Origin of the sequence: Lysobacter sp. Root916 (assembly GCF_001429785.1) — a bacterium.
GTDB lineage: Bacteria > Pseudomonadota > Gammaproteobacteria > Xanthomonadales > Xanthomonadaceae > Lysobacter.
In genome coordinates this window covers 286,140-342,532 of the sequence record NZ_LMJF01000011.1, presented here as the reverse complement: position 1 = coordinate 342,532, position 56,393 = coordinate 286,140, and the positions used below count along the sequence as shown (strand labels likewise).

The window sequence follows — 56,393 nt, the reverse complement described above, 5'->3', positions numbered from 1 at the left end:
TGACGATGTGGAACAGGGCGTAGCTGGCGAGCGCGGCGAACGCGCCGACCACCACGTGCTGGCCCTTGGCGCTGAACAATTCGCGGATGGGGGTGGGCTCCAGTTCGAGCTCGCCCATCTTGTCCTGATATTCCTCGGCCACGACCAGGCGCAGGCGCGCGAACAGCGCCACCACGTTGATCGCGAACGCGACGAAGAACGGATAACGCCAGCCCCAGCTCAACAGATCCTGTTCGCCCAAACTCGCGTACAGGAAGGCGAACACGCCGGAGGCGACGATGAAGCCGACCGGCGCGCCCAGCTGCCCCAGCATCGCGTACCAGCCGCGACGTTCCTTGGGGGTATTGAGCGCCAGCAGCGACGGCAGCCCGTCCCAGGAACCGCCCAGGGCGATGCCCTGCAGCACGCGGAAGAACGCCAGCAGCGCGATCGAAACCCAGCCCAGCGTGGCGTAACCCGGCAGGAACGCGATGCCGGCGGTGGCGGTGCCGAGCAGGAACAGGGCCACGGTCAATTTGACGCCGCGGCTCCAGCGCGTCTGGATAGCCATGAACAGCATCGTGCCCAACGGGCGCGCCAGGAACGCGAGCGCGAAGATCGCGAAGGCGTACAGCGTGCCCTGCAAGCGATCCATGAACGGGAAGAACACCGACGGGAACACCAGCGCCGAAGCGATGCCGTAGACGAAAAAGTCGAAGTATTCCGAGGCGCGCCCCACCACGACGCCGACGGCGATTTCGCCCGGGGCGACGTCGGCATGCGCCTTGACGCCGTGGTCGTGCGTGGATGCGGTGGGGCCGTGAGCGGTAGCCATCTGGAGTGCGGGAGTCGACGTCGGGCAGGGAGTGTTCGAGCCTAGGCTGACAGAGCCGGGGGCCGGACGCGATAGGACAAAACGTCCAATACTCGGCGCGCGGCGTGGGGACTAAATTGTCGCCCATCATTTAGGACTCCGCCCTCCCCCATGTCCAACGTGCGCAGACTCCTGCGAACCGCCGCGCTGCTGGCCGCCCTCGGCCTGCTCTCCGGCTGCAACCTGGTGGTGCTAGACCCCGCCGGCGACATCGCCGCCCGCCAGGGCCAGCTGATCCTGGTGGCCACGGCGCTGATGCTGCTGGTGATCGTGCCGGTGATCGCGCTGACCTTCTGGTTCGCCTGGAAGTACCGCGCCTCCAACCGCAGCGCCAAGTACACCCCGGATTGGGATCACTCCACCCAGCTGGAGCTGGTGATCTGGGGCGTGCCGCTGCTGATCATCATCGCGCTGGGCGCGATCACCTGGATCAGCACCCATCTGCTCGATCCCTACCGCCCGCTGGACCGCATCGCGGCCGGTCGTCCGGTGCCGGCGCAGATGGAGCCGCTGGATATCCAGGTCGTCGCGCTGGATTGGAAGTGGCTGTTCCTGTATCCGAAGGAAGGCGTGGCCTCGGTCAACGAAGTCGCGGTGCCGGTGGATCGTCCGGTGCGCTTCCACATCACCGCCTCCTCGGTGATGAATACCTTCTATGTGCCCAATCTGGCCGGAATGATCTACGGCATGCCCGGCATGGAGACCAAGCTCAACGCCGTGATCAATGCGCCGGGCGAGTACGAGGGCTTCTCCGCCAACTACAGCGGCGCCGGCTTCTCGCACATGCGCTTCAAGTTCCACGGCATGTCCAACGCCGACTACGACCGCTGGATCGCGGGGCTGCGCGGCAGCAAGGACTCGCTCACGCGCGCGGCCTATCTGGAGCTGGAAAAGCCCAGCGAGCGCGAGCCGGTGCGCCACTACGCCAACGTCGACGCCACCCTGTACAACGCCATCCTCAACCGCTGCGTCGATTCCGAGCGCCTGTGCATGGATCAGATGATGGCGCTGGACGCCGCCGGCGGCCTCGGCCTGGAAGGCCTGAACTCGCTGGCGATGCCGCGCCGCGGCGATCCGCGCCTGGGCGCCTACGTGTCCGCGGACGTGTGCACCGTCGATCAACCGCCGCTGTCGCCGATGCTGGCCGGCATGAAGTCGCCCTGACGCGCGCAAGCGACGACCCGAATAGTTTCTGGAAGTTCTCCGATGTCTCTCGAAAGCGGCACCATCCCGACCTCCCCGATCTTCGGTCGCATGACCTGGGACGCCGTGCCCATGCTGCACGAGCCCATCGTCGCGGCCACCTTCATCGGCACGGTCGTCCTGGGTCTCGCCCTGGTCGCGGCGATCACCAAGTACCGGCTGTGGGGCTACCTGTGGAAGGAGTGGTTCACCAGCATCGACCACAAGAAGATCGGCATCATGTACATCGTGCTGGGCCTGGTGATGCTGCTGCGCGGCTTCGCCGATGCCCTGATGATGCGCTTGCAGCAGGCGATGGCCTTCGGCGACAACCTGGGCTATCTGCCGCCGCACCACTACGACCAGATCTTCACCGCCCACGGCGTGATCATGATCTTCTTCGTGGCCATGCCGCTGGTCACCGGCCTGATGAACTACCTGGTGCCGCTGCAGATCGGCGCGCGCGACGTCGCTTTCCCCTTCCTAAATAACTTCAGCTTCTGGATGACCGTCAGCGGCGCCGTGCTGGTGATGATGTCGCTGTTCTTCGGCGAGTTCGCCGCCACCGGCTGGCTGGCTTATCCGCCGCTGTCGGGGGTGGCCTTCAGCCCCGGGGTAGGCGTCGACTACTACATATGGGCGCTGCAGATAGCCGGCGTGGGCACCCTGCTGTCCGGCGTGAACCTGCTGGTGACCATCATCAAGATGCGCGCCCCGGGCATGAGCCTGATGAAGATGCCGGTGTTCACCTGGACCTCGCTGTGCACCAACGTGCTGATCGTGGTGTCGTTCCCGGTGCTGACCGCGGTGCTGGCGCTGCTGGGCCTGGACCGCTACGCGGGCACCAACTTCTTCACCAGCGACCTGGGCGGCAACGCCATGATGTTCGTGAACCTGATCTGGATCTGGGGCCATCCGGAGGTCTACATCCTGATCCTGCCGCTGTTCGGCGTGTTCTCGGAGATCGTGTCCACCTATTCGGGCAAGCGCCTGTTCGGCTACTCGTCGATGGTCTACGCGACCGTCTGCATCACCGTGCTCTCCTACCTGGTGTGGTTGCACCACTTCTTCACCATGGGCTCGGGCGCCAGCGTCAACTCGTTCTTCGGCATCACCACGATGATCATCTCGATCCCGACGGGCGCGAAGATCTTCAACTGGTTGTTCACCATGTATCGCGGCCGCATCCGCTTCGAGGTGCCGATGCTGTGGACCATGGGCTTCATGGTCACCTTCGTCGTCGGCGGCATGACCGGCGTGCTGCTGGCGGTGCCGCCGGCCGACTTCGTGCTGCACAACAGCCTGTTCCTGGTCGCGCACTTCCATAACGTGATCATCGGCGGCGTGGTGTTCGGCCTGTTCGCGGCGATGACGCATTGGTTCCCCAAGGCCTTCGGCTTCAAGCTCGACGACTTCTGGGGCAAGGTCTCGTTCTGGTTCTGGCTGGCCGGCTACTGGTTCGCGTTCACGCCGCTGTACGTGCTGGGCCTGATGGGCGTGACCCGCCGCATGAGCCACTTCGACGATCCCTCGCTGCAGATCTGGTTCCAGATCGCCGCGTTCGGCGCGGTCCTGGTCGCCATCGGCATCGCCGCCTTCCTGATCTGCATCTACGTCAGCTTCCGCAAGCGCGCGCAGTTGCGCGACCTCAGCGGCGATCCCTGGAACGGCCGCACCCTGGAGTGGTCGACCTCGTCGCCGCCGCCGGACTACAACTTCGCCTTCACCCCGGTGGTGCACGACAACGACGCCTGGTGGGACATGAAGCAGCGCGGCTTCCAGCGCCCGACCTCCGGTTTCCTGGCGGTGCACATGCCCAAGAACACCCCGGCCGGCCTGGTCCTGGCGGCGGTGAGCACGGCTTGCGGCTTCGCCCTGATCTGGCACGTGTGGTGGCTGGCGATCGCCTCGTTGCTGGGCATCGTCGCCTACGCGATCTACCACAGCTTCAACTACGACCGCGATTTCCACATCCCCGCCGCCACGGTCGCCGCGACCGAGCAGGCGCGCAGCGAACAGCTGAAGGCCGCCCATGTCTGAGCCCATCGCCATGACCCGCCAGGACGGCTCGCCCGTGTTCCTGGACACCGCCGGGCATCACCATCCGCAGAACGGCACGCTGTTCGGTTTCTGGCTGTACCTGCTCAGCGATCTGATGATCTTCGCCTGCCTGTTCGCCACCTACGGCGTGCTGGGCCGCAGCTACGCCGCCGGCCCGTCCGGCGCCGACCTGTTCGACCTGTGGCTGGTGGCGCTGAACACCGCGATCCTGCTGCTGTCGTCGATCACCTACGGCTTCGCGATGATCGCGATGCAGCGCCGCGACAAGCGCGCCATGCTGCGCTGGCTCGCCCTGACCGGCGTGCTCGGCCTGTCCTTCCTGGCGGTGGAAATCTACGAGTTCGCGCACTTGATCCATCTGGGCGCGGGCCCGCAGCGCAGCGCCTTCCTGTCCTCGTTCTTCGCCCTGGTCGGCACCCACGGCCTGCACGTGCTGTTCGGCGTGATCTGGCTGGTGGTGCTGTGCGTGCAGGTGCAGCGCCACGGCCTGACCCGCGCCAACACCCGCCGCGTGGCCTGCCTGTCGATGTTCTGGCACTTCCTCGACGTCGTCTGGATCGGCGTCTTCACCTTCGTTTACCTGATGGGAGTGCTGCCATGAGCCAGCACGACACGCACGAGCACGACGACCACCTCGAAGACGGCATCCCGCACGTCTCGGCGCGCGAGTACCTCACCGGCTTCATGCTGTCGGTGGTGCTGACCGCGATTCCGTTCGGCCTGGTGATGGGCAAGGTGATCCCGAGCTCGGGCCTGGTCGCGATCGTGCTGCTGGCCTTCGCCGCGGTGCAGGTGGTCGTGCACATGATCTACTTCCTGCACATGAACACCCGCTCGGAAGGCGGCTGGAACGTGCTGGCCCTGATCTTCACCGTGGTGCTGGTGGTGATCGTGCTGATCGGTTCGCTGTGGGTGATGCACCACATGAACGCGAACATGATGCCCGGCGCGCACGACATGCAGGAAATGCTCAAGAACGCGCCATGAGCGATGAGCGCCACACAGCGGCCGTAGCACCGGCGCACGGCCGCCGTCCGCTGTTGTTGGCCGTGTTCGCCGCGTCGTTGGCGGTGGCCTTGATCGGCTTCCTCGCGCTGGGCGTGTGGCAAGTGCAGCGCATGGGCTGGAAGCACGCGCTGATCGCGCGCGTCGAGGCCCGCCTCAAGGCCGCGCCGGTGGCGCCCCCCTCCCGCGCGCAGTGGGCGCAAGTCAGCGAAGCAAGCGACGGTTACCGGCGCGTGCGCCTGTCCGGGCAGTTCCTGCCCGACAAGCAAGCGCGCAGCCAGGCCGTGACGGCGCTGGGCGCGGGCGCCTGGGTGCTGGTGCCGCTGCGCACCGACGCGGGCGACTACGTGCTGGTCAATCGCGGCTTCGTGCCCGCGCAGGCGCAGGCCGCGCCCGTACCCGCGGGACGCGTCGAGGTCGAAGGACTGCTGCGCATCAGCGAGCCCAAGGGCGGCTTCCTGCGCAGCAACGATCCGGCCCACGGGCACTGGTACTCGCGCGACGTCGCCGCGATCCTGCGTGCGCAGGGCTTGCCCGCCGATGCCAGCGCGCCCTACTTCATCGATGCCGCCCGGGACCCGTCCAGCGACGCCTGGCCGCGCGGCGGCATGACCGTGGTGGCGTTCCGCGATCATCATCTGTCCTATGCCCTGACCTGGTTCGGCCTGGCCGCGCTGACCCTGGTCGCGGGCTACTACCTGTTCGCATCGGAGCGTCGTTTGCGGCAAGATCGTGCGCAGCGAGGAGGCCCCCCCGGTCATGCAAGCCCGATCCAGCGCTCCTGAGGCCGCCGCGGACGTCGTAACCCGCCAATTGGGCGTGAGCGGTTCGCAGGACCGCACCGGGCTGCGCAACATGCAGCAGCTGATCCAGTTGCGCTGGATCGCGGTGGTCGGGCAGATCGTCACCATCCTGGTCGTCCACTACGGCATCGGCATCGCCCTGCCGTTGGGACCGATGGGCGCCGTCCTGGCCGGACTGGTCGCGTTCAATCTCGGCAGCCAGCTGTGGTGGAAACGGCGCGCGCAGGTGTCCAACCGGGCCATGCTGATCGGGCTGCTGGTGGACGTGGTCTCGCTGAGCCTGCAGCTCTACTACAGCGGCGGCATCACCAACCCCTTCGTCTTCCTCTACCTGCTGCAGGTAGTGCTGGGCACCGTGCTGCTGCGCTCGCCCGCCAACTGGATCATCGCCGCCGCCGCGGGTTTGTGCTTCACCGCCCTGGCGGTGTCGCCGACGCCGCTGCGGATCGCGGTCGAACCCGGCAAGGGCCTGGCCGATCACTACGTGCAGGGCCTGCTGATCTGCTTCCTGCTGGTGGCGGCCTTGCTGGTGGTGTTCATCACCCGCATCGGGCGCATCCTGCGCGAACGCGATGTGCGCCTGGCCCAATTGCGCCAGCGCGCCGCCGAGGAGGAACACATCGTGCGCATGGGCCTGCTCGCCTCCGGCGCCGCGCACGAACTGGGCACGCCGCTGTCGACGCTGTCGGTGATCCTCGGCGACTGGCAGCACCTGCCCACGATCGCCTCGGAAACCGAGCTGCACCACGATGTCGCCGAGATGCTGGCGCAGGTCGCGCGCTGCAAGTCCATCGTCACCAATATCCTGCTGTCGGCCGGCGAAACCCGCGGCGAATCGCCGGTCGAAACCACCTTGCACGAGCTGCTCGACGATCTGGCCCAGGAGTGGCGCACCGCGCGCGCGCCGGAATCGTTCCGCTACCAGCGCCATTGCCAGGACGATCCCAGCATCGTTTCCGACGACGGCCTGCGGCAGATGGTGTTCAACGTGCTCGACAACGCCCTGGAGGCCTCGCCGGCCTGGGTAGCGCTGGACGCCGACTGCCGCGACGGCCAGCTCGTGATCGAGGTCAGCGACGTCGGCCCCGGTTTCGCCGCCGACGTCCTCGAGCGCCTGGGCACGCCCTACAACAGCAGCAAGGGCCGCCCCGGCGGCGGACTGGGCTTGTTCCTTTCGGTCAACGTCGCCCGTACGCTGGGCGGCAGGCTCACGGCACGCAACCGGCCGCAGGGCGGCGCGGTGGTCACCCTGACCCTGCCGCTGTCGGCCATTGCCATCGAGGAGCACGGCGATGACGAATGAACGCAGGTTGCTGATCGTCGAAGACGACACCACGTTCGCGCGCACTCTGGTGCGTTCGTTCGAACGCCGCGGTTACAGCGTGCGCCACCTGCCCGGCGAAGCCGGCTTGCCGGCGCTGCTGGAAGAATTCGCGCCCACGCACGCCGTGGTCGATCTCAAGCTCGCCGCCAACGCCTCCGGCCTGTCCTGCGTGAAGCACCTGCACGCCTTCGACCCGGACATGCTGATCGTGGTGCTGACCGGCTACGCCAGCATCGCCACCGCGGTGGAGGCGATCAAGCTGGGCGCGCGCCACTATCTGGCCAAACCCTCCAACACCGACGACATCGAAGCCGCGTTCCAGCGCGCCACCGGCGACGCCGAGGTCGAGCTCACCGGCCGCACCACTTCGATCAAGACGCTGGAGTGGGAACACATCCACGAAGTGCTGGCCGAGAGCGACTTCAACATCTCCGAGGCCGCGCGCCGGCTGGGTCTGCACCGGCGCACCCTGGCGCGCAAGCTGGAGAAGCGACGCATCAAGTAGGCGCGGCGCTTCGCCAGCCCGCTTGCCTCGTCCTGCGGTGTCCTCGACCGCCCTGGGCGGCGCAATGCCTTTGCCCTGCGCAGCGCCCGCTTGACGGCCATGGACCGTCCCCACAACGATGGCGGACCCAAGGAGACAGCGCCATGCCAGGTACGGCCCCGGACTCGCACACCCTGATCCAACGCTGGCGCGACGGCGACGCTGGCGCGCTGGAATCGCTGCTGCCGTTGATCTACGCCGACCTGCGCGCGATCGCGGCGCGCGAGCTGCGCGAGCACCGCGGGCACGACACGCTGCAACCGACCGCGCTGGTCAACGACGTGTTCGTACGCTTGCTGGGCCAGCAGAGCGTCGCGTTCGAGAACCCGGCGCATCTGTTCAATACGGCGGCGCGGATCATGCGCCAGATCCTCGTCGACCGAGCCCGCAAGGCGGCCAGCGAAAAGCACGGCGGCGCCTGGCGACGCGACGACTTCACCGAAGTCTTGCAACTGCCTATTCCGCAAGAGACCCATCTACCCGAGCTCGACGCCGCGCTGGCGGCCCTGGAACAGCTCGATGCGCGCATGGCCCAGGTCGTGGAACTGCGCTACTTCGTCGGTTTGAGCGTGCCGGAGGTGGCTCGCGTCCTCGAACTGGACGAGCGCACCGTGTATCGCGACTGGGCCGCGGCCCGAGCCTGGCTGCGCGATCGCCTGCAGGCCTAGTGTCAGGAAACGGGACCGGATCCCGTACTCCCGCTGTGTGTTCCGATTCTCTGATCGAACGATCCCCGCCATGAATACTCTCGACCGTGCGGCGCTGCCTTTGCTGCGCCAGCTGCTGGACGCCTCTCCCGAGCAACGCGACACCCTGTTGCGGGACGCCTGCGCGACGCAGCCCGAGCTCGCCCAGCGCGTGCGCGCCCTGCTGTCGCATCTGGACGAAGGCGACACCGGCGCGGAGCCCGCCGTCGAAGAAGCGAGCGGCGCCATGGTCGGCCCCTACCGCCTGTTGCGGCGCATCGGCCAGGGCGGCATGGGCGAGGTGTTCCTCGCCGAGCGCGCCGACGGCGCGTGGCAACGCCAGGTCGCGCTGAAGCGGATCTGGGGCGGGTTCTCGCCGCTGACCGAACGCTTCCTGCGCGAACGCAAAGTGCTGGCGCGCCTGCAGCATCCGCACATCGCCCAGCTCCTGGACGGCGGCCTGGCGACGGATGGCCAACCGTGGTTCGCGATGGAGCATGTCCCCGGCGAATCCATCACCCAGTGGTGCGACCGCCGCAAGGCCACGCTCGAACAGCGCATCGCTCTGTTCCGCCAGGTCTGCGAGGCCGTGCAGTTCGCCCACGGCAACTTGGTCGTGCATCGCGACATCAAACCCGCCAACGTCCTGGTCGACCCGGCCGGCCAGGTCAAACTGCTGGATTTCGGCATCGCCAAACTACTGGACGAAGCCGACCCGACCCAAACCCAGACCCGCTCGATGACGCCCGCCTGGGCCGCCCCGGAGCAACGCCGCGGCGAACCGGTCACCACCGCCACCGACGTCTATCAACTGGGTCTGCTGCTACAGGCCTTGCTGCTGGTTTCGCCCGCACAGAGCGGGGAGTCGCCGCCGCGGCTAAGCGCGCGCTGGACCGCCCTGCTGCGCGAGCATCCGGCGGCGGCCGCGGACATCGCCGCCACCCGCGCCATGAAGCCCTCGCGCCTGGCCGCGCGTTTGCGGGGCGACCTGGAGTGCATCGTCGCCCATGCCACCGCCACCGACCCGCGCGAACGCTACCCCAGCGCCGAGGCCCTGGCCGACGACCTGCTGCGCTGGTCGCAACACCTGCCGATCCGCGCGCGCCGCCACGAACGCGGTTACCGCCTGCGCCGCACGCTGCGCCGTCGCTGGCCCGTCTTCGCCACCGTCGCCGTCGGCGTCGCGTTCGCCGCGTTTCATATCTACAGCCTGGACCGCCAGCTCGAACGTACCGAACGCGAGCGCGAGAAGGCGCTCGCCGTGGCCGACTACTTCGTCAGCCTGTTCCGCGCCAGCACGCCGAAGGCGACCGCCAGCGGCGAAGTCACCGCCCGCGAGCTGCTGGAGCGCGGGATGAAGCAGCTGCAGGACCAGCAGGGCCGCAGCCACTCCCCGCAGGCCCTGGCCGCCTTGCTGCACGCCCTGGGCCAGGTCCACACCGACCTGGGCATGCCCACGCAGGCGCGCGACGCCTACGCGCGCGCGGTCGCGGCCTTGCGCGATCAGGACGACCCGCTCGCTCTAGCCGACGCGCTGCGCGGCTTGGCGACCGCGCATTACGGGCTGGGCCAGCCGCGGCAGTTTCTGCGCTACAGCTCGCAGGCCGCCGAGGTGCTGGAGCGCGCCGGCGCAACCCAGGACCCGCTGTACCCGCGTCTGCTCGGCAACGTCGGCCTCGGCCACTTCGCGCTAGGCGACCAGGCCAAGGGATGGACTTATTTGGATCGCAGCCTCGCGCTGCTCAAAGCCGGCGGCCCCGATACCCGCAAGGACTACGTCCGTGCGCTGGTGAACAGCGCAGGCATCGCGCTGACCGATGGCGACGCGGCCAAGGCCTATCCGCTGCTGCGCGAGGCGGACGCGCTGGTGCGCCAGCTGGTGCCGCGCAATCCGGACGAAGAGCTGCTGATCGGCCGCAACCTCGGCTTCGCCGCGCTGAAAACCCAACGCCTGGACGAGGCACTGCGGCAGTACGACCGCATGGTGGAGCGCTCACTGGAGTTCCACGGCGAAGAGCATCCGGCTGCGGTCTCGGCCTTGCTGGGGCGTGGCGAGACGCGGCTGGCGCGCGGCGAATGGGCCTTGGCCGAACGGGACCTGGAGCGGGCACGGCGCCTGTCGGCGCGGCGCAACGCGGAAGGCCATGGTCAACTGCTGGACATCGACGGCTTGCGCGCCGTGGCCGGGCTGCAACGTGGCCGGATGGCGGCCGCGGCCGCGATGCTGGAAGCCAATGCGGCCCGCCGTACCGGCGAAGTCGTCGTCGAATCGCAACCGCGCTTCGAACAGGTCGCGCTGGAGCGCGCGCGCTGCGAGGGCGCCGACCGTCGCCGCGAACTCGCCGCGGCGCTGCGGCAACTGGAGGCGATGCCCAACGCGTCCTCCTGGCAGCGCCAGCTCGGCCAGCGTTGGATGGCCGAATGCCAGCCCCGAGAAAAAATCCATAACTGAATGTCAGGGTTCCGCACCCTCTCTCGTACGGGAATAGGCACGGACGCTACAGGACGTGCGTGCGCCCCATACCACTAAGGAAGGATAGAGAACCCATGAATGCCACTCACACCGGCGCGGCGCTGGCCGTATCGCTGTGCGCGATGCTCGCACCCGCCATCGGCCACGCCGCCGAGCCGCAGACCAACCCGATACCGGCCGCCATGCGCCAGGCCTTGCAACGCGACCTCGGCCTGAAGCCCTCGCAACTTCAGGCCTATCTGGCCACCGAACATCGTGCGATGCGCTTGCAGGCCGAAGCACGGGCCGGGCTGGGCGCGCACTATGCCGGCAGCTGGCTGGAGCGCGACGCGGCCGGCGACTATCGATTGATCCTGGGCGTGACGGATCGCAAGGCCGTCAGCCGCATGCGCCAGAGCGGCGACGAAGTGCGCGTGTTCAAGCACAGCGCGGCCGAGCTGGACGCCGCCCAATCGCAGCTGGATCAGGCCCATCGCGGACTGACTGCCGGCCTCATGCGCAAGGACGGCCCCCGCGTGCAGGCCTGGAACGTCGATCTGCCCAACAACCGCATCATCCTGACCATCGACCCCGGCGCGCAGGAAGCGGCGATCGAGCTGATCGCGCGCAGCGGCATCGATGCCAGGATGGTGCAGATCGTGACCTCCGCGCAGCGCCCCAAACCCCAGCACGACCTGCGCGGCGGCGATCGCTACCTGACGCCCGATAGCTGGTGCTCGATGGGGTTCTCGGCTTTTCGCGGCAACACGCCCGGCTTCGTGACGGCGGGCCATTGCGGAACGGTCAACATGGCGGTGCGCGGCACTAACCAATCCCCTATCGGCCATTTCGCGTACTCCACCTTTCCCAACGCCGACCATGCCTGGGTGCAGAACACGCAACCGAACCTCTGGCACGTCCTGCCCTGGGTCTACAACTACGCCGGCGTCGACATAGACGTGCGCGGCGGCCTGGAGGCGCCGATCGGCGCGGCGGTGTGCCGGTCGGGGAACAAGACGGGTTACCACTGCGGCACCGTGCAGGCCAAGCAGGTGACGGTCGACTACGGCCCGCAGTACGGCGTCGTCAAAGGCCTGACCCAATCCAACGCCTGCGCCGGCTTCGGCGATTCGGGCGGTGCGGTGATCACCCCCGGCGCCGAGGCGCAGGGCGTGTACTCCGGCGGCCATTTCTCCGAAGGCCGGGACGACAACTGCGGCGATCCGGCGCCGCAGGGCTATTTCCAGCCGTTGCAACCCATCCTCAACGCCTACGACCTGGTGCTGCGCACGGTACCGACCTGCGGCCGCCTGAATCCGCGCGATTGGCGCGAGACCAACGGCACCCTGACCTCCTGCGACCAGCGATTCACGCTGGCGATCCAGGGCGACGGCAACCTGGTGCTGTACAAACAGAACGTAGGCGCGATCTGGGCCAACCACGTCTACGGCAGCGGCCACACCCTGCACATGCAGACCGACGGCAACCTGACCGTGCGCGACGGCGCGGGACAGACCCGATGGGCGAGCAACACCGGCGGCAAGCGCGGCGCGGTGCTGTTCGTGCAGAACGACGGCAACGTGGTGGTGTACGACCACGAACGCAAGCCGCTTTGGCAAACCAATACCGCCGGCCGCTGACGGCGGCGCGGGCGGCGCTGGAAGGCGCCGCCCGTATTGAGCGGTGATCTATGTCGAAGCTCGGCAGGTCCAGAGGCGGGTATGTCGCGACACAGCGCCGATCAAGCGGGCTTTCCCGCCAGATAGACAACGCTGCGCTCGTATGCGGCATCGGCGTCGATGCGAGTGATCTCGGCGAGGCTGAGCCACAGCCTGCTCCGATCCCGACTGGAATAGGTTCCGAAGGTTTCCAGAAGCAAGGATTCCGCATCCAGCTCCGCGATTTCGCCGATGAACGTGACCGAATCGTCCATGCGCTCCGTGAGCACATTGACGTAGCCGAAGGTCGCCGATACCGAATCCAGCACCGACTGCAGGGAGTCGAGGGACAGCGCAGGCGCGGTCGGCTTGGCTCCCGTGGCCTCAATCATCTGCGACAAGGCTTGACGCTCGTTGCCTTCCCAACGGATCCGGGTGATGTCGCTGCGGAAGCAGACCGCGATGCCGTTGGCCTGGCCTGCTTCGGTGAAGAGGCTGAGGTATACGAAGTCCTCGGAGTAGTCGGTGACTACACCGGACAGCGACTCGCTGGAAAGATGGTCCCGATACAGGTCTACCAGCGCCTGACGTTGCTTCAGTATTTGTAGCGTCTTCTGCATGACTCTCATGGGCATCTCGATCGGTATCGGCTCACCTATCTTGCACCGATAGCCAAGCCTTGCGGATAGCCCCGATCCCTGATGCCGATCCTCCCGGCCTGGGCACTGAATCGGATTGATCAGCGAGGCATCATTCGGCCACTGGGACGGTCCGTGCGACCGCCCCGGCTGGTGCCAGTGCCGGCGCGGGCTTAAGGTCTGCCTCGGCGGCATCAATGCCGCAAGCCTTCAGGAACGCCATGACCGTCGCGACCGTCCGCGCCAGCACCCAGCCCACGCCCTACGTGGTGACCTTCATCGACGACGTCGGCCATACCTGGCAGGCCGACGAACCGGCCGACCTGGGCGGCGGTGACACCGGCCCCACGCCCGAGCACCTGCTGCTGTCCAGCCTGGGCGCCTGCACCGCGATCACCGTGCGCATGTACGCCGCGCGCAAGCAATGGCCGCTGGCCGGCGTCGAAGTCGCGCTGCGCTTCAACCCGGACGGCAAGCCGGCGGCGGGCACCGACATCGAGCGCAAGATCGCGCTGCAAGGCGAGCTGAGCGACGAACAGCGCGAGCGCCTGCTGCAGATCGCGAACGCCTGCCCGATCCACAAGGTACTAACGGGCGAAGTACGGATCGCGACGACGTTGCAGGCCTAAGCCGCGCGACGCCCGTGCACGCAACGCCAGCGGTTGCGCCGCATCAGCCCCAGCACGGTGCGCCCCATGTCGAGAGCGTGTTTCGCAAGCTGGAGGCTGGCACGCGGGCGGCAGCTACGTTGAACGCGACTCAACTGGGGCTTATCTAGCTGGAGTCGCGCAAGCGACCGAGACGAGGACCGTCATCGGCCGCATCTCGCCTAGATGCTGTTACCGGCTCGAATCACAGGCGTCTCCGCTGTCGTGAGCCGCTCCGCGCGCATGCGACGCAAACGACGCGCGGTAAGCGTCAAGCCATCCACCGCGCCCGACGCCGAGCGCGTGAAGGTCACCGTCCATGCGCCGCTGACGAAGCGATCGCCGCCGACGGCTTCAAGCACGAGATCGGTCTGGCGAGGCCATCGCATGGTCAGCTTTCCGTCCGCCATGAGCACCGTATAAGTCATATCGACCTCGTCGATGCGGTACCGCCCCGCGAACGATGCCAGCGCCGAGGCCGAGGGCACCGATGCGTTGACGCGGGTAAAAATTCTTGGCGTAGGCCAGGCATCCCAGATCCGCAGCTCGGGCGCTTTCAGCGCATTGCCTGCGGAGCCGTCGAATTGCCATCTCGTCGTCTCGCCCAAGCGGAATAGCCCGTTCCCGAGCGGTTCTAGCGGCGTCGATGCGCCAGTGGGGCGCAATGCACCGTCCTTCACCTCCACTCGTACCACTTCATCCGTCAGCGAACTCCAATAGACGCCGGCCAGCGCCGACAACGCCGGTTCCGGCACTTTCACCGCGGGCGCCACGGGCGTCATGCGATCACCCAGATACACGGCCGCGATTTTCTGCGTGAGCTCCGGCGGAGCAATCGTGGCGCCGTTGCACAAGGTCACGATCGCCAGCCGCTGATCGGGGAAGCTAACCGCGTCCGCACGATACCCGGCATGCACGCCGTCGTGCCCTACCGTGCGCAGGCCCCGGTAATTGCGGACGAATACACCGCCACCGTAGCCGCTCGCCACGCCGGTGTCCGATAGGGCCGATGTCTGCATGGACGCCACCAGCGCTTGTCCACCGACACGCGCGTGGATGAAGTTGTCCTGCCACTTCAGCAGGTCGCCCACCGTGGTGAACAGGCCGGTCGGTCCGTAGTAGTCGGACGCGGGGATGCTGATGCGCCATCCGCCGTCCCGGTGCGCCTGATATCCCGCGGTTCGGCGCCGCACGATCTCGGTGTGGTCGTCCTGGAAATGCGTGTCGGTCATGCCCAGCGGCTGGAATATCCTTTCCTGGGCGAAGACCGTCAGAGGCTTGCCGGATACGCGCTTCACGATGACCGCCAGCATGGTATAGCCGAGGTTGTTGTAGAGCGTCTCGGTCCCTGGCGCGAAATTCAGCCCTCGCTGCTTCGCAGCGACCGCCAGCATATCGGCCTCGGTCATCATGTCGTCGCCGCGCCATCCGGCCAGATACAGCAGCTGCCCCTGCTCGCGCAGGCCACTGCTGTGATGGATCAGGTGCGCGATGGTGATCGTCTTACCGAAGTCCGGCATCTCCGGCAGGTACTTGCGGATGTCGTCGTCCAGCGACAATTTTCCGTCCTGCGCCAGCAGTGCGATCGAGAAGGCGGTGAACTGCTTGGAGACGGAACCGACCTGGAAGATCGATTCCGGGGTGATGGCGATGTCGTACTCGAGATTCGACATCCCGTAGCCGCGCGTGTAATCCAGCACGCCGTCGCGGGAAATTCCCACCGCGCAGCCTGGCGTATTGGTGCCGCTCCACGGCGCGAAGATCGCGTCCACTTGCTTGTGGCGTTCGGCGGCCGACGCACTCGCCGACTGCGCTCGCACGACGAAGGGCTGCGTGGCCCAGGCGGCGGCGATGATCGTTATCAAGAAAACGGATCGATTGACACTCACAAGGGCCTCTGGTTTTTTTGCACACGGCAGCGTGGGCCCGCGCAAGCTAACACCGTCCCCTTACGAACGGATATAGGCCAGAAGTGCTCTCCGGGGACGGCGACTCATCCGCCCATCGAAGGAGCATTTCCAGCACCCACCAGCCCACTGGCGCCAACCCTCCCATTTTTTTTGCGCTAAGTTTGCCTCGCAGGCCGCGGCCCTCTCCGCTGACAGGCTGCGTTGAAGACCACGCAGTGGGACTGACCCACAAGCGCATCGCGCAAACCTGTCGAAAAAATGGCTTGTGCGCATACGGTGGATCGCGGAAATGCGCGCCCGCGCTCAGGCATTGCATCAGCGAAACAAGGATCAGAATGGGTTCTCTAGAATGTCGACTCTGACCCCTGTTTCCGTTCGCGTAGCCGGGGCCGCCCTTCGCGAATCGCTGCGACACATGACGGAAGGCCGTCGGCGGCTTCGGGAATACGGCCAGGACTTACGCGAAGCCGGCGCCGGCCTTCGCGAATCACTGCGGCGCCTTCCGCAAGGCCGCCGGCGGGTTCGGTCACGCCGCAACGCCTTACGCGAAGCCGGCGACGCCCTTCGCGAAGGGGCGCGCACCCTTCCGATCAGGCCGCCGATGATTAGCGTCAGATCAACGCGCCTTCCGTACCCCGCCCCGCTTACTTCCGCCGCCCTCGTCGTCCGGGCCGTAGCCCAACTTGGCCTTCATGTCGCGCAGGGCCTGTCGCCGCTCCGGCTCGCTCAGCAGACCGAAGGCCAGGATCGCCTCGGCCAGCAGGTCGTTGTCGGCGTAGAAGTAGGCGACGGAGACGCGGAGATCGTGGGAGCAGGTGCGCGCGAAGGCCAAACCGGCATCGTCCAGGTACGGTCCGTAACGATGAAGCGGGATGGAGAAGGACGTGTCTTGTGTGGCGTTGGGCATACCCGGTTCCCTCTGAGTTCAAGGATCTGGCGCCGCAACTTGCAGGCGCTGTTGCCGACCGTGCCGTCGCCGCCCAAAGCCGGAGCAACTGGGAAAGCGAAGGCTTCCATGCGATTGCTCAGCTGGCCAACCGCACAACATCCTTATAGCCCATTTTGGGATAATTTCAACCCATTTTGGGGTAAGCCAATCGGCACCTGATTGGCCCCTCAAGTTAGGGCAGTCAGCTCAATGGAGGAGGACGGAGCTAGGAGACTACTTACGGGACTTAGCGATCTGCCGCAGCAGATCGGCCGGGTCGACACCCAGGCTCGCGCAGACGTGCATGAAGTCGATCACGTCCAGGCGTCGCTCGCCCAGTTCGTACTTCGAGACGAACGACTGGGCCTTTTGCAGCTTCTGCGCCACCTGCACCTGAGTTAGGCCGGCCCGCTCACGCGCTTCGACCAGCAATTGGCGCAAACGTACGTACTCGGGCTTGTGCAAGGCAGCAGGCATATACAAAGCCTAATGCCCAACTCGAAATAACCCATTTTGGGGTTAGGCATGGCTTTCGCAGTACTCCATAACTGCTCGCCTCAACCATATGATCATTTAGTTCGTCAGACTGGTGGTGAGGTGCGCAGGCAGACTGCCCACCACGACGAACTCATTCTCTTCATCCCAGAAAAAATAGATCCGGTACGTTCGTTTCGGATCATAACTGCCCCGCTCCGAAGTGCCGGGCGCAGGGGACAAATGCAGATCAATTTCTGAATAGCCAGACTTATAAGGCGTTCGAAACTGATCTCTATATTTTCTATTATCCAGCGCAGCTCCAACGGGTGTAACTTCTACTCGAAGATGGGAACAGGCATCCTGATACTTCATCTGAGCGCCAGGCTCGCCACGCCTATAGTCGACGTACTCGTCGGCCAGCAGCATCAAACACTGGTAGATGTGAGCAACATCGTCATAAACCGATTTCTTTGCAGCACGAGCTGCTTTGGGCAAAACCACCAAGCGGTCTGGGTAGTAGGTTTCCGCCCAACCTGCGAGCTCGTTGAAAGAGCTGGGGATGGGAACCGCTTGAACAGTGGCGTCGCCTCGCTCCAATAGCTTGCCTTCCAGAGCTCGCACTTTCGCGCCTAGCCCATAGAGCTGTCCTTGCAAGCGCTCAATTTCAGCGGTGTACTCCTCATTGGCGTCATAAGCCATGTCACGATCTTGAACAACCTCCCTAGAGCGTTCTTTTACAGCCTGCAACTCCCCCTTAAGGCTGGAAACTTCCACGTGCAGAGTATCTAGTTGCTCCTGCTGAGCCGCCCACTTCTCCTGCATCGTGCTCGCAGCCTCCGCTTTCGCTTGGGCCTCCTCGGAAGCGCGAGCTGCGGCCAGCAATTGCGCTTCGCGGAGCATCGCATCAACTGCGCCGAAGCTAGGAGCGAGATCATCGATATCTGTACGATTTACCGACATCGCCAGAAGCCGGTAAATTAGTCGCTGCTCGAATCTTCGTATATCCGAGGACTCGCGCGGCATTGACGCCAATGACCAGAACGGGTGCGCACGAAATTGAGACTCGGAGAAATCAACACCCGGATAATAAATTCGAATTCCACCAGGAAACACAGCCCACCTTCCCCCAACCTCTCGGATAAAGGCTCGCGCTGTCACTGATGGAACTCTCACAACATGCGCAAACCCAATCGCTCCGTTCTTCAGCCGATCTACATTCACAGTGACGCGACCAGCATCGTCTTCTGCCACAAGAATGACTGGCCGCCGCTCGGGTTGCTCGAGAAGCTGAACCAACAATTCCAAGTCGGCACCGTAATTTTCTAGATCGGTAACACCATCAAAAACCAAACCCTGCTCACTAGCCAATGTGCGCAGCAATTTGGGCGCGGTCCTACCAAATGGGACGCCTGGAGTGGTTGTAACAACAGACAGACGCAGGGACAAATGAGCCATTGGCTCTCTAGCGATTCGAGCTAAAACGACTTCAGTCCGCCACCTACGCTCAATGCCGTCTTCTTTCAGTTTTTCATCGGCGGTATCAAACCGCAACGCCCAGATGCCCTGCCCGGACACCGCTGCTCCATTACCCAGAGCGAGGGAAAAAGATCGACCGTCGTAGGCGACGGAGGGCAATATCTCGCTGGTCCTTTCTGCAACCCACGCCAGTATTCGTTGACGTGCAGCCGAAACAGACGAAGTGGCATCGCCGGCCAACTGCGCCCAAGTCACACTTACAAGTCGACTTTCGGCTTCGGAACTATTTCGCCTTTGGACCATATAATTCCCGTTCTCCATTGTAATGGCGCCACTTCAAACGATTAGCACAGATGCGCAGGAAAAGAACAGAAGACATTTGCCCGCAAAGCTTAGCGAATCTGTTTCCCACACCCACCTTAGATATCGCTCGAACAGTAACACTTCCGGCTAATCGCAGCCGCCATTGGATCATCGCTTGCACGCCTCCCGCCCCACATAATCCGCCACCGACTGCGGAGCCACCGGTACCATGTCCGCCTCGGGCTTCGACAAGGCCATTTTGGACAGCGTTCCGCCGGTGCCGAGGAACTTCACGGTGTGGTTGAGGCAGTCGTAGAAGCGCTTGGAGTAGTTCGTGCTGCCGGCCGCCGTGCGGCGGGTGATGAGGGTGCGGCCGGGCCACTTGCCACCGATTTCCAGGATGTAGTTCTGGGCCTTGGCGTCAGTGGGGATGCCTAGCGGCCACTCGTACGCGTACGTTGCGGCCGAGCACATCAGCAGTGCAGCACCGAGGGTAAGACATCGCATCGATCGCTCCTTTGGCGCTAAGGCCACAAATCCGGAACATCCACCATTTTCCAAAACAGGCTCCGCTCCTTTCCGCAAAGCGCTGCTCTGTCTTCCACCCTTCGCCTACTGGTGCCCCTTCCTGGTGGGCGTCAGTAACGACGGCGTCGTCTGCGTCCCCATCGGATTAAGCCCGGCCTGTTCCTGCTGAGTGACCATCATCGATCCCGGGTCACGACCGGCTTGCGCGCCTTCCTCGCCCAGGGTGATGGGGTACAGCATGGCCGTGTTGACGAAGGCGCCCAAGGCACTGGTCCGCAGGGCAATGCGGTCGGCGTCCACAGGCTTGCCCGGGTGAGGCAGGACAGGCAGGTCGAGGCCCAGCATGAGCGCGTTCTCGAAACCGCGCCGGTAGCGCAGGGTTTCGGCTAGAGGACCGTGGCTGGTGCGCCGGGGGCCGCCGCACGCGGGCAGCCTCTCCCGGCTGTAATCGTTGTCGGCCAAGGCGCTGGCTTGCCGCGGCTGCGGTGCGCCGGGCGCGGGCGCTTGCGCCGGCGGCGGATCGCGAAAGAAGTCCACGAATCGCTTGAGCATTCCACTTCCTCCCTGAAGGGGGTGGATCGGCGTTTCATGCGTACTGCGCCTGCCGGCGGACTCCGCTTGCCCCCGGGTCCGTTCGCAGTGGGCCAGGCCATCATACGCCCGGTTTCGGGGCCGGGTCAGGCGGTGGGCGGGGATGCGATTTCAGCGGGGATTTCGGTCGCCCCGGTGCCCCAGCGCCTGCTTCGCCGCGCAGCGACTTCGGCTTGAACGGCCGGTCAGGCGCGAAGGCTCGCCAGCGCGAACGCGAATGCCACGACACCCCCGCCCAGCACGCTGTACGTCAGCCATAGCGGAGTGTCCTGAGCCCAGGCGAATGCGACGTAGGCTTCCTTGACATTGCGGCCGGTGACGAGGGGGATCAGACCCAAGGCCAACAACGGCAGCACGCTCGCCAAGCCGAATCCCCACAGCACCGGGACGGGATCGGAATCTTCATAGCCGCCGAGCGGGTACAGCGCCACGCCAAAAAAGATCCCTGCGATGAACAGCGCATTGGCCACCCAGGTCGACAGGCGATGCTGCCTGAGCAGGGCATCCCGGGATTTGGCGTTGTAGGTTCTTGGCAGCGTGCGCGCCCAGCGCGAGGTCAGCCAGACGGCAATCGCGCCGCCGATGAGGCCGCTTGAAACGGGGCCTAAAGAGTCGAACTCCATTGGGTACCTGACTCTGCCCCACGTGGGGAGTCGCGCGAATTCTGGGTTTGGCCCAGGATGCCGTCAATCGGGTCTTCCGACATAGGGCCTGCAGCCGCCCCTTCAGCGCAAACGCCCGGACACCACCGACCTGTCGGCGATGCCCGGGCGCGTCCGCGTTCGCGGCGCTGTTTCATCCGGCGCCCCATGGCGACCGGCTGGTTTCATCCCTGCTTACTTGGACAGACGCAGATAGATCGGGTCGGCCAGCGGGTTGCTGACACGCTTGGCTTCGCGACCGTAGTCCAGCGCGCCGCTGGTGCTGGGCAGGAACTCGCTGTCCTTGGCCGGCACGTACTCGGCGATCACGCTTAGGCCCTTGATGGCGCTTTCCGACACGGTCCAGTTGGCGCGGCCGGTCTTGTCCAGCCCGGCGGGCTCGGCGATGTCCTTGCCGTCGACCAGCAGGCGGGCGGCGCCGGTGGGCACTTCCTGGCCGCGCGCGAAACGCGCGACGGTGGCGGTCAGGATCAGGCTGTCGCCCTTGGCGTTGGCGCCCAGCGAGGTCTTGGTGCCGCCGCGCTGCACGTCCTGGCTGACCTTCGCGCTTTCGGCGAAGATCTCGTCGCCGGTGGTGCCGACGTCGAACTCGCAGTCGCCGCGGATCTTGCGGTCCTTCAGCGGTTCGCAGACGCGGCGCGCCAGCTCGACGTTCTCGGGCTTCATCGGCGGGATCTTGTCCTCCGGGAAGGGATCCTTGCGGTAGTTGCCGGTCGAGTCTTCCTTGGCGTAATCGAACAGCGAGGTCTTGTCGGTCACGCGCCAGGAGTCGACGAAGCCCGGACGGGTCCATTCGTTGGCCGTCAGCACGCCCATGATGCCCTCGGTGGCGGGCGTGTGGTACGCGCGCACGTTGATGTACCACTGGCTCTGGTTCGACCACCAGTTCGAGGTCGCGATCAGCGTGGTGCCGTCGGGGAAGTCGATCTGGATGCCGTTGCTGCCGTACTTGCTGACGCGGCCGCCGACACCGAGGGCGATGCCGCCCGGACCGGGGCTGACGAGCGTACCGTTCACGCGCAACTGCAGCCCGCTGGGATCCGGCACGCCGCTCAGGTTGGGCACCCAGGTGACGCGATAGCTGCCCACGCGCGCGGCGATGGCGGTGTTGACGCTGACCCACGGTGCGCTGGGAACGACCGTCTGGCGGGTCTGGATCTCCATGCCCATACCGCCGAGCAGGGCCACGAACTCACCGCCCGGCTGGAAGTCGTAGTACAGACCATTGACGGTGGTGATATGTGGGTCGCCGTCGTTGAAGCCGTCGTTGAGCGAGCCGTAGTGCAGTTGCTCGTTCGGCGAACCCACACCGCGATTGATGACGCCGGGCCAGCCCGGAGTCGCCGCGGTGTTGTCGGCGTTGTGGATCGCCGCCCAGACCGCCGCCGGCGTCGATGCCGGGTGGATCTGCAGATAGCGCGCGGCCACGCCGGCCACGTGCGGGGCCGCCATCGAGGTGCCCGACATCACCGCCGTCGAGGCATCGTTGGCGATACCGGCCGACAGGGTGCTCACGCCAGGTGCGAACAGATCGACGCAGGTGCCCCAGTTGGAGAAGCTGGCACGGGTGTCATTGTTCGGATTGATCGCGCCCACCGTGATCGCCGTCGGCGCACGCGCCGGCGAGATGTTGCAGGCGTCGCCGTTGTTGTTGCCCGCGGCGACCGAGTAGGTGACGCCGGACGCCACCGAGTTCGCGATCGCCGTGTCCAGGGTAGGACTGGGCGAGAAGCCGGAACTGAGGTTGGCGACCGCGGGCAGCACGCGGTTGGCCGTGACCCAATCCACTGCCGCGATCACCGGCGCCAGGTAGGTGTTGGCGCAATCACCCGCACGCACCGGATGCAGCAGCGCCTGTTTGGCGATGCCAAAGGTGGTGCCGCCGATCGTACCCGCGACATGAGTACCGTGACCGTGGCAATCGCCGGTGCCGGCGGCCAGGTTCATGGTGTTGGTGCCGCCCGACACGCGCCCGACCATTTCGTTATGGGTGGCGCGGATGCCGGTGTCGATCACGTACACATGCACGTTGTTGCCGGTTTCGCTGTAGGTGTAGCGCAGATCCAACGGCAGCAGGCGCTCGCTGGTGCGGTCCAGGCCCGCGGGCGGGTTGTTCTGGACGACGTTGAGATCGCCGACCTGGTCGACCTCGATGTAGGCGACGTCCGGGTTCTGGCGCAGGCTGCGCACGGCGTTGTCCGGCAAGGTCGCGCTGAAACCGCGCAGCGCGCTGGTGTAGACGTAACCGATCTTGCCGCCTAGCGCGCGCACGCGCTCCTGCGAGGTCTGCAGCGACTTGCTGGCCACGCCCTGCTTGTAGACCACGATGTACTGGCCCGGGATACGCTTGGGCGCGTTCTCGTTGATCAGCGGCGCCATCGGCGTCTGGGCCATGCTCGTGCCCAGCGGCAGCATCGCGGCGATCAAGCCGGAGGCCACCCATACCGCGGCCCGCACGCCGCGTCGCTGCGGCGGCGTTCCTATCCGCCCTAGATTGTCGTTCGTCCTTTCCATGATCTCGTACTCTCCATGATGGTTCGGGTTTGCCTGGTGACAGGCGTCCATCGTCGGTACACGACGATTCGGCAGCGGGACGGCATGGCTTCGCCCATCCGGGCTTGAAGCCGGTCTCGGATGCATAGCGGGGGTTCGGTCTGACGACCCGATGCGTACTGCGGACGACACCGTCGGCGAACGACGATGGCACTACGATAGGCGCGGTTACGTTGCGCTAGCCTCCATGGCTGATGCACGGTCCCTGTGTAACGTATTCAACGCGTAAGCCCGCAGCGACAGGTCATCGCGGCGTTACGCGTGCGTGGAGCGCACGGAAAACGGTTGCCACATGAATTCGTTCGGCTTTGCGCGACTAGGACATTCTTGTCTCACCGTCGCCGGCCATGCGGCACAGCGTAGGCTGCGCGCCGGAATAGCCGAGACGGTGCCCGAGTTCGCGTCGAACGAACGCGAACACGGCGGGCCCGTCATCGCCCTATCCCTCATCCTGCGACTTTTCTACCAGATCCCGAACATAGGTCTTGAGCGTGGTCTTGCCTCGCAGTGGGTCGTCCGACACATCGAAGCCGCTATCGACGGCGGCCGCGGTCATCCGCGCGTAGGAGTCGGCCGCGGCATCGGAGAATCCCAGCCCGAGGAAGGCCTGCTTCCATGCTTCGCGCGGTGTGACCACCACCTCCACCGGTCGCCCCAGGGCTTGCGAGAACGCGTGCGCGACGTCGTTGGACGAGTACAGACGCGGACCCTCTACATAGCGCACGCCCGTGTCGTCCAGCGACGACAACAGCCTGGTAGCGGCCGCCCAACCCAGATCGCGCGGCGCGACCATGGGAAGCGCCAGATCGGCGGGAAACAAGGTTTGCAGCTTGCCCGTGGCGCGGACGGCATCGAGTTGCCCGTCCCAGTTGCTCATGTAGTAGGCCGCCCGGTTTATGGCCGCCGGGATGGTTTGTCCGCGCAGGCCTTCCTCCAGCTCCCACAACACGTTGAGATCGCCGATGCGATCGCCTGGCTGCGCGCCCCCGGTCGATTCCGCGACCACCTTCTCCAGACCCGAGCCTTCGAGCGCGGCCAGAATCTTGGCGACGGTGCGCCTTTCGACCGCGTCGGTATCCGTGCTGGTATCGGCGGGCGGATTGAGCAGGAGAGCACGGTGTCCGCGCCGCAAGGCCGCATGCAGCGACGCCGCGTCCTCCACATCCGCCTCGACGATATCCGCGCCCTTCGCACGCCACTCGCTGGCGCGCTCGGCGGAGCGGGTAACGATAGCGACCGCCTCTGCGCGCGCGAGCAGCGCCTCAGCGGTGGCCGACCCCACATGCCCCGTACCGCCCATGATCACGTACATGCGCCGTCCTCTCCTTTGCCGCGTTGGCCTTGGTTCGACAACTAGGGGCAGATTAGTTCTCTGCGGGAAATCTCCGGTGAAAGGCAGGTTTTCATGAGTTAACGTTTTGCGGTAGCCACGCCTTCACCCGGCGAATACGAAGTCACATCGACTTCATGGCGCGCAGCGGACACTGAAGCGCGTAGGCAGATTGCGTTTCGGCTGCGCTGCCCCATCAGGAGGCCGCCATGCTCCGCATCACCCCGCTCGCACGCGCGACCGCGTATGCGCTGACGCTGTCGGTCGTCGTCGGTTGCGGCGGCTCCGCCCGCCTTGCCGCCAAGGCCGATACCGGGCCGAATCCGACGCTGCCTGAGCCCGCCTCTACGCTGATCCCCACCGTTAAAGTGGCCAAGGCCGTCGGCTGGCCGACGGGCGCGAAGCCGACGCCGGCGGCGGGACTGGCGGTGAACGCGTTCGCGGCCGGATTGGAGCATCCACGTTGGCTGTATGTGCTGCCCAACGGCGACGTGCTGGTCGCGGAGAGCAATCGTCCGCCGACGCCGGACCCCGCGTCGAATCCGATCCGCGGCATGTTCATGAAATCGGCTTTCGCAAAGGCCGGCGCCGCGGCGCCCAGCGCCAACCGCATCACCCTGCTGCGCGATGCCGACGGCGATGGCGTGGCGGAAGTCCGCACGGTCTTTCTGCAGAACCTGATGTCGCCGTTCGGCATGGCGCTGATCGGCGACGAGTTCTACGTCGCCAACGCCGACGCGATCGTGCACGTGCCGTACCGTCTTGGCGATCTGCGCATCGACGCCGTGCCGACGAAGTTGGCGGACCTCCCCGGCGCGCCGCGCAATCATCATTGGACCAAGAGCCTGCTGGCCAGTCGCGACGGCGGCCAGCTGTACGTGGGCGTCGGTTCGAACAGCAATATCGGCGAGAACGGCATGGACATCGAAGCCGGCCGCGCCGCGATCCATGAGATCGACGTCAAGACCGGCCAGGGCCGCGTTTATGCCAGCGGCCTGCGTAACCCGGTGGGTCTGGCCTGGCAACCGCAAAGCGGCGCCCTGTGGACGGTGGCGAACGAGCGCGACGAGCTTGGCAGCGACCTGGTGCCCGACTACCTCACCTCGGTGCGCGACGGCGCGTTCTACGGATGGCCGTACAGCTACTACGGCGCGCATGTCGATACGCGCGTGCAACCGCAGGACCCCGCGATGGTGGCCAAGGCGATCGCACCCGACTACGCGCTGGGCGCTCACGTCGCCGCCCTGGGGCTGGCGTTCTATGAGGGCAAGCTGCTTCCTGCGCGCTACGCCAACGGCGCCTTCATCGGCCTGCACGGTTCGTGGAACCGCAAGCCGCCTAGCGGCTACAAGCTCGTTTTCGTGCCGTTCGCGAACGGACGGCCCACCGGCCCGATCGAAGACGTGCTCACCGGCTTCCTGGACGAGCGTGGGCAGGCGCGCGGGCGGCCGGTGGGCGTGGCGATCGACGGCCGCGGCGCGGTGCTGGTAGCCGACGATGTCGGCAATGTCGTCTGGCGCGTGACGCCGGCGCGCTAGCGCCTGATCTCAGTACCGCCCAGCCGAGCGCGGCTGGTCTGCCCATCGAACCGAGGATTACGACCATGCTGCAGACCGCGACCATCCTGTTGGCGATCACCGCGTTGGGCGGTCTGCTCATGGCGATCATCCGCTTCTCGCGCAAGCGCAATCCACCCGCCTGGCTGGCCATGCTGCACGGCTTGCTGGCCGCGTCGGGTTTGACGCTGCTGGCTTATGCCGTTTGCACGCTGACTGTGCCGTCCTCGGCGGTGTTGGCGCTGGCGCTGTTCCTGCTGGCCGCCGCCGGCGGTGCGGTCATGAGCCTGGCCTACAAATGGCGCCAGCGCCTGCTTCCGGCGTGGCTGGTCGTCGGCCATGCGACCGCCGCCGTTACCGCACTCGCCCTGCTGTTCCTGGCGGCGTTCGGCCCGGCCTGAGCGCGGCGCATACGCTCAGGCACCTCGCCTGGACGGCTCGCTTTGGTGTAGGAACTTGGTGTACAGATCGCGCGGCGCATCGATCGAGATGGACTTGAGCATCTCGCCGACATTGCCGCGGTGATAGCCGCCATGCGTGACGATGTGCAGCAGCATCTCCTCGCGGGACATGCGGCCGCGGTCGCCGTCGGTGAACCGGAAATCCAGGACTTCGGCCAGGACCGGTTCGGCGAGCGTGGAGACGTAGTCCAGATACCAGGCATCCGTGGCCCTCACGTCGGCCCGCAGCTGCTGCAGGCCAGGCGTGTCCTGCGTATTCGTCGCATCGAACGGCCGCGGCTCGCCGCTCAGGTGCGCGCGGAAGATGCGGTCGGCGACGTAGACGTGGTTGAGCATGCGGATGCAGGAGTGCAGCGGACCGGCGTGCTCGGCGGGCACGGACTCCAGCAGCGCGAACAGCTCGGCGTTGGCCCAGGCCTTGTAGCCGAACAGCGATTGGATGGTGGCGACGGTCATGGCCTGCCTCCCGTAGGTTGGTCGCATGAATCGTCAGAAGCCGCGCATACAGTGACCGGCGCTCCGAAGACTCCCGTGCTCGATACCGGCACCACCTCGAACTTCCAGCGCACATGGCCGTCTGAGTCCGGCGTGATTCCGGTCCATGCCCAACTGATGACGGGAGCTTTGCTGAGAATCCTGGGCGCCAATGCTAACGGGTAGTCGGGGAAGAGGTTCTTGCCGTTCACGCCGGAGATGGGCCGCACCAAGAATCCATAGTGCTTGAGCTTGCGAGCCGACCCGCCAGCGAGCGCCACCTCAACCGAAATGAAGCCAACGCCATTACAGCTGTCGCCGACGTCGCCCACCGATGGAACGAGGTTGACTTTGCGGACCTCCAGCGTCGGCGGCGCAGCGGTCACCCGCCCCGCGCTTTCGATCTTAAAGGGTGGCGACGTGACCAAACTGCAGGCGACACCGGTTCCTGGCAGGAATGCCGCCAGCGCGAAGGCTACGGTGAACTTTGTCATGGGGCGAAGCTCGATTGAGCCGAATCGCGACCTGCGTTCGACTCGGCTGGGGATTGGGTTGGGTACTCGCTTTATCTTCGTGCTCGATTTTTGAAGCTAGCGCTTGCACGCCTCCCGCCCCACATAGTCCGCCACCGATCGCGGCGCCACCGGCGCCATGTCCTGGTCCGGTTTCGAGCGCGCCATGTCGTCCAGCGTAGCGCCGTTGCCGAGGTACTTCACCGAGCCGTTGAGGCAGTCGTAGAAGCGCTTCGAATAGTTCGTGCCATCGGCGCCCGTACGCTTGGTGATGACGGTGCGTCCGGGCCACTTGCCGCCGATTTCAAGGATGAAGTACTGGGACTTGGCGTCGCTGGGGATGCCCAAGGGCCATTCGTAGGCATAGGTCGCGGCCGAGAACATGAGCAGTACCGCGGCAAGAGCGAGAAGTCGCATTGCAGCCTCCGGTGAACGCTGACGCGTGAGGGACCATGGCTAAGCGGACAGCCGTTGCTCGCACGATTGTAGGCCCGGCGGCGCCTGGCTGCTGATGCGCCGCAGCAAGGCGCCGCGACTATCGGGCGAGCAAGTCGCGGCTGAGGCGAAGGCGCCCCCTGCGTCGGGGGACTCGCGACCGGTACCCGCCCGAAATAGCCTCTGGGCCGATGGCAAGCGCCCGCCGGCGCGCTGCGCTCGGGCCGCGTGGCGCGAACGCAAGATGGCCCGCCTGGCCGGGCGTCGGGAGAGGCGCTGGCCCAGGCGAACGCGCCGGCCGGTCGGACCGTACAGAAGGAGACGGTCGAAGCCGGGCGCTGCGCATAGGCGCAAGAGCCGCCGGTTCGCCTGGACCAGCGCCGATTGAGCCGGCCCGCCTCCAGCGCGCCGCGCGGAACTGTATAGTTTCGGCGTGCAAGGCGGGCACGGTGCCCGGCCAAGAAACGTGGGGAAGGTCATGGGTCTGGTGCAGGCGGTGGCGGGTGCGGTCGGTGGCGTGCTCGCCGACCAGTGGAAGGACTTCTATACGGTTCCCGATGGCCTGCCGCCGACCGCGGCGCTGTTCGCCGCGGTGCCGCGCGGTACCAATGCCGGTCGCGGTTCGAATACCAGCGGTTCCTCGAACATCATCAGCAACGGTTCGAAGATCGTGGTTCCCGAGGGCTACGGGCTGCTGCTGTTCCAGGACGGCGCGATCACCGGATTCGTCGCCGAGCCCGGCGGCTACGAATGGCGGTCGGACGACCTCAACTCCCAATCCATTTTCGCCGGCGACGGCCTGGTCAGCTCGCTGATCAAGCAAAGCTGGGAGCGTTTCAAGTTCGGCGGCCAGCCGGGCGCGCAGCAGGCCGCGTTCTTCGTCTCCCTGAAGGAACTGCCGGACAATCGCTTCGGCACGCAGTCCGAGATCTACTGGAACGATGGCTTCCTCAACACGCAGGTCGGCGCGCTGACGCGCGGCTCCTACACGCTGAAGATCGTCGATCCGATCCTGTTCGTGAAGAACTTCGTGCCGGCCACCTACCTGCGGCCCGGCCAGGTCTTCGATTTCACCGACGTCGACAACGCCGCCGCCAGCCAGCTCTTCAACGAAGTCGTCGGCTCGCTCGCGCCGGCCTTCAGTCTGTATACGAACGACGCGGACAAGGGCAACCGCATCACCAAGATCCAGCAGGACTCCCTCGGTTTCGCCAAGAGCCTGTCCGACGCGGTGGAAGCGGCCTATCAGTGGAAGTCCGACCGCGGCCTGGCCATCGTCAAGACCGCCATCGTCTCCATCGAGTACGACGCGACCACCCGGGAACTGCTCAAGACCGTGCAGCGCGCCGACGCGCTGTCGGGTGCGCGCGGCAATTCCAACCTGCAAGCCAGCGTCGCGGCGGGCATCCAGTCGGCCGGCGAGAACGGCGGCGCGGCGGGCCTGATGGGCGTCGGCATGGCCACGGGCATGGTCGGCGCGGGCATCGGCGGCCTGCAGCAGCCGGTGGCGCCGGCCGCGGCCGCCGCCGACGATCCGATCGCCAAGTTGAAGAAGGCCAAGGAGATGCTGGACCTGGGCCTGATCACGCAGGCCGACTACGACGCGCTCAAGACCAAGACGCTGGGTCTGTAAACCGGAGCCGCATAGCCGCCATGTCGAACCCCACCCGTTCGTCGCCACCGCCGCTGCCGCCGTATACCGGCCCGGGGTCGCCGCAGGACGTACCGCCTTTGCCCGGCAGCTCGCCGCTGGATCCGGCCACCTTGCCCGAACCGATCCGCGACGAGTTGCTGGCGCCCGATCCGGTCGCCATCGACACGTCCTCGGACGAGCTTAAGGACGGCCTCAACCGCTGCCCGAAATGCGGTGCGTCCGACATTCGCCACAAGCCGGGCAGCGACTTGCTGATCTGTCTGTATTGCCGCAACGAGTGGCAAGGCGCGCGGGTGGAGGAGGAGTTCGGACTCGGCGAGGGCCTCGACCAGCTCAAAGGCACCATCATCGCCTCGGGGGCGCGCGACATCGCGGCCGACGCCGCCAGCCTGATGACCTTCAAGTGCACCGGTTGCGGCGCCGAGGTGACGGTCAACACCGACGCCGGGATGACCGCGCGTTGTCACTGGTGCCGGCACGTCTTCGGCGTCAACGAGCAGGTGGCCAACGGCGCGGTGCCCGACGCGGTGCTGCCGTTTCACATCCGCAAGGACGATGCCGTCGCCCGTATCCGTCAGTTCGTGGACAAGCGCCGCTTTTTCGCGTTGAAGGCCTTCAAGGAACAGTTCACCCCGGAGAACGTCGTCGGCGTCTATTTGCCGTACATGATCGTCGACGGCAAAGCCAGCGCCGACATCGCCGGCCAGGGCGAAATCCAGACGCGCCGCTACACCAGGGGCAGCGGCGACGACAAGAAGACTTACTACGACGCGGACGTCTATCGGGTGGAGCGGCACGTCGACTTCACCGTCGACGACCTGCCGCTGGAATCGTCCACCGAACGCGGCAATCTGGATATCCGGGTCAACACCAACAACATCATCAATACCATCCTGCCGTTCGACACCAAGAACGCGGTGAAGTGGAACGCGTCCTATCTGTCGGGCTTCAGTTCGGAGAAGCGCAACACCGACGTGCAGCACCTGCGCCCGCGCCTGGAAGACCAACTTCTGTCGATCGCCCGCGCGCAGGTCGAGGAGTCGGTCGAGCGCTACGGTCGCGGCGTGCGCTGGGAGCAGGAACGGCTCGACGTCCACGGCACTCGCTGGGTGTCGATGTACCTGCCGGTGTGGCTGTATTCCTATCATCAGCCGGGCAGCAACGGCGGCATGCTGCATTACATCGCCGTGAACGGCCGCACCGGCGAGACGATGGGCAGCGTGCCTGTGCAGCAGTGGAAGCTGCTCTTGACCGCCATCACCGTCGGCACCTTCCTCGAAGGCATCGCACTCTGGATCGTGGGGAACTCTTAATGAGCGACGACAGCGGACTATGGCTGCTCCTGCTCGGCCCGGCCGGCGCCACCGGCCTGTATTGGGGCCTGTATCGGTACTACCGCAACACCGACAAGTCGCACGCGTTCGAGCGCGAAACGACCGTCGAGGCGCAGCCGGTGACCGGCTCGGACCAGAAGATCGGCGAGGTAACGGGAACGCGGGAGACGGAGATCGACGGCAACAACGTGCAGGCCTACCGCAAGCGCGTGAAACGCATCGAGGGCGACACGGGCTGAGTTCGGCCACGCGCTGTCGGCGGTCCCGAGGAAGGCCACTCGGGGCCTTCCTATCCAAGCCGGCGCGTCACGGCGTTTTTTGGATTTCGGTGTTTCGGCCCGACAGCTTCGCGGGCGCCGCGATCGTGTTCTCGATCCAGCCGCGGTAGTGCTCCACCCGCACGCCGTAATTCATCTGTCCGTACTTGCCCGGCCAGGTTTCCATCGGATTGCCCTGTACGCGCTTCCATGCGGTGATTCCGGCCACCTGCCATTCGTCGCCCACTGCGACGAGCATGGGGCTGCCGCTATCCCCGTTGCCCAACGACGCCTCCAGCGGTAGTGCCGCCGGCGGCGGATCGAAGGTGTATCCGATCCATCGGCCCTCCGAGAGGCTGATCTCGTTGTAGCCCTGGCGCAGATCGGTCCGGTTCGGGCCGTGCGGATGGTGCCCCCGCGTACCCGTCCCGGTGGCGCCCCGCCCCATGATCCGCACCACCTTCCCCAGCGCCGATTCGCTGTAGATGCGCACGGGAGCCACGTCGCGCACCGGCTCGACCAACTCGATCAGGGCGATGTCGTCGGAAGCGGCCATGAACGCCAGGAAGGCGGCCCAATCGCCCGACTTGATCGCCGCGTCGACCATGTCCTGAGGCGGCTTCTTGTAATCCGGGTGAACTACGACACGGCTTACGGCGTAGGGAGTGCCGCCGACGACGACCACCTCCACCCCTTGCTGCCAGCTGACCACGTGGGCGGCGGTCAGCACCCACCGCGGTGCGATCAGGACGCCATGGCCCTCGCCCGACACGTCGGCCAATGCCGGGAATTCGGATATGGCCATCCGATAGCGCATGTCGGGGACGTCGTCCCGAATGACGACCGCGCCGGCGCCGAACGATGCCAGCAGAAAAAACGAAAGGACCGCACGACGCATCGGGCACCTGGAAAGCGATGTTTCGGGAAAGGAAGGGACTCGCAAGAGCCCCATTCGAGTATCGGCAATTCGTCGGCGCCGAGCCAGCGGCTCTGAGCCGATGCGCCCCCCTCGCCCATCCGTCGCATGCGCCGGCGGTCACGCCCCTCTTGCGAGCAACGCGTCCAACTGCGCGAACTGCTCCGGCAGACCCTCCGCCGAACCGGCAAGGGCTTCGTCGAGGGCCGCTTGCGTGGGGTAGAGTTCGTGCAAGGTGACCAGCGTGCTGCCGGCGTTTTCTTCGAACGTCACTGTGGTCACGGCGCCCTGATCGCTTTCTTCGTTCGTCCACACGATGCGCTGGTTCGGCGTCACCTCCGTGTAGGTGCCGAAGAATGCTATCGGTTGATCGGTGGCGGGGTGGCGGAACACGAGGCGATACCTACCGCCGGTGCGAACCTCCATCTCGCACGAGAGCAGCGACAGGCCGGCCGACTCCGGAACCCACCACTGCTTGAACAAATCGGGCCTGCTCCACGCTTCGAAGACGATATGCGCGGGCGCGTTGAACCGTCGCGTCGCGACGAATTCGCGGTCGGACTTGCGCTCCACGACGGTGCGATTGATGGCGTCGGGGCTAGCTTCGTTTCCTTTTGGCATCTGCCTTCTCCTCGCGTTTCAATTGTTCGACCAGCTGGTCGAGCGCGTCGAAGCGCGCACTCCAGAGTTGGCGGTGTCGTTCGATCCAGGCGGCCTCTTCCTCCAGCCGGCGCTGTCCGAGCTTGCAGGTGCGTACGCGCCCCACCTTCTGCGTGGTCACCAGCCCCGCCTGCTCCAATACGCTGACGTGCTTCTTCATGCCCGTGAGGGTCATGTCGAACTTTTGGGCAAGGTCGGTGATGGAAGCCTCCGAACCGCCCAGGTGTTCGAGCACGCCGCGCCGGGTGACGTCGGAGAGCGCGGCGAAGGTTGCGTCGAGGCGGGCTTGATACTGAACCATATGGTTCACTGTAAAGCGCGCACGGGCGATTTGCAAGCGGATGGCCGCAGGCGCGCGAATCGGGGCCGGCTCCCGTCTCGCGTTATGTGGCCCTGCTGCTTGAGGGCCGCCGCTCATTGCGCGCTTACTTCGCCTTCGGGCTGTCCTTCCGGGCACGGACTCGGTAAAAGAACCGGCACCCGCAGACGAAGCCGAGAACCCATGATCGACCGCGAACAACTTCATCGGGACGGCTATGCCCTGCTCCGCGGCGAAATTCCGGCGGAGTGGCTGGACGATCTGCGCCGCGCCTTCGATACGGGCGTGCAGCCGTCGGAGCGCTGGCCCGTGCCGCGCGGCGCGGACTGGCGCCATTCGCAGCTGGACCTCGACCCGACCGTGCAGGCCGTCTGTCGGCTGCCACGCGTCCTGGCCGCGGCTGGCGCGCTGATCGGCGAGCGGTTCTTCCTGTCGCAGGTGGAGGGGCGCGAACCCTTGCCCGGGCAAGGCCATCAGGGGCTGCACCGCGACCTGTCGGCGCAGCGGCCCGGCGATACCGTGAACGCGCTGGCGTTCCTGGACGACTATGGCCCGCACAACGGCGCGACCCGCCTGGTGCCCGGCAGCCATCGCCCTAGGCCGGACGCAGCGCCCCCCGGAGAGGACGACGAGTCCCGCAGCACGCAACTAACAGGCGCCGCGGGCGACATCCTGGTATTCGACGCCGACCTCGTCCACGCGGGCAGCCTGAATCCGGGCAACCTGCGCCGCCGCTCTCTGCTGATGGGCTACTTCGCCGAATCCAACTACGCACAGCACCTGAAAACGATGCGACTGCGCGGCGTCCGAATGGACACCAGCGGGCGGTTCGAACCGTAGGGTAAGTTGCGGGCGCCACGCTTCTTTCCCGATCGCGGCGGTGTCGGCGCGGAAGCGCACATGGCGCCTTCGGCCGAGAACGGTCGCCGGGCGCCGGAGCTGTGCCGAACCGAAGCACTAAACCGCGCCGCTCCGCTCGGCGGCCCGCTGGGCGAGAGCTCGAGTCGTTAGCCTGCATGGGCGCAAGTGGCCAGCGCACCCGCCACTCGTCGGCCCCCAAACTTTCAATCTGCCCCTACGGCGGAACCGCCTCCTGAAAACTGCAACCGCTGTGATAAATCAGGCACTCCACGCCGGATGCCTCGTCGCACAGTTTCGTCGCCTCGCGAATCGCGGCCTTCTCGTTGACCGCGGACGCCGCCACGCCGTGCCCTCCGCCCCAGGCGTATGCGGCGCATTGGTTGTAGAACGACAGTTGCACCGAGCATTTACTCGGCTCTTTCGCCACCTGCCTGCAGTCGAGTACCGCATCTTTCTCGGCGGCCGCTTTCGACGCTCGACCGTTCGCCACGCCCAGTCCGCTGGCCCCTTTTTCCGTGGCATACGCGCCCCATCGGTCGGCCCAGACCATCTGGATGGTCTCTTGCTGTTCTTCCTCGCCTCCCTCGCCATAGCCCGGAATCGGCGCGCAGGCGATGAAGTCCCGGGATCCGGTTTCGAACATGCCGGCAGGACACCGGCCTTCCGCGAAGCCGCTCAGCGGGAGCCCTAGCAAGACGAGCCCCGCCAGACCAACGATCGCGGCTGGGCGGGCGTTACCCATTGCCGGCTTTCTCATTTCGCTTCCTTTTCGGGTCCGGCGGTGCAGGTGCGGGGCACCGCAGTGTCGGCCAGGTGGCTCATGGGCTCAAGGACCAGTTTACGGCGACAGTCCTCGGGCTTATGACTCCAGAAAATCCCGCCTCGCGCCCCAGCGTGGGACGAACGACCCTGTGGCGTATGTCAACGGCACCGACCGCAGCAGGGCCCGCCCTCATCCCGGCAGCAAGCCCTGCCCTCAGGCCGGCGATTCGAACCGCAGCTTATTGATACCGGGCAACCACGAAGGTCACTGGCGAGTTGCCATAGCCCGCCACGACGATTTTGCCGTCGCTCTGTATGGCGAGCCCTTGAACAGCGGCATTCGCGCTGCCGACGGCGGTGGCGACAGGCCCGAAGCTGTAGTCCTGGTTGCCGTACGGGTCGTAGCGGTTCAAGGTCAACTGGCGGTAGCTGCCCGCACTGGAGTAGCCGCCGACAATGATGCCGCCGGTGGCATCGATGGCGACATCGCTGCCGATCGCATTGCCGCTACCGATGGCGGTAAGGACCTTGCCGGTGCCGGATCCGAAATAGCTGTCCAGCGCGCCGGCGCTGGTGTAACGAACGGCAGCCATTCGATAGTAGCCGCCACTCGCGCTGTTTGCGTAGCCAGCGGCGACGATGTTGCCATCGCTTTGAATCGCCAGCGAAGTGGCGACGGCGGAGTTGCCGGTGAAAGTGCCACCCACATTGGTCAGAACCTTACCGCCGGTACCGAACGTGGTGTCCAGCGCGCCTGTCGTGGTGTAGCGCGTCAACGCGAATACGGTGCCGCCGCTCGATGCGTAGCCGGCCAGCACGGGCTTGCCATCCGCCTGGATGGCCAGGCTGTTGGCGAGGGCCGAGCTGGTGCCGACCGTCGAAGTGACGGTGCCGGTACCGCTGCCGAAGCTGTAATCCAAGGTACCGCTGCCGGTAAGGCGCGCCAGCGCAAAGCCGGAGCCGGCATAGCCCGCAACCCAGATCGAGCCGCCCTGGATCGCAACGGCGTAGGCTTCCGACGCCCCCGCGTAGAAATTGACGGTCGCCTTGCCCGAGCTGCCGAAGCTGGTGTCCAGCGAACCGTCCGCGTTGTAGCGAACAATGGTGAAGTTGCGGGTCGCGGTGAAGTTCGGGCACGAGGTGCCTGCAACGACGATCTTGCCATCCGCTTGCAAGGCGAGTGCGCGCGCTTGTCCCGAGCAACTGCCGGACAGCGTGGTGGTGACCATGCCGGTGCCATTGAAGCTCGTGTCCAGCGCACCGCTGGTCGTATAACGGGCCAGTGCGAAGTCGCCGAGTGCGTTCTGGCCGGCGCTGACAATCCGTCCGTCCGGCTGGATAACCACCCGGGCGGCGGCACCGTAGCCGCCGAATGCGGTGGAGGTGGTGCCCGCCGAACCAAATGTGGGGTCCAGCGCCGCGGCTCCTGCCGGCGTTGCCACTACGCCGATGGCACCGATGGCCATGCCCAACGAAACCTTCATCGTATTGCTGATCATTGCTTGCTCTCCTTGAGCGTGGTTGAGTCCATTTGGCTTTCCATTCAACTCACCGTCGCTGCGCAGCGACGGTGTTCTGAATACGCAAGGCTTGAAGGCAGCTGTGAGGTGCGTCGCTTGCCCAAGGTATCCGTGCTTGATTACAGGTATCACGCAAGTAACGTGCAGCATGGCTTGAGTCGCAATGACGGTCCGCTCGCGGCGATACGCCTGCCGACCTCTTCGAGTACCTGCTTGAGGCCATGCGACGCTGCGGGCGAAGCCGGCGACATCGCGAGATGCTCTTCAGGCATTTCTGGTTCCTCAAGCTTACGAGTGCGGTCTGTCAGCGAGTCGGCAGTAACCTGTCGTTCCGAATAAGATTTGATGCTCGAAAGGCAACGCCGCAATTCCATCTGCGACACAGATCCAATCGATGGCCCGCGACAGGCCATCCACGTCAGCCGAGCGCTGTCTTGTTCGATGCCCTGCTCGCCAGATGAAGAAGCGAAGCTCCAGGAACTATGTATTCCAGTCGAATACGTCCTCGATGTCCGTCCCGTAGTTGCCCCCTGCCCTAGACCAGGGCCACCCACGGCCCTGCTTCTCGGCCCAGAACATGCCTATGTGTGCAATGGCGAGCAGCCCCCCGGTTCTGCGCCGACATTCAGCCCCTCTTTTGCTAAGTGTGCACTAGGCGAATCTCCGTCGTTGAGACGCTCCGGAGACAGAGGCTACGCAGCGCTCGAGAGCACCGAACCCAACCATTCCTAGCCAGCGCGGCAGGCTTGGGGCGGTAGTAGTTCGTCAAAACAAAATGGGGCTCCGGAGAGCCCCATTTGGGTAGCAGCAGCGTCCAGATGCCCGTACTGGCAACCCGGGCGCCCAACTAGCGGCTTCAAGGTGCGCGCGCACCTTTCGTCATTCAACGTTGGCGCGTACCGGCGCTCAACCGCACTTGCTGTAACCGCAGTTCAAGCAGGTGGCGCAGCCGTCCATGATGACCAAGGCCTTGGTGCTGCACTTGTGGCACAGGGTGGCCGAGGGCGGGAAGGACACGCCTTCGCCGGTGACTTCGATGTCTTCGGCGTGGCCGCTGCCTTCGGTCTGGACGGGCGCGGAGATGGCTACGTCAGAGTTTTTTTTTGAGCGCTGCTCGTAAGCGGAGCGCTTCTCGGCGATCAGGGCGCGCTGGGCGTCGCTCATGTCGGGGTCGTGCATCATGCCGATCGACTTGAGGTGGTCCTCGACGATGGCGCCCATCTCGGCGACCAGCGAGGGCATGTAGACGCCGCCGGGTTTGAAGTAGCCGCCGCGCGGGTCGAACACGGCCTTCATTTCGTCGACCAGGAAGGTGACGTCGCCGCCTTTGCGGAACACGGCGGACATGATGCGGGTCAGGGCCACGATCCACTGGAAGTGGTCCATGTTCTTCGAGTTGATGAAGATCTCGAAGGGACGGCGCAGTTCGTGCTCGGTGCCGGCGTTGAGGACGATGTCGTTGATCGTCACGTACAGCGCGTGCTCGAACAGCGGCGACTTGATCTTGTAGGTGGAGCCGATCAGGATCTCGGGGCGCTCGATGCGTTCGTGCATCTGGATGACGTCGGCGGTCGGCAACTCGTCGACGGCCTTGCGCGCGGCGGCCTCGGACCTGGCGCTTTCTTTGGCCTTGTCTTCCGGGGTGACGACGCTGTAACCCTTGATTTTCTTTTCGATCTTGACGGCCATGGGCCAGGCTCCTGTTGCGGTGGCGCTTTTCTAGTTTTGGTCTGGATGCGCGGGTAAGGCGCGGCCCTCACCCCAGCCCTCTCCCGCACGCGGGAGAGGGAGGGCTTGAAGGCTTACTTCTTCTTCGCGGCCTTCTTGGCGGCCTTCTTGGCCGGCTGGCGCGGAACCTTCTTGGCGGCCTTGGCGGCCTTCTTCTTGGCCGGCTGCTTGACGACCTTCTTGGCCGCCTTCTTCACGGCTTTCTTGACGGCCTTCTTGGCTGCCGGCTTCTTGGCCACCTTCTTCGCGGCCTTCTTGGCGGCCGGCTTCTTGGCGACCTTCTTCGCCGCCTTCTTGGCGGCGGGCTTCTTGGCGACCTTCTTCGCGGCCTTCTTGGCCGGCTTCTTGCCGGTGGCCTTGGCCTTCAGCGCGGACGCTTCCTTCTTGGCCTTGGCGCTGGCCGAAGCGAGCTTCTTCTTGGCGGTGCCGACGGCCTTCTTGGCGGCCTTGCGCGCCTTGGTGGCGGTCTTCTTGACCGACTTCACCGCGTCTTCGGCGCGGGTGGCGATGGCGCTACCGATGTTGGACGCGGTTTCTTTCACGTTCTCGGCGGCCTGGGTCAGGGTCGCCGTCACTCCATTTCCGTTGCTCATATGCCCTCCTCGTGGGCGCTTTCGTCGGCGTTACGTATTGGCTATGTGTAATCGGGGTGTTACCGGAGCGATCCTATACCCGGTGTGCGCGCAACACACTGAACCGCGTCGCGCGCGTCGGCCTGGCTGTGGTGCGCGGTGCCCGGCCGGGGCGCCGCGTGAGGCGTTTGAACGGTCGCCTCCGCCGGGAATTGGGGTTCTAGCGGCTCGGGTTTCGGCGTAAGCGAGTTCCGCGCAAATCCCACCCTAGCCCCCCTCTGCAAAGGGGGGAAGGAGCAAAGGCCGGCTTAGAACTTGCCGTAGTAGCCTTCCTTGAGCGCGTCGAACAGGTTGGCGGCGGTGTGCATCTCGCCGTCGTACTCGATCTGCTCGTTGCCCTTGACCTCCAGCACGCTGCCGTCTTCGAGCTCGAAGCGGTAGGTGGTGTTCTCCAGGTCGGCTTCCTTGACCAGCACGCCCTGGAAGGCGGCCGGGTTGAAGCGGAAGGTGGTGCAGCCCTTCAGACCCTGCTCGTGGGCGTAGCGGTAGATGTCCTTGAAGTCCTCGTACGGGTAATCCGTGGGGACGTTGGCGGTCTTGGAGATCGAGCTGTCGACCCACTTCTGGGCGGCGGCCTGGACGTCGACGTGCTCCTTGGGGGTGATGTCGTCGGCGGAGATGAAGTAGTCGGGCAGCTGGGTGCCTACCTCGTCGCTGAACGGCATGGCCTTGGCGTTGATGAGTTCGCGGTAGGCCAGCAGCTCGAACGAGTAGACGTCGACCTTTTCCTTGGACTTCTTGCCTTCGCGGATCACGTTGCGGCTGTAGTGATGGGCGAAGGAGGGCTCGATGCCGTTGGAGGCGTTGTTGGCCAGCGACAGCGAGATGGTGCCGGTGGGCGCGATCGAGCTGTGGTGGGTGAAGCGGGCGCCGGTTTCGGCCAGCTCGTCGACCAGCTCGGGCGCCACTTCGGCCACGCGCTGCATGTAGCGCGAGTAGCGCGCGTGCAGGAGCTTGCCGGGGATCTCCTGGCCGACCTTCCAGCCGTCCTTCTTCATCTCCGGGCGCTTGCGCAGCATCTCGGCGGTGACGGCGAAGCGCTCTTCCATGATCGGAGCGGCGCCCTTTTCCTTGGACAGCGACAGGCCCATTTCCCAGCCGGCCACGGCCATCTCGCGCGCGATGCGCTCGGTGAACTCGCAGGACTCGGCCGAGCCGTACTTCATCTTCAGCATGGTCACGGTGCTGCCCAGGCCGAGGAAGCCCATGCCGTGACGGCGCTTGCGCATGATCTCGGCGCGCTGCTGTTCCAGCGGCAGGCCGTTGACCTCGACCACGTTGTCGAGCATGCGGGTGAACACGCGCACGACTTCCTTGTATTCCTCCCAGTCGAATTCGGCCTGGTCGGTAAAGGCGTTGCGCACGAACTTGGTCAGGTTGACCGAACCCAGCAGGCAGGCGCCGTAGGGCGGCAGCGGCTGTTCGCCGCAGGGGTTGGTCGCGCGGATGGTCTCGCACCACCAGTTGTTGTTCATCTCGTTGACGCGGTCGATCAGGATGAAGCCCGGCTCGGCGTAGTCGTACGTCGAGACCATGATCATGTCCCACAAGTGCCGCGCGCGGATGTGGCCGTAGATCTTGCAGGCGACCAGGCCGTCTTCGCGGGAGATGTAGTTCTTGTGGGTCGGCCACTCGCGCCAGACGACCTTGTCGGCGTCGTTGAGGTCGAGGTCGCCGCGCTCCTTGATGTTGACCGGGAACACCAGCGGCCAGTCGGCGTCGGTCTTGACCGCGTCCATGAAGCCGTCGGTGATCAGCAGCGACAGGTTGAACTGGCGCAGGCGGCCGTCTTCGCGCTTGGCGCGGATGAAGTCCTTCACGTCCGGGTGGCTGACGTCGAAGGTGCCCATCTGGGCGCCGCGGCGGCCGCCGGCCGAGGACACGGTGAAACACATCTTGTCGTAGATATCCATGAAGGACATCGGACCGGAGGTGTAGGCGCCGGCGCCGGCGACGAAGGCGCCGCGCGGACGCAGGGTGCTGAATTCGTAGCCGATGCCGCAGCCCGCCTTGAGGGTCAGGCCGGCTTCGTGAACCTTCTCGAGGATGCCGTCCATCGAGTCTTCGATGGTGCCCGAGACGGTGCAGTTGATCGTGGACGTGGCGGGCTTGTGCTCCAGCGCGCCGGCGTTGGAGGTGATGCGGCCAGCCGGGATCGCGCCGCGGCGCAGGGCCCAGACGAAACGCTCGTACCAGTACTGCTGCTTCTCGGACGTGGGCTCGGCGTCGGCCAGGGCCTTGGCGACGCGCTGGTAGGTGGAGTCGATGTCGGCGTCCACCGCCTCTCCGGTCTTGGTCTTCAGCCGGTACTTCTTGTCCCAGATGTCCTGGGATGCGGGCTGCAGCGGGATGTCCTTGTCAACCGCTTCCGTCTTGACCGCCTCGAGGCGAACCGTACTCATGCCTGTCCTGTCTCCTTAACTGGGGCGGGCCGTTCGGTTGCGCCCGCCGCCGGGTGAGTCTTGTTGTGATTGCTGGTAACCGGGGTGTTGTCTGGATGTGTTGCCTGGATCGGGGTCTTGCTTACCGCACCTCTACCGCACTTGCTGCCGCGAACCGCGGTGGTGGCTGGCCACCGACGGCGACGCGCGCGATCGCGCTGTTACGCGCCGCGTGCGAGATTGTGTTGGTGGCATCGGGCCGAGCCTGCTCCTGTCATGCGCCGCCCCCCGTTGGCGCCTAACCGACCCAAGCCGAACCCCTAAGCTTGGGCTCCCGTCGCAAAGACAACCACTACATGTAGTGTCGAAGCGAGGACTCAAGCTACGCCCGGCCCTGGGCGGTGTCAACGGTTTTTTTGATGGCAGTCACGTGTCGGGATGGGGTCAAACGTCACACGCGCGCCTTACGTAAACGCTTTGGGAATGCGGCCACAATTTGTGTGTACGCCGTGCATGCAAACCCTCAGGCGGGACACTTCATCGCATATTTAGCGCGGTTGACCGACACTTCGTTCAGCTGCGCGCCCGTCGCCGGCGCCGGGCCCCTGGCCGGGCCGCCGCGACGTCCGCCCTCCCCCCACACGACTCTTATCGGAACGGTTCCACGATGCGTCCTCGTCCCCTGCCGACCCTGTTCGCCCTGACCCTGGCCGCCGCCTTCGGCGGTTTCGCTGCCACCGCGATCCGCGACGGCCTGGAAGCGCCGGCCCAGGCCTCGCCGGCCGCGGCCGCGCTGCCGGCGGTGTCGGCGCTGCCGACCGCGGTGGGCGGCCAGCCGGTGCCCTCGCTGGCGCCGATGCTGGCGCGGGTGACGCCGGCGGTGGTCAGCGTGCACACCAAGCAGACCATCCGCATCCGCAACCCCTTCGCCAACGATCCGATGTTCCGGCGCATGTTCCCGAACATCCCACAGGAGCGCATCAACGAGTCGCTGGGCTCGGGCGTGATCATCGACGCCAAGAACGGCTACGTGCTGACCAACCACCACGTGATCGAGGGCGCCGACGAAGTCTCGGTGACGCTCAGCGACGGGCGCACGCTCAAGGCCGAGTTCACCGGCTCCGATCCGGACACCGACATCGCGGTGATGAAGATCCCGGCCGAGAACCTGAGCTCGCTGACCCTGGCCGACTCCGACGCGCTCAAGGTCGGCGACTTCGTGGTCGCGGTGGGCAACCCGTTCGGCATCGGCCAGACCGTGACCTCGGGCATCGTCTCGGCGGTGGGCCGCAGCGGCCTGCGCGGGCTGGGCTATCAGAACTTCATCCAGACCGATGCCTCGATCAATCCGGGCAATTCCGGCGGCGCGCTGGTCAATCTCAACGGCGAGCTGGTCGGCATCAACACCGCCAGCTTCAACCCGCAGGGCAGCATGGCCGGCAACATCGGCCTGGGCTTCGCGATCCCGGCCAACCTGGCGCGCAACATCAAGGACCAGCTGATCGCCAACGACGGCGTGGTACGGCGCGGTTCGCTGGGCCTGGAATCGCAGGACGTGGACGCGCGCCTGGCGCAGGCGCTGAAGCTGGACGAGCCACGCGGCGCGGTGGTCACGCGGGTGTTCGCCGGCAGCGCGGCGGCGGCGGCGGGCCTGAAGGCCGGCGACGTGATCCTGGCCGCGAACGGCCAGCGCATCGACAGCCGCGACGCCTTGCGCAACTTCGAGGGCCTGCAGGCGATCGGCGGGCGCGTCTCGCTGGAGGTGCGCCGCGAAGGCAAGCCGCTGCAACTGGCGGCGACCCTGCGCGAGCAGCCCAAGGCCTATGCGGGCAAGGACCTGGACGAACGACTGGGCGGCGCCAGCTTCGCCGAGCTGCCCGAGCGCCTGCGCCAGTCCGGCGCCTCGGGTGTGCTGATCGAGTCGGTGGCGCGCGGCAGCCGCGCCGAGCGCAACGGTTTGCGCTCGGGCGACGTGGTGGTGGCCGCCAATGCCGGCGATTTCGAGGATTTGCCTGGCTTCCGCGCGAGCTTCACACGGCCTCCGGCACAGTTGGTCCTGCGCGTGATGCGCGGCAACGCGATCGCCAACCTGTTGATGCAGTAATGCGGACCCGGGGATGAGCGATCATCGCGGGACGCGCAGCGCAGACGAGTTCCGCCCTTTTCCCAGGAGAATGCAATGAGCCCTACCTCGACCGACGCCATGAAGGCCAACCTCGGTGAAGCCGGATCGCACCTCAAACAAGCCGCGGCCGACGCCGGCGTGGCGATCCGCGGCGCCGCCGGCGCGGCGGGCGACGAACTGAAGATCGGCAAGGCCAACGTCAAGGCCGACCTGGCCGACGGCGCGCTGGCCGGCATCGCCGCGGCCGAGCATGCGGGCGGCGCCGCGCGCGAGCAGGTCGATGTGCTGATGGACAAGGGCCGCGATCTGATCGAAAGCGCGGCCGAGCTGGTGCGCGAGCGTCCGCTGGCCTCGTTCGGCGTGGCCTTCGCGGCCGGCTTCATCATCGCCAAGCTCGCCCGCGGCAGCGACAAGTAAGCCCAGGCATGCAGGCCATGGGGGACGAGCGCCCGCCGCAGCCGCCTGGCGGCGGCGACGCGGGCGCGGGCGAGGAGGACGCCGCGGCCCAGGCCGCGCCGGATCTGCTGGAATCGCTGCGCCAGCTCGGCGACACCGGTCGCGCCGGATTGGGCGCGGCCGGCGATACCGCCAAGGCCTTGCGCAGTCTGGTCGCGGCGGATATCTCGCTGGCGCGCAGCGCGCTGGGACGGGCGCTGGCGCTGATGGGCGTGGCGATCGCGTTCGGCGGTTCGGCCTGGTTGCTGCTGATGGCGACCTTGATCGTGTTCCTGAGCCGCACCCTGGGCGTGCCGTGGTCGCTGGCGCTGCTGTTGACCGCACTGCTGAGTCTGGCGGTGACGGCCTGGGCGGGGTGGCAGGCGGTGCGCTATTTCGAGCACACCCGCATGCAGGCCACGCGCCGGCAGCTGGCGCGGCTGGGCATCGGCGAGTTAGCCGACGTCACGCCCACGCCGGGCTCGCCGGAATCGGCGCGCGAAGCCGCGCGGCGCTGGCCGCCGGAAGGCCCCGGCGCAGGCAAGGACGAACGCGGCGTCGACCTGACGCCGCCTTGATCGCACTTAGGTTTTCCGACCCATCGCATTGCGAGGCCCGACGCCCGTGAGTTTCGAACAGCTGATCGCCAAGGTGCACCAGGCCGAAGACGTGGTCGAAGCGCAGGAACGCCGATTGGTGGCGAACCTGCGCCAGGTCCAGCATTCCTGGCGCGAAGCCTGGACACCCGGACGCATCGTGATCGCCGGCCTGGTCAGCGGCTTCGCGGTCGGTCGCGCCGAACCGCTGCGGGTGGCGGCCAAGAGCGGCGGCATGATGCAGATGGTGTCGATGCTGTCCAGCCTGTTCGCCGGCGGCAGCGCCGGCGTCGCCGCGAGTCAGGCCGAGCGCGCGGCCGACAACACCCAGACCGTCGCGGCGGCGATCGAGGAAGGCGAGGACGCGGTCGTGGCGCGCGCCGAGGCGACCGTGCAAGCTGTGCGTTCCGCCGCCGATCCCATCGACTTTTGAACGCGTCCGCCGAGCACGAATCCACCGCCTCACCCGACGCGCCCGCGCCGGCCGACGACGAAGCGCAAACCCCGACGCCGCCGCGCCCACGCGCGCCCGTGTCGGTGGTGGTGCTGGCGGCGCTGGCGGTGGGCGCGACCCTGTGGGCGGCGCAGGCGCTGATCCTGCCGGTGCTGTTGGCGGCCTTCTTCGCCCTGATCGGCAACCCCATCATCCGCGGGCTGCGCAAGCTGTGGCTGCCGCGCTTCGCCGCGGCCCTGCTGGTGCTGATCGGCGGGCTGGCGGCGGCCGGGCTGCTGGCCAACCAGTTGATCGAACCGGCCGGCGAATGGGTGCGGCAGGTGCCGCGCGAGATGAAGCAGCTCGCGCCCAAGCTGCGCGAGATGACCAAGCCGATGCAGGAAGCCAACCGCGCCGCGCAGAACATCGCGCGTGCCGCCGGCGGCGAGAGCACGGCCAAGCCGGTGCAGGTGGTCAAGACCGAGCTCAACGACCCCTACAAATCGCTGACCTCCACGCCCAAGTACGTGGCCTCGGTGCTGGCGGTGGTGCTGCTGACGTTCTTCTTCATGGTCTACGGCGAAAGCCTGCAACGCAACGCGATCGGCCTGCTGCCCGGCCTGCGCGAACGCAAGATCACCGTCGACATCCTGCAATCGATCGAGCGCGAGATTTCGCGCTACGTGCTCACCATCAGCGTGATCAACACCGCGCTGGGCCTGGCCCTGGCCGGCACGCTGTTCTGGCTGGGCGTGCCGCTGCCGGAGGCGCTGCTGTGGGGCACGATGGCCGCGATCCTCAACTTCGCGCCCTATGTGGGCCCGCTGATCGGCATGGTGACCATGCTGCTGATGGGCTTCGTCGCCTTCGACGAGGCCTGGCGCGCGCTGCTGCCGGCCGGCCTCTACCTGCTGCTGCACACCATCGAGGGCCAGATCGTGACCCCGATCGTGCTGGGCCGGCGCATGCGGCTGTCGCCGCTGATCCTGATCCTGGCGCTGATGTTCTTCGGCTGGCTGTGGGGCATCGTCGGCCTGCTGCTGGCCGTGCCGATGCTGGTCTGCGTGAAGTTGGTGCTGGCGCGGATCGAGGGTTTGGAGAAGTGGTCCAAGCTGCTGGAGTGAGGCCCCGACGCCTGAGTGAAAACCCCTAGGCGTTTCGCGCGGGAATGCCGCGGTAGCGTGGGCTTTACGCGCTAAAATAGTGCGATGACTTTCCCCGTCCGCGCCATCACCCTCGACCTAGACGACACCCTCTGGCCGATCGCTCCGGTCATGATCCGCGCCGAACGCGCGCTGGGCGAATGGCTGCGCGAGCATGCGCCGCGCACCGCGCAGCGTTGGCCGGCCGAGGCCATGCGCCGCCTGCGCGACCAGATCGCCGCCGAGCATCCGCACCTGGCGCACGACTTCACCCATCAGCGCAAACTGACCCTGGAACGCATGCTGCGCGATTCCGGCGACGACCTGGGCCTGGTCGCGCCCGCGTTCGAGGTGTTCTTCAACGCGCGCTGCGAGGTGGAGCATTACGACGATTCGGTGGACGCGCTGGAACGCCTGGCCGCGCGCGTGCCGCTGGCCGCGCTCAGCAACGGCAATGCCGACCTGCAGCGGATCGGCCTGATGCATCTGTTCCGCTTCCAGCTGGGCGCACGCGAACACGGCGAAGCCAAGCCGGCGGCGAGCATCTTCCACGCCGCCTGCGCGCGCCTGGATTGCGAACCGCAGGCCGTGCTGCACGTGGGCGACGACATCGAAATGGACGTGGTCGGCGCGCATCGCGCCGGACTGCGCAGTTGCTGGATCAACCGCGTCGACGACGCCGGACAACGGCGCGAGTGGCCTCACGCCGGCCTGCGCCCCGACCTCGAATTCGACACCCTCGCCGCGCTCGCCGATTGGCTGGACGCGGCCCAGACTCCGGATACCGCCGCCGCATGAACCTGCCCCTGGGTTTTACCGATTCCGCCGCCGATGCGCTGCCGCTGCATCTGGTGACGCGCGCCGACTTCGCCGCCTGGCGCGCGACCCTGCTGGCGGGCAGCGCGGCCTGGGTGACGGCGCAGGGCTACGAAGCCGCGGCCGGCACCTTGCTCGTCCTGCCGGGCGCCGACGGTGGCCTGGGCGGCGCGGTGCTGGGCATCGGCGATGCGCTGGATCCGTATTCCTACGGCCACGCGCCGTTCGGCTTGCCGGCGCAGGCTTGGCGCATCGCCGGCGCGCACGACGCCGCCACCCTGGCCGCGCTGCGCCTGGGCTGGGGCTTGGGCAGCTACCGCTTCAGCCGCTACAAGCAGCCGCCGCGCGCGCCGGCGCAGTTGCTGGTCGAGCAGGCCGACGGCGAGACCGACGCTGTGATCGCCGCCTGCCTGCGCGTGCGCGATCTGATCAACACCCCGACCGAGCACATGGGCCCGGAGCAGTTGGAAGCGATCGCGCGCGAGATCGCGCAGCGCCACGGCGCCAAGATCGACGCAGTGGTCGGCGACGAGCTGCTCAGCCAGAACTTCCCCGCGATCCACGCGGTCGGCCGCGCTTCGCACCGCGCGCCTCGCCTGATCCGCTTGAGCTGGGGCGACGCGGCGCATCCGCACATCGCCCTGGTCGGCAAGGGCGTGTGCTTCGACACCGGCGGTCTCGACCTCAAGCCGGCCGACGGCATGCGCAACATGAAGAAGGACATGGGCGGCGCCGCGCACGCGATCGCCCTGGCCGAGCTGGTGATGGCGCGCAAGCTGCCGCTGCGCATCACCCTGTTGGTGCCGGCGGTGGAGAACGCGATCGGCCCGGACGCGTTCCGCCCGGGCGAAGTCATCGCCACCCGCCAGGGCATCAGCGTGGAGATCGACAACACCGACGCCGAAGGCCGCGTGGTGCTGTGCGACGCGCTGACCCACGCCGGCGAACTGTCGCCTGCGCTGGTGCTGGACTTCGCCACCCTGACCGGCGCGGCGCGGATCGCGCTGGGCCCGGACCTGCCCGCGCTCTACAGCAACAACGACGCCCTGGCCCAGCGCTGGCTCGACGCCGCCCAACAGCAGCGCGACCCGCTGTGGCGCATGCCGCTGTGGCGCCCCTACCTGCGCTACCTCACCAGCGCGATCGCCGACATCGCCAACGGCGGGCCCTCGAAGATGGCCGGCTCGGTCACCGCGGCGCTGTATCTGGAGCGCTTCGTGCCGGCCGCCCTGCCCTGGGCGCACCTGGACGTATACAGCTGGAACGACGCCGATCGCGCCGGCCGGCCCGCCGGCGGCGAGGCGCAGGGTTTGCGCGCGGCCTATGCACTGCTCAAGAGCTACGCCCAACCTGGCACATAACTGGCACACTTAAAACGCTTTCAGGCACACAAAATACCCGTTACAGTGCGAACCTGAACGGGCCGTGTGACTTGCGTCACTAAGCGCTGAGCCAGCTTATCCGCCCGTAGAGGCGCCTAAGGGTCCGTCCGCATCCATCGGGGACCCTCTTGAACGCGATACGCCTGGCTACCACGCTGGCGCTGGCCTGCGCCGCGCTGCTCCCGCATTACGCCCACGCCCAGTTCGCCAGCGGCGGCAGCGGCCTGCACCGCTCGCGCATCTTCTGGGTCGACTGGGGCAACAACGGCCAGGACGTCTACAACGGCGCCACCATCACCCGCGGCTTCAACATCGGCTCGCCGGCGACCGCGGCCAACCGGCTCGACATCACCTGCACCCTGTCCAACGCGACCACGACCGCCGGCACCCCGGGCCTGTTCGTGTACACGCCCGGCAGCTGGCAGGGCGACGGCCTGGACGAGCTGTACAACATCGGCGGCAACCAGCCCGGCACCGGCGCCAATCCCAACACCTTGTCGGTGGGCCTGCGCGTCAACAACAGCGCCACGGTCGAGTTCAACTTCAACTGTTCGGCGACCCTGGGCGGCGCCCCCTTCGCGCTGACCGGCCTGGTGTTCGCCGACGCCGAAGCCAGCGGCGGCAACGAGTACGTAGCCGCGCGCCTGACCAACGGCGGCACCCTGCGCGTGATCGACCAGATCTCACAATGCGGCAGCGCCAGCACGGTCAACGTGATCGCCGGCACCCCGCAGGAAGTGCGCTTCAACGGCCCGACCGCGCCGCAGGCCAGTTGCGAAAGCAACGCCACCGCCAGCCTGCGCGGCGGCCCGTCGCTGGTCGGCTTCGTCGACGGCGCCACCGGCGCGCGCGTGATCGCGCGCGGCGGCGGCATCTCGGCGGTCGCGGTGGGCGCGGTGCTGGAACTGGAATTCTCCGAGGCGATCCCGGCCAGCTACGGCATCGCCGCGCACGTGCTCAATTCGGCCTGGACCGGCGGCGTCGCCAGCAACGGCGTCAACTTCAACAACCCGGCCAACCTGGCGACCCTGATCTACAGCGCGCGCCTGGGCGCGACCGTGCAGCCCGACGCCGACGCCACCGGCGCGATCGGCGGCAGCGACGTCGATGCCCTGCCCAAGACCACCGGCCCGCTGGGCGCGGGCTACGCCAACGTGGCCGCGCCCAATGCCTTGCCGGGCGGCACCTACAGCATCGCCAACGTCGCCTGCGTCGGCCCGGCGCGCGTGCGCGGCTGGATCGACTTCAACGGCAACGGCAGCTTCGACGCCGGCGAAGCCTCCAATGCCGCGACCTGCGCGGCCGGCAGCAACACGGTCGCCTTGACCTGGACCCTGCCCAGCGGCTACGTCGCCCAGACCACCAGCTATCTGCGCCTGCGCCTGGCACCGACCCTGGCCGCGGTCGCCGACCCCACCGGCGTGTCGACCGACGGCGAAGTCGAGGACTACCGCATCGTCCTGCCGGCGCTGATCCCCACCGTGCGCGTGGGCAAAATCAGTCAGACCCGCACGGGCACCTTCAACTTCACCGCGACCAACCTGGGCAGCGCGGCGTTCTCGGTGACCACCACCGCGTCGGCGACGCTAGCGACCTCGGCCACCGCCAACGTCAGCTCGACCGCGAGCGCGGTCACCATCACCGAGACCGTGCCGGCCGGCTGGCTGCTGACCGGCGCCAGCTGCAGCGACGCCAATGCCGCGGTCACCGGCAACCCGGCCAGCTTCGGCAGCCTCGCCGGCGCGGTGCTGACCGTGCCGAGCAGCGCGTTGCGCGCGCGCGCCGACATCACCTGCACCTACAACAACCGCCCGATCGTCACCGACCTGGCGATCAGCAAGTCCGAAGTCGGCGGCGCCACCGCGTTCACCCCGGGCGCCAGCAGCACCTACACCCTGCAGGCCTGCAACAACGCGGGCCCGGACGCCGCCAGCGGCGCCAGCATCAGCGATCCGCTGCCCAGCGGCGTGCGCCTGACCGGGCCCTGGAGCTGCAGCGGCAGCGGCGGCGGGGCCTGTCCGGCCGGCGGCGGCGCGGTCAACGACAGCGCGGTGAACGTGGCCGGGGTCAACCTGCCGGTCGGCGCCTGCGTGACGGTCAGCGTGCCGGTCCGTTTCAGCCCGAATGCGAGCGAGTACTGAGCACCCAGACACGGTTTACATGCGATCCACCACTCCCCTTGAACAAGAAATGCGTAAATTGCGTTGAGGCAGTACGCTACGGAACGGCGGCCGTGGATGGCCGTGCCGTGGCCGCAGCCGCGTAATCCCCGAGAGCGCCCCGCGCACCGGAGCTGACGACGGCCGCTGCAGATTCGCATCGCCGGCACCAGCGCCCTGGCGCCGGGTTCAAGGAGGAAGGGGAATGCTGGATCACGCAACGCGCCGGCTCGGCGCATTGGGCTTGGCCGTGGCCGCGGCGGCGTTCGCACCCGACGCCAGCGCGCAGGTCCAGCGCACCTTCGTCAATCTGGGGTTCGAGCAGCCGGCGCTGACCGGCAGCAACTGCTTCCTGATCCTGCCGGTCGGCCTGGTTCCGGGCTGGGCCACCGACCACCCCAGCAATCTCGCCACCGGCAGTTGCTCCCTGGCCGGCGTCACCAACGGCGCCAGCATCAACGGCCCGGTCGAGATCTGGCGCGGCCCCGCCTTCAGCAGCGTGCCGCCGCGCGCCGGCGACCAGCACGCCGAGCTCAACGCCTACACCCCCTCGCGCCTGTCGCAGACCATCTGCCTCACCAATGGCGAGCGCGTGGATTGGCGGCTCAGCCACCGCGGCCGCAACAGCAACATCACGCCCGACGTCATGAACTTCAACATCGACAGCACGGCCAACACGGTCGCGGTGCTGTCGAGCACGACCGTGGCCGGCGGCATTCCGGTCTGCGTGGACAGCGGCAACGTCGACAACATCAGCTGCACCGTGGCCGCCGGCGGCAACGGCTGGGCCGACTACTCGGGCAGCTTCAACTGGAACGGCACCAGTGGTAACCACAACTTCGGCTTCCAGGCCGTCGGCGGCGGCGCCGCGGGCAACTTCCTCGACGACATCCAGGTCACCCTGCGCCCGTATCTGGAATTCGATCCGGTCAGCTACACCACCCGCGAAGCCCAGGCCGTGCCCTCGCTGCCGACCATCCGCATCACCGGCACCGTGCCGGCCGGCGGCATCACCGTGCTGGTCAACGTCACCGGCGGCACCGCAACCGCAGGCGGCGATTACCTCATCAACGGCGGCAACGTGAACGTGACGATTCCCGCCGGCACCTACGACGACAACCGCTTCCCGATCCCGATCACCATCATCGACGACGGCGTGATCGAGAACAACGAGACCGTGCTGGTGCAGGTGCTGCCCAACGCCGCCGCCTACACCCTGGCCTCGACCACCTCCTGCGGCAGCGCCACGGTGCAGAACACCGCCACGCTCACCATCCTCGACAACGACGTCGACCTGCGCACCACCAAGACCAACAGCGGCAACGCCACCCCGCCCGCGGGCGGCACCACCCAATTCACCGTCGCTTACACCAACAACACCGCCAAGCCCACGGTCGGCGATACCACCGCGCACGATGCGATCGCGACGATCACCGATGCCGTGCCGGCGGGCCTGACCTTCACCAGTTGGACCTGCGCGGGCAGCAACGGCGGCGTGTGTTCGGCCGCCAGCGGCAGCGGCGCGATCTCCGGCAGCGCGACCCTGCCGGCCGGCACCGGCGGCGTCGCGGGCGGCACGGTTACCTACACCATCAACGCGACCCTGGGCGCGGCCCAATGCGCCGTGATCACCAACAACGCCTCGATCGCGACCAATGCGCCGCTGGGCGAAGGCGTGGCGGCACAGGCAGGTTTCACCACTCCCGTGCCGGGCGGCAGCGCCAACAACAGCGCCAGCGCCACGGTCGATCCGATGTGCGCCGATCTCACCATCACCAAGACCCAGCCCGGCAACGTCACCACCTACACGCCCGGCGATATCGCCACGTACACGATCCAGGCCTGCAACCCGACCGGGCCCGACGGCGCCAACGGCGCCACCATCAGCGATCCGCTGCCCAGCGGCGTGACCCTGACCGGGCCGTGGGCCTGCGTGGGCTCGGGCGGCGGCAGCTGCCCGGCCACCGGCGGCAACCTGGGCGACACCTCGGTGGCGATCGCGGGAGTGAACCTGCCGGTCAACGCCTGCGTGGACGTGACCGTCAACGTGCGTTTCAGTCCGAACGCGAACGCCTACTGATACTGAGCCCGCATTCGGGCCTGCGCCGACGCTCCGCTCCAGCGGCGTTGGCCTTGGTTGCTTTACTCTGAATTTCAGAGTACTTTGTAATTACCCGCCCACTGGCCCCACCGCCATGACCCAAGACGAGCTGCAGAGCAACCTGGACTACGTCGCCCGCGCCGTGCGCCACCACGAGCGTCCGCCCGGCGTGCCGGCGATCTATTTCCTGTGGGCGCTGCTGGTGCTGATCGGCTTCTGCCTGCCGGACTGGGCGCCGCGGATCGCCGCGCCCTACTGGTTCTTCGCCGGTATCGGCGGCGGCCTGCTCAGCGTCTGGCTAGGGATGCGCCACGGCCGCCGCAACGGCGTGATCGACAAGGAAAGCGGGAGGCGCTACGGCTATCACTGGCTGGTGGCCGGCGTGGCGTTTCTGCTGACCGGGCTGCCGATCGCCCTGGGCCGCGTCGAGATCCATGCCGGCGTCGCCAACTTCCTGCTGATCGGCGGCACCGCCTATGCGCTGGCGGGCGTGCATCTGGATCGTCCGATCCTGTGGAGCGGATTGATCATGTACGTCGCCTACGCCGCGATGATGCTGTTCTCGCCGCCCTATGCCTGGACTTTCGCCGGCGTCGCCACCGCGGCGGCGCTGACCTGGGCCGGTCTGTCGGCGATGCGGCGCGGGAGCGGAGCGCCGCGATGAAGGCGCTCGCGGCTCTCGATCCCGAATTCGAGCACCGCGTGCGCTTGGCGATCGCGGTATTGCTGATGCGCCACGACGAGATCAGCTTCGCCGCCTTCAAGCAGCAGCTGCAGCTCACCGACGGCAACCTCGGCGCGCAGCTGCGGCGCCTGGAGGAGGCCGGCTATCTCGCCTTGCGCCGCGACTTCGTCGAACGCAAACCCGTGACCTGGTACCGCATGACCGCGGCCGGCCGCGCCGCGCTGGAACGTCACCTGGGGGCGCTGCAGTCGATGATCGCCGCCGCCGGCAGCACCGCGACCTAGCGCCGCGGCGCCCGTCTGCTGACAGATTCTGACTTCCGGCAGGTTGGCGCTCGAACAGCCTAGGGTCACACTAGGCAAACTTTTTCGTCTGGTTGGGATATGTCGACCTCTGCCGATCTGCTCAAGGAACTCCGCATCGACCGCAGCGCTCCGCCGCCGCCGTCCGGCTCAGGACGCGGGCTGTGGCTCGCGCTGGGCGCGGTCGGCCTGATCGCGGTGCTGGGCGTCGCCGGCTGGGCGGTGTTCGGCCGCGGCAACGCGCCGGAAGTCAAAACCGCCACCGCGGTGGCGATCGGCAACGGCGGCGGCAGCACCTCGGTGCTGGACGCCACCGGCTACGTGGTCGCGCGCCGCATGGCCACGGTCTCGGCCAAGATCACCGGCAAGGTGCGCGAGGTGATGATCGAGGAAGGCCAGCGCGTCGAAGCCGGCCAGATCATGGCCACGCTGGACCCGATCGACGCCGACGCCGAACGCTCGCTGGCCGATGCGCAACTCGGCGCCGCGCAGAGCGACACCGTGCGCGTGCAGGCCCAGCTCAAGGAAGCCGAGATCAACGCCACCCGCCTGTCCACCCTGGTCAAGCAGCAGTTGGTGTCGCGCTCGCAATACGATCAGGCCGTGGCGCAGCGCGATTCGCTGCGCGCGCAACTGATGACCGCGCAGCGCAACGCCAAGGTCGCCGGCGGCCGCCTGCGCATCGCCGACCTGGGCGTGGACAACACCGTGGTGCGCGCGCCGTTCGCCGGCGTGGTCACCGCCAAGGCGGCGCAGCCGGGCGAGATCGTGTCGCCGCTGTCGGCCGGCGGCGGTTTCACCCGCACCGGCATCGGCACCATCGTCGACATGGACTCGCTGGAAGTCGAAGTCGACGTCGGCGAGGCCTTCATCGGCCGCGTGCAGCCGAAGATGCCGGTCGAGGCCACGCTCAACGCTTATCAGGACTGGAAGATCCCGGCCGAGGTGATCGCGATCATTCCGGCCGCCGACCGCGGCAAGGCCACGGTCAAGGTGCGCATCGCGCTGAAGACCAAGGACCCGCGCATCGTGCCCGACATGGGCGTGCGCGTGAGCTTCCTGGAAGCGGCCAAGCCGGTCGCGGCCAATCAGCCCAAGCCCGGCGTGCTGGTGCCGAGCGCCGCGATCGTGCAGCGCGACGGCGGCGACGTCGCCTTCGTGGTCGAAGAAGACAAGGTCCGGCAGCGCGCGCTCAAGCTCGGCCGCAGCCTGGGCGACGACCGCGAGGTCACCCAGGGCGTGGCCGGCGGCGAGACCGTGGTGCTGAGCCCGCCGGACGATTTGAAAGACGGCGCGCGCGTGCGTGTGGCCGTGGAATCGGCCGGTGACGATTCCGCCTCAAGCAGCGAATAAGGTTTAAAGCGGGGATTCGAGATTCGGGGTTCGGGATGGGTTGAAGCCGATGCCGCCTTTGCGAATCCCCAATCCCGACTCCCGAATCCCGGTTTCACAATTGCGAGGAAGTCCAAGATGGATACGCTGGTTTCGATCCGCAACCTCAAGAAGACCTATCAACGCGGCCCCGAAAAGGTCGAAGTACTGCATGGCATCAACCTCGACATTCCCAAGGGCGACTTCGTCGCGCTGATGGGCCCGTCGGGTTCGGGCAAGACCACCCTGCTCAATCTGATCGGCGGCCTGGACAACCCCAGCGACGGCGAGATCGAAATTGACAACCAGCGCATCGACCGCATGAGCGCCGGCCAGCTCTCGCAGTGGCGCAGCAACAACGTCGGCTTCGTGTTCCAGTTCTACAACCTGATGCCGACCCTGACCGCGCAGAAGAACGTCGAGCTGCCCTTGCTGCTGACCAAGCTCAACGCCGCCCAGCGCAAGCGCAACGCCGAAATCGCACTGCAGCTGGTCGGCCTGGCCGAACGCGGCAAGCACCGCCCGAACGAATTGTCCGGCGGCCAGCAGCAGCGCGTGGCGATCGCGCGCGCGATCGTGTCCGACCCGACCCTGCTGATCTGCGACGAACCCACCGGCGACCTCGACCGTCAGGCGGCCGAGGAGATCCTGGCCCTGCTGCAATCGCTCAATCGCGACCACGGCAAGACCATCGTCATGGTCACCCACGATCCCAAGGCCGCCGATCACGCGCGCCGCACGATCCATCTCGACAAGGGCACCCTCGCGGCCGACGGCGGCGCGCATTGAGATCCGCGCGCCCTCTCCGTTCGAGAGGGACAGGTCGACGGCCGGCGCGCAGCGCGGCCCGCGCCTCGCACCGGGTCTCATCCGCTCCTTGAGCCACTTCTCCCGCGCGGAGAAGGAAACACCTAAAGGAAAGCAGACATGAAATACCTGCACCTGATCTGGGCCGCATTGTTCCGCAGCAAGACCCGCACCCTGCTGACCCTGTTGTCGGTGGTGGCCGCGTTCCTGCTGTTCGGCATGCTCGACTCGGTCCGCGTCGCCTTCAACTCCGGCGGCAGCGTCGCCGGCGCCGACCGCCTGGTCGTGGCCTCGCGCCTGTCGATCACGCAGATGCTGCCCTACAACCTGCTCACCCAGATCGAGTCCCAGCCGGGGGTGAAGAAAGTCGCCTACGCGGCCTGGTTCGGCGGCATCTATCAGGACCCGAAGAACTTCTTCCCGAACTTCTCGGTCAGCCCCGACTACCTCGACCTGTATCCGGAATACGTGGTGTCCGCCGACCAGGTCAAAGCCTGGAAGGCCGATCGCCAAGGCGCGATCGTCGGCGCCTCGCTGGCCAAGCGCCACGGCTGGAAGGTCGGCGACACCATCCCGCTGCAGGCCACGATCTTCCCGACCAAGGGCAGCAACGACTGGCCGCTCAAGCTGCGCGCGATCTTCGAGATCAAGGACAGCAAGCGCAAGGGCGAAGAGAACCAGCTGCTGTTCCACTGGAAATACTTCGACGAGTCCAACGACTACGTCAAAAGCCGGGTCGGCTGGTACATGGTCAAGCTCAGCGATGTGAATCAGGCCACCCGCGTGGCCAAGGGCATCGACGCGCTGTCGGAGAACTCCGACCACGAGACCAAGACCCAGACCGAACAGGCCTTCAACCAGTCCTTCGCCAAGCAGTTCGCCGACATCGGCCTGATCGTGACCGCGATCATGGGCGCGGTGTTCTTCACCCTGCTGCTGCTGACCGGCAACACCATGGCCCAGGCG

53 protein-coding genes (2 of these 53 cut by a window edge) are annotated in these 56,393 nt (G+C 66.7%); 31 read left to right on the top strand and 22 right to left on the bottom strand.

The window, feature by feature from the left end; all coding sequences use genetic code 11:
• A protein-coding gene (locus ASE35_RS09205) for an MFS transporter (RefSeq protein WP_057163653.1) crosses the window boundary here: on the bottom strand, positions 1-814 show its 5' portion. 500 nt of this gene lie to the left of the window's left edge; only the first 814 of its 1,314 coding nucleotides appear in the window; its start codon is at positions 812-814; the stop codon falls past the left edge of the window.
• Between the two features lie 150 nt (positions 815-964).
• Between ASE35_RS09205 and cyoA the strand changes: the two genes are divergently transcribed.
• The 10 genes from cyoA to ASE35_RS09155 all read left to right on the top strand — a co-directional run bounded on the left by cyoA (position 965) and on the right by ASE35_RS09155 (position 12,550).
• Complete coding sequence (cyoA, locus tag ASE35_RS09200; protein WP_057163652.1) at positions 965-2,017, top strand: ubiquinol oxidase subunit II; 1,053 nt, start codon at positions 965-967, stop codon at positions 2,015-2,017.
• A gap of 78 nt (positions 2,018-2,095) precedes the next feature.
• Positions 2,096-4,075: a cytochrome o ubiquinol oxidase subunit I gene (gene cyoB, locus ASE35_RS09195; RefSeq protein ID WP_200944009.1), complete on the top strand. Its 1,980-nt coding sequence runs from the start codon at positions 2,096-2,098 to the stop codon at positions 4,073-4,075.
• A gap of 10 nt (positions 4,076-4,085) precedes the next feature.
• The gene (cyoC, locus tag ASE35_RS09190) at positions 4,086-4,697 is read left to right on the top strand and encodes a cytochrome o ubiquinol oxidase subunit III (protein ID WP_200957017.1); all 612 of its coding nucleotides are present in this window, start codon (positions 4,086-4,088) and stop codon (positions 4,695-4,697) included.
• Complete coding sequence (cyoD, locus tag ASE35_RS09185; RefSeq protein ID WP_057163650.1) at positions 4,694-5,083, top strand: cytochrome o ubiquinol oxidase subunit IV; 390 nt, start codon at positions 4,694-4,696, stop codon at positions 5,081-5,083. The genes cyoC and cyoD overlap by 4 nt, the downstream gene beginning before the upstream one ends.
• Positions 5,080-5,886: an SURF1 family protein gene (locus ASE35_RS09180; protein ID WP_057163649.1), complete on the top strand. Its 807-nt coding sequence runs from the start codon at positions 5,080-5,082 to the stop codon at positions 5,884-5,886. The genes cyoD and ASE35_RS09180 overlap by 4 nt, the downstream gene beginning before the upstream one ends.
• Positions 5,861-7,207: an ATP-binding protein gene (locus ASE35_RS09175; protein ID WP_056178412.1), complete on the top strand. Its 1,347-nt coding sequence runs from the start codon at positions 5,861-5,863 to the stop codon at positions 7,205-7,207. Before ASE35_RS09180 ends, ASE35_RS09175 begins: the two co-directional genes overlap by 26 nt.
• Entirely contained in the window at positions 7,197-7,733 is a 537-nt protein-coding gene (locus ASE35_RS09170; RefSeq protein WP_057163648.1) for a response regulator transcription factor, read from the top strand. The genes ASE35_RS09175 and ASE35_RS09170 overlap by 11 nt, the downstream gene beginning before the upstream one ends.
• A 143-nt stretch (positions 7,734-7,876) precedes the next feature.
• Positions 7,877-8,440: an ECF-type sigma factor gene (locus ASE35_RS09165; protein ID WP_057163647.1), complete on the top strand. Its 564-nt coding sequence runs from the start codon at positions 7,877-7,879 to the stop codon at positions 8,438-8,440.
• Between the two features lie 70 nt (positions 8,441-8,510).
• The gene (locus ASE35_RS09160) at positions 8,511-10,910 is read left to right on the top strand and encodes a serine/threonine-protein kinase (protein WP_057163646.1); all 2,400 of its coding nucleotides are present in this window, start codon (positions 8,511-8,513) and stop codon (positions 10,908-10,910) included.
• Positions 10,911-11,005: 95 nt separating this feature from the next.
• Positions 11,006-12,550: an alpha-lytic protease prodomain-containing protein gene (locus ASE35_RS09155; RefSeq protein WP_057163645.1), complete on the top strand. Its 1,545-nt coding sequence runs from the start codon at positions 11,006-11,008 to the stop codon at positions 12,548-12,550.
• Positions 12,551-12,651: 101 nt separating this feature from the next.
• Here ASE35_RS09155 and ASE35_RS09150 read toward each other — a convergent pair whose 3' ends face one another.
• The gene (locus tag ASE35_RS09150) at positions 12,652-13,188 is read right to left on the bottom strand and encodes a hypothetical protein (RefSeq protein ID WP_157489379.1); all 537 of its coding nucleotides are present in this window, start codon (positions 13,186-13,188) and stop codon (positions 12,652-12,654) included.
• 239 nt (positions 13,189-13,427) lie between these two features.
• On the opposite strand from ASE35_RS09150, the gene ASE35_RS09145 reads away from it, so the two are divergent.
• On the top strand, positions 13,428-13,835 hold the full coding sequence (locus ASE35_RS09145; protein ID WP_057163644.1) for an OsmC family protein: 408 nt from the start codon (positions 13,428-13,430) through the stop codon (positions 13,833-13,835).
• A gap of 200 nt (positions 13,836-14,035) precedes the next feature.
• On the opposite strand, the gene ASE35_RS09140 is transcribed toward ASE35_RS09145, so the two are convergent.
• From ASE35_RS09140 to ASE35_RS09100, 9 genes are all read right to left on the bottom strand, one after another.
• Positions 14,036-15,718, bottom strand: coding sequence for a serine hydrolase (locus ASE35_RS09140; RefSeq protein WP_157489378.1), 1,683 nt, complete (start codon positions 15,716-15,718; stop codon positions 14,036-14,038).
• 661 nt (positions 15,719-16,379) lie between these two features.
• The gene (locus tag ASE35_RS09135) at positions 16,380-16,670 is read right to left on the bottom strand and encodes a hypothetical protein (RefSeq protein WP_056178399.1); all 291 of its coding nucleotides are present in this window, start codon (positions 16,668-16,670) and stop codon (positions 16,380-16,382) included.
• A gap of 255 nt (positions 16,671-16,925) precedes the next feature.
• Positions 16,926-17,168, bottom strand: a complete 243-nt coding sequence (locus ASE35_RS09130; protein ID WP_056178397.1) for a helix-turn-helix transcriptional regulator — start codon at positions 17,166-17,168, stop codon at positions 16,926-16,928.
• A 96-nt stretch (positions 17,169-17,264) separates the two neighbouring features.
• Positions 17,265-18,899, bottom strand: coding sequence for a hypothetical protein (locus ASE35_RS21170; protein WP_157489377.1), 1,635 nt, complete (start codon positions 18,897-18,899; stop codon positions 17,265-17,267).
• 216 nt (positions 18,900-19,115) lie between these two features.
• Positions 19,116-19,454 (bottom strand): hypothetical protein, encoded by a 339-nt coding sequence (locus tag ASE35_RS09120; protein ID WP_157489376.1) that lies wholly within the window; start codon positions 19,452-19,454, stop codon positions 19,116-19,118.
• 105 nt (positions 19,455-19,559) lie between these two features.
• A complete protein-coding gene (locus ASE35_RS09115) occupies positions 19,560-20,027 on the bottom strand; it encodes a hypothetical protein (RefSeq protein WP_056178390.1) in 468 nt (155 codons plus the stop codon).
• Positions 20,028-20,251: 224 nt separating this feature from the next.
• The gene (locus tag ASE35_RS09110) at positions 20,252-20,689 is read right to left on the bottom strand and encodes a hypothetical protein (protein ID WP_056178387.1); all 438 of its coding nucleotides are present in this window, start codon (positions 20,687-20,689) and stop codon (positions 20,252-20,254) included.
• 213 nt (positions 20,690-20,902) lie between these two features.
• Complete coding sequence (locus ASE35_RS09105) at positions 20,903-23,242, bottom strand: S8 family serine peptidase (protein ID WP_162250651.1); 2,340 nt, start codon at positions 23,240-23,242, stop codon at positions 20,903-20,905.
• Between the two features lie 478 nt (positions 23,243-23,720).
• A complete protein-coding gene (locus ASE35_RS09100) occupies positions 23,721-24,593 on the bottom strand; it encodes an NAD(P)H-binding protein (RefSeq protein WP_057163641.1) in 873 nt (290 codons plus the stop codon).
• 227 nt (positions 24,594-24,820) lie between these two features.
• On the opposite strand from ASE35_RS09100, the gene ASE35_RS09095 reads away from it, so the two are divergent.
• The gene (locus tag ASE35_RS09095) at positions 24,821-26,149 is read left to right on the top strand and encodes a sorbosone dehydrogenase family protein (RefSeq protein ID WP_057163640.1); all 1,329 of its coding nucleotides are present in this window, start codon (positions 24,821-24,823) and stop codon (positions 26,147-26,149) included.
• Positions 26,150-26,214: 65 nt separating this feature from the next.
• Positions 26,215-26,568: a hypothetical protein gene (locus tag ASE35_RS09090; RefSeq protein WP_157489374.1), complete on the top strand. Its 354-nt coding sequence runs from the start codon at positions 26,215-26,217 to the stop codon at positions 26,566-26,568.
• Between the two features lie 15 nt (positions 26,569-26,583).
• Here ASE35_RS09090 and ASE35_RS09085 read toward each other — a convergent pair whose 3' ends face one another.
• The 3 genes from ASE35_RS09085 to ASE35_RS09075 form a co-directional block, all read right to left on the bottom strand.
• Entirely contained in the window at positions 26,584-27,084 is a 501-nt protein-coding gene (locus ASE35_RS09085) for a DinB family protein (protein ID WP_057163638.1), read from the bottom strand.
• Positions 27,081-27,596 carry a hypothetical protein gene (locus ASE35_RS09080; RefSeq protein WP_057163637.1) on the bottom strand — a complete coding sequence of 172 codons (516 nt, stop codon included), beginning with the start codon at positions 27,594-27,596 and terminating at the stop codon, positions 27,081-27,083. The genes ASE35_RS09085 and ASE35_RS09080 overlap by 4 nt, the downstream gene beginning before the upstream one ends.
• A 96-nt stretch (positions 27,597-27,692) precedes the next feature.
• Complete coding sequence (locus ASE35_RS09075; protein ID WP_057163636.1) at positions 27,693-28,031, bottom strand: hypothetical protein; 339 nt, start codon at positions 28,029-28,031, stop codon at positions 27,693-27,695.
• Positions 28,032-28,527: 496 nt separating this feature from the next.
• Here ASE35_RS09075 and ASE35_RS09070 point away from each other — a divergent pair, with 496 nt between their 5' ends.
• The 3 genes from ASE35_RS09070 to ASE35_RS09060 are packed head-to-tail and all read left to right on the top strand — an operon-like array spanning position 28,528 to position 31,276.
• Entirely contained in the window at positions 28,528-29,682 is a 1,155-nt protein-coding gene (locus tag ASE35_RS09070; protein WP_056178370.1) for an SPFH domain-containing protein, read from the top strand.
• A 20-nt stretch (positions 29,683-29,702) separates the two neighbouring features.
• On the top strand, positions 29,703-31,016 hold the full coding sequence (locus ASE35_RS09065; protein ID WP_057163635.1) for a hypothetical protein: 1,314 nt from the start codon (positions 29,703-29,705) through the stop codon (positions 31,014-31,016).
• Positions 31,016-31,276, top strand: a complete 261-nt coding sequence (locus tag ASE35_RS09060; protein ID WP_056178366.1) for a hypothetical protein — start codon at positions 31,016-31,018, stop codon at positions 31,274-31,276. Before ASE35_RS09065 ends, ASE35_RS09060 begins: the two co-directional genes overlap by 1 nt.
• 67 nt (positions 31,277-31,343) lie before the next feature.
• Here ASE35_RS09060 and ASE35_RS09055 read toward each other — a convergent pair whose 3' ends face one another.
• The 3 genes from ASE35_RS09055 to ASE35_RS09045 form a co-directional block, all read right to left on the bottom strand.
• A complete protein-coding gene (locus ASE35_RS09055; RefSeq protein ID WP_057163634.1) occupies positions 31,344-32,192 on the bottom strand; it encodes a trypsin-like serine protease in 849 nt (282 codons plus the stop codon).
• Between the two features lie 138 nt (positions 32,193-32,330).
• Positions 32,331-32,831, bottom strand: a complete 501-nt coding sequence (locus ASE35_RS09050; protein ID WP_057163633.1) for an SRPBCC family protein — start codon at positions 32,829-32,831, stop codon at positions 32,331-32,333.
• Positions 32,809-33,171, bottom strand: coding sequence for a metalloregulator ArsR/SmtB family transcription factor (locus ASE35_RS09045; RefSeq protein WP_056178362.1), 363 nt, complete (start codon positions 33,169-33,171; stop codon positions 32,809-32,811). Before ASE35_RS09045 ends, ASE35_RS09050 begins: the two co-directional genes overlap by 23 nt.
• Positions 33,172-33,372: 201 nt before the next feature.
• On the opposite strand from ASE35_RS09045, the gene ASE35_RS09040 reads away from it, so the two are divergent.
• Entirely contained in the window at positions 33,373-34,029 is a 657-nt protein-coding gene (locus ASE35_RS09040; protein WP_057163632.1) for a phytanoyl-CoA dioxygenase family protein, read from the top strand.
• Positions 34,030-34,264: 235 nt separating this feature from the next.
• Here ASE35_RS09040 and ASE35_RS09035 read toward each other — a convergent pair whose 3' ends face one another.
• The 5 genes from ASE35_RS09035 to ASE35_RS09015 all read right to left on the bottom strand — a co-directional run bounded on the left by ASE35_RS09035 (position 34,265) and on the right by ASE35_RS09015 (position 41,094).
• The gene (locus tag ASE35_RS09035) at positions 34,265-34,792 is read right to left on the bottom strand and encodes a DUF4189 domain-containing protein (RefSeq protein WP_056178359.1); all 528 of its coding nucleotides are present in this window, start codon (positions 34,790-34,792) and stop codon (positions 34,265-34,267) included.
• Between the two features lie 259 nt (positions 34,793-35,051).
• Positions 35,052-36,311: a delta-60 repeat domain-containing protein gene (locus ASE35_RS09030; protein ID WP_057163631.1), complete on the bottom strand. Its 1,260-nt coding sequence runs from the start codon at positions 36,309-36,311 to the stop codon at positions 35,052-35,054.
• Between the two features lie 927 nt (positions 36,312-37,238).
• Positions 37,239-38,021, bottom strand: a complete 783-nt coding sequence (locus ASE35_RS09025) for an NrdJb (RefSeq protein ID WP_056178347.1) — start codon at positions 38,019-38,021, stop codon at positions 37,239-37,241.
• Between the two features lie 113 nt (positions 38,022-38,134).
• Entirely contained in the window at positions 38,135-38,653 is a 519-nt protein-coding gene (locus ASE35_RS09020) for a hypothetical protein (protein WP_056178345.1), read from the bottom strand.
• 287 nt (positions 38,654-38,940) lie between these two features.
• Complete coding sequence (locus ASE35_RS09015; protein WP_056178343.1) at positions 38,941-41,094, bottom strand: adenosylcobalamin-dependent ribonucleoside-diphosphate reductase; 2,154 nt, start codon at positions 41,092-41,094, stop codon at positions 38,941-38,943.
• A 646-nt stretch (positions 41,095-41,740) separates the two neighbouring features.
• On the opposite strand from ASE35_RS09015, the gene ASE35_RS09010 reads away from it, so the two are divergent.
• From ASE35_RS09010 to ASE35_RS08945, 14 genes are all read left to right on the top strand, one after another.
• Positions 41,741-43,177, top strand: coding sequence for a Do family serine endopeptidase (locus ASE35_RS09010; RefSeq protein ID WP_057163630.1), 1,437 nt, complete (start codon positions 41,741-41,743; stop codon positions 43,175-43,177).
• Positions 43,178-43,252: 75 nt separating this feature from the next.
• Entirely contained in the window at positions 43,253-43,615 is a 363-nt protein-coding gene (locus ASE35_RS09005; RefSeq protein ID WP_056178339.1) for a hypothetical protein, read from the top strand.
• A gap of 17 nt (positions 43,616-43,632) precedes the next feature.
• The gene (locus ASE35_RS21955; RefSeq protein ID WP_235567206.1) at positions 43,633-44,211 is read left to right on the top strand and encodes a phage holin family protein; all 579 of its coding nucleotides are present in this window, start codon (positions 43,633-43,635) and stop codon (positions 44,209-44,211) included.
• A gap of 46 nt (positions 44,212-44,257) precedes the next feature.
• Entirely contained in the window at positions 44,258-44,662 is a 405-nt protein-coding gene (locus tag ASE35_RS08995; protein ID WP_057163629.1) for a hypothetical protein, read from the top strand.
• Between the two features lie 98 nt (positions 44,663-44,760).
• Positions 44,761-45,786: an AI-2E family transporter gene (locus tag ASE35_RS08990; protein WP_235567230.1), complete on the top strand. Its 1,026-nt coding sequence runs from the start codon at positions 44,761-44,763 to the stop codon at positions 45,784-45,786.
• An 84-nt stretch (positions 45,787-45,870) separates the two neighbouring features.
• Positions 45,871-46,602: an HAD-IA family hydrolase gene (locus tag ASE35_RS08985; protein ID WP_056178333.1), complete on the top strand. Its 732-nt coding sequence runs from the start codon at positions 45,871-45,873 to the stop codon at positions 46,600-46,602.
• A complete protein-coding gene (locus ASE35_RS08980; RefSeq protein ID WP_057163628.1) occupies positions 46,599-47,981 on the top strand; it encodes a leucyl aminopeptidase family protein in 1,383 nt (460 codons plus the stop codon). Before ASE35_RS08985 ends, ASE35_RS08980 begins: the two co-directional genes overlap by 4 nt.
• Before the next feature lie 149 nt (positions 47,982-48,130).
• On the top strand, positions 48,131-50,143 hold the full coding sequence (locus tag ASE35_RS08975) for a CshA/CshB family fibrillar adhesin-related protein (RefSeq protein ID WP_057163627.1): 2,013 nt from the start codon (positions 48,131-48,133) through the stop codon (positions 50,141-50,143).
• A gap of 223 nt (positions 50,144-50,366) precedes the next feature.
• A complete protein-coding gene (locus tag ASE35_RS08970) occupies positions 50,367-52,241 on the top strand; it encodes a Calx-beta domain-containing protein (protein ID WP_157489373.1) in 1,875 nt (624 codons plus the stop codon).
• A gap of 115 nt (positions 52,242-52,356) precedes the next feature.
• Complete coding sequence (locus tag ASE35_RS08965) at positions 52,357-52,926, top strand: hypothetical protein (protein WP_056178324.1); 570 nt, start codon at positions 52,357-52,359, stop codon at positions 52,924-52,926.
• Entirely contained in the window at positions 52,923-53,231 is a 309-nt protein-coding gene (locus tag ASE35_RS08960) for a transcriptional regulator (protein WP_056178321.1), read from the top strand. The genes ASE35_RS08965 and ASE35_RS08960 overlap by 4 nt, the downstream gene beginning before the upstream one ends.
• A 99-nt stretch (positions 53,232-53,330) precedes the next feature.
• A complete protein-coding gene (locus ASE35_RS08955) occupies positions 53,331-54,602 on the top strand; it encodes an efflux RND transporter periplasmic adaptor subunit (protein ID WP_057163625.1) in 1,272 nt (423 codons plus the stop codon).
• A gap of 117 nt (positions 54,603-54,719) precedes the next feature.
• On the top strand, positions 54,720-55,409 hold the full coding sequence (locus ASE35_RS08950) for an ABC transporter ATP-binding protein (protein ID WP_056178317.1): 690 nt from the start codon (positions 54,720-54,722) through the stop codon (positions 55,407-55,409).
• 138 nt (positions 55,410-55,547) lie between these two features.
• Positions 55,548-56,393 carry the 5' portion of an FtsX-like permease family protein gene (locus ASE35_RS08945; protein WP_057163624.1) on the top strand. Its footprint extends 312 nt past the window's final position, so the window shows 846 of its 1,158 coding nt (coding positions 1-846); it begins with the start codon at positions 55,548-55,550; its stop codon lies beyond the right edge, outside the window.

What these genes read in the sequence shown, in the direction of transcription:
- cyoA (WP_057163652.1), top strand. Translation starts at nt 965, where the DNA reads ATGTCCAACGTGCGCAGACTCCTGCGAACCGCCGCGCTGCTGGCCGCC.
- cyoC (WP_200957017.1), top strand. Translation starts at nt 4,086, where the DNA reads ATGACCCGCCAGGACGGCTCGCCCGTGTTCCTGGACACCGCCGGGCAT.
- cyoD (WP_057163650.1), top strand. Translation starts at nt 4,694, where the DNA reads ATGAGCCAGCACGACACGCACGAGCACGACGACCACCTCGAAGACGGC.
- ASE35_RS09180 (WP_057163649.1), top strand. Translation starts at nt 5,080, where the DNA reads ATGAGCGATGAGCGCCACACAGCGGCCGTAGCACCGGCGCACGGCCGC.
- ASE35_RS09175 (WP_056178412.1), top strand. Translation starts at nt 5,861, where the DNA reads ATGCAAGCCCGATCCAGCGCTCCTGAGGCCGCCGCGGACGTCGTAACC.
- ASE35_RS09170 (WP_057163648.1), top strand. Translation starts at nt 7,197, where the DNA reads ATGACGAATGAACGCAGGTTGCTGATCGTCGAAGACGACACCACGTTC.
- ASE35_RS09165 (WP_057163647.1), top strand. Translation starts at nt 7,877, where the DNA reads ATGCCAGGTACGGCCCCGGACTCGCACACCCTGATCCAACGCTGGCGC.
- ASE35_RS09160 (WP_057163646.1), top strand. Translation starts at nt 8,511, where the DNA reads ATGAATACTCTCGACCGTGCGGCGCTGCCTTTGCTGCGCCAGCTGCTG.
- ASE35_RS09155 (WP_057163645.1), top strand. Translation starts at nt 11,006, where the DNA reads ATGAATGCCACTCACACCGGCGCGGCGCTGGCCGTATCGCTGTGCGCG.
- ASE35_RS09150 (WP_157489379.1), bottom strand. Translation starts at nt 13,188, where the DNA reads ATGCAGAAGACGCTACAAATACTGAAGCAACGTCAGGCGCTGGTAGAC.
- ASE35_RS09145 (WP_057163644.1), top strand. Translation starts at nt 13,428, where the DNA reads ATGACCGTCGCGACCGTCCGCGCCAGCACCCAGCCCACGCCCTACGTG.
- ASE35_RS09135 (WP_056178399.1), bottom strand. Translation starts at nt 16,670, where the DNA reads ATGCCCAACGCCACACAAGACACGTCCTTCTCCATCCCGCTTCATCGT.
- ASE35_RS09130 (WP_056178397.1), bottom strand. Translation starts at nt 17,168, where the DNA reads ATGCCTGCTGCCTTGCACAAGCCCGAGTACGTACGTTTGCGCCAATTG.
- ASE35_RS09120 (WP_157489376.1), bottom strand. Translation starts at nt 19,454, where the DNA reads ATGCGATGTCTTACCCTCGGTGCTGCACTGCTGATGTGCTCGGCCGCA.
- ASE35_RS09115 (WP_056178390.1), bottom strand. Translation starts at nt 20,027, where the DNA reads ATGCTCAAGCGATTCGTGGACTTCTTTCGCGATCCGCCGCCGGCGCAA.
- ASE35_RS09110 (WP_056178387.1), bottom strand. Translation starts at nt 20,689, where the DNA reads ATGGAGTTCGACTCTTTAGGCCCCGTTTCAAGCGGCCTCATCGGCGGC.
- ASE35_RS09105 (WP_162250651.1), bottom strand. Translation starts at nt 23,242, where the DNA reads ATGGAAAGGACGAACGACAATCTAGGGCGGATAGGAACGCCGCCGCAG.
- ASE35_RS09100 (WP_057163641.1), bottom strand. Translation starts at nt 24,593, where the DNA reads ATGTACGTGATCATGGGCGGTACGGGGCATGTGGGGTCGGCCACCGCT.
- ASE35_RS09095 (WP_057163640.1), top strand. Translation starts at nt 24,821, where the DNA reads ATGCTCCGCATCACCCCGCTCGCACGCGCGACCGCGTATGCGCTGACG.
- ASE35_RS09090 (WP_157489374.1), top strand. Translation starts at nt 26,215, where the DNA reads ATGCTGCAGACCGCGACCATCCTGTTGGCGATCACCGCGTTGGGCGGT.
- ASE35_RS09085 (WP_057163638.1), bottom strand. Translation starts at nt 27,084, where the DNA reads ATGACCGTCGCCACCATCCAATCGCTGTTCGGCTACAAGGCCTGGGCC.
- ASE35_RS09080 (WP_057163637.1), bottom strand. Translation starts at nt 27,596, where the DNA reads ATGACAAAGTTCACCGTAGCCTTCGCGCTGGCGGCATTCCTGCCAGGA.
- ASE35_RS09075 (WP_057163636.1), bottom strand. Translation starts at nt 28,031, where the DNA reads ATGCGACTTCTCGCTCTTGCCGCGGTACTGCTCATGTTCTCGGCCGCG.
- ASE35_RS09070 (WP_056178370.1), top strand. Translation starts at nt 28,528, where the DNA reads ATGGGTCTGGTGCAGGCGGTGGCGGGTGCGGTCGGTGGCGTGCTCGCC.
- ASE35_RS09065 (WP_057163635.1), top strand. Translation starts at nt 29,703, where the DNA reads ATGTCGAACCCCACCCGTTCGTCGCCACCGCCGCTGCCGCCGTATACC.
- ASE35_RS09060 (WP_056178366.1), top strand. Translation starts at nt 31,016, where the DNA reads ATGAGCGACGACAGCGGACTATGGCTGCTCCTGCTCGGCCCGGCCGGC.
- ASE35_RS09055 (WP_057163634.1), bottom strand. Translation starts at nt 32,192, where the DNA reads ATGCGTCGTGCGGTCCTTTCGTTTTTTCTGCTGGCATCGTTCGGCGCC.
- ASE35_RS09050 (WP_057163633.1), bottom strand. Translation starts at nt 32,831, where the DNA reads ATGCCAAAAGGAAACGAAGCTAGCCCCGACGCCATCAATCGCACCGTC.
- ASE35_RS09045 (WP_056178362.1), bottom strand. Translation starts at nt 33,171, where the DNA reads ATGGTTCAGTATCAAGCCCGCCTCGACGCAACCTTCGCCGCGCTCTCC.
- ASE35_RS09040 (WP_057163632.1), top strand. Translation starts at nt 33,373, where the DNA reads ATGATCGACCGCGAACAACTTCATCGGGACGGCTATGCCCTGCTCCGC.
- ASE35_RS09035 (WP_056178359.1), bottom strand. Translation starts at nt 34,792, where the DNA reads ATGGGTAACGCCCGCCCAGCCGCGATCGTTGGTCTGGCGGGGCTCGTC.
- ASE35_RS09030 (WP_057163631.1), bottom strand. Translation starts at nt 36,311, where the DNA reads ATGATCAGCAATACGATGAAGGTTTCGTTGGGCATGGCCATCGGTGCC.
- ASE35_RS09025 (WP_056178347.1), bottom strand. Translation starts at nt 38,021, where the DNA reads ATGGCCGTCAAGATCGAAAAGAAAATCAAGGGTTACAGCGTCGTCACC.
- ASE35_RS09020 (WP_056178345.1), bottom strand. Translation starts at nt 38,653, where the DNA reads ATGAGCAACGGAAATGGAGTGACGGCGACCCTGACCCAGGCCGCCGAG.
- ASE35_RS09015 (WP_056178343.1), bottom strand. Translation starts at nt 41,094, where the DNA reads ATGAGTACGGTTCGCCTCGAGGCGGTCAAGACGGAAGCGGTTGACAAG.
- ASE35_RS09010 (WP_057163630.1), top strand. Translation starts at nt 41,741, where the DNA reads ATGCGTCCTCGTCCCCTGCCGACCCTGTTCGCCCTGACCCTGGCCGCC.
- ASE35_RS09005 (WP_056178339.1), top strand. Translation starts at nt 43,253, where the DNA reads ATGAGCCCTACCTCGACCGACGCCATGAAGGCCAACCTCGGTGAAGCC.
- ASE35_RS21955 (WP_235567206.1), top strand. Translation starts at nt 43,633, where the DNA reads ATGGGGGACGAGCGCCCGCCGCAGCCGCCTGGCGGCGGCGACGCGGGC.
- ASE35_RS08985 (WP_056178333.1), top strand. Translation starts at nt 45,871, where the DNA reads ATGACTTTCCCCGTCCGCGCCATCACCCTCGACCTAGACGACACCCTC.
- ASE35_RS08980 (WP_057163628.1), top strand. Translation starts at nt 46,599, where the DNA reads ATGAACCTGCCCCTGGGTTTTACCGATTCCGCCGCCGATGCGCTGCCG.
- ASE35_RS08970 (WP_157489373.1), top strand. Translation starts at nt 50,367, where the DNA reads ATGCTGGATCACGCAACGCGCCGGCTCGGCGCATTGGGCTTGGCCGTG.
- ASE35_RS08965 (WP_056178324.1), top strand. Translation starts at nt 52,357, where the DNA reads ATGACCCAAGACGAGCTGCAGAGCAACCTGGACTACGTCGCCCGCGCC.
- ASE35_RS08960 (WP_056178321.1), top strand. Translation starts at nt 52,923, where the DNA reads ATGAAGGCGCTCGCGGCTCTCGATCCCGAATTCGAGCACCGCGTGCGC.
- ASE35_RS08955 (WP_057163625.1), top strand. Translation starts at nt 53,331, where the DNA reads ATGTCGACCTCTGCCGATCTGCTCAAGGAACTCCGCATCGACCGCAGC.
- ASE35_RS08950 (WP_056178317.1), top strand. Translation starts at nt 54,720, where the DNA reads ATGGATACGCTGGTTTCGATCCGCAACCTCAAGAAGACCTATCAACGC.